This is a genomic window from Nostoc sp. NZL, from assembly GCF_015714705.1.
Lineage (GTDB): Bacteria > Cyanobacteriota > Cyanobacteriia > Cyanobacteriales > Nostocaceae > Nostoc > Nostoc foliaceum_A.
In genome coordinates this window covers 1-57,671 of record NZ_WBKL01000208.1, presented here as the reverse complement: position 1 = coordinate 57,671, position 57,671 = coordinate 1, and the positions used below count along the sequence as shown (strand labels likewise).

54 protein-coding genes and 1 pseudogene (1 of these 55 running past the window's edge) are annotated in these 57,671 nt (G+C 41.9%); 35 read left to right on the top strand and 20 right to left on the bottom strand.

From position 1 onward, the window contains the following. Positions 1-1,720, top strand: partial view of a 2-succinyl-5-enolpyruvyl-6-hydroxy-3-cyclohexene-1-carboxylic-acid synthase gene (menD, locus tag F8R90_RS31190; RefSeq protein WP_196513945.1) — the 3' portion only. It extends 41 nt beyond the left edge of the window; 1,720 of the gene's 1,761 nt are visible here — the last part of the coding sequence; the start codon falls outside the window, past its left edge; it ends in the stop codon at positions 1,718-1,720. A gap of 64 nt (positions 1,721-1,784) precedes the next feature. Here the strand turns inward: menD and F8R90_RS31185 are convergent, their stop codons facing one another. Beyond that, on the bottom strand, positions 1,785-2,279 hold the full coding sequence (locus F8R90_RS31185) for a hypothetical protein (RefSeq protein ID WP_196513944.1): 495 nt from the start codon (positions 2,277-2,279) through the stop codon (positions 1,785-1,787). A 724-nt stretch (positions 2,280-3,003) separates the two neighbouring features. Further along, on the bottom strand, positions 3,004-3,828 hold the full coding sequence (locus F8R90_RS31180) for a DUF2887 domain-containing protein (protein WP_196513943.1): 825 nt from the start codon (positions 3,826-3,828) through the stop codon (positions 3,004-3,006). Positions 3,829-4,014: 186 nt separating this feature from the next. On the opposite strand from F8R90_RS31180, the gene menB reads away from it, so the two are divergent. After that, on the top strand, positions 4,015-4,848 hold the full coding sequence (gene menB, locus F8R90_RS31175) for a 1,4-dihydroxy-2-naphthoyl-CoA synthase (protein WP_163936219.1): 834 nt from the start codon (positions 4,015-4,017) through the stop codon (positions 4,846-4,848). Between the two features lie 127 nt (positions 4,849-4,975). On the opposite strand, the gene F8R90_RS31170 is transcribed toward menB, so the two are convergent. After that, positions 4,976-5,290, bottom strand: coding sequence for a hypothetical protein (locus F8R90_RS31170; protein ID WP_196513942.1), 315 nt, complete (start codon positions 5,288-5,290; stop codon positions 4,976-4,978). 468 nt (positions 5,291-5,758) lie between these two features. Next, the gene (locus F8R90_RS31165; protein ID WP_196513962.1) at positions 5,759-6,298 is read right to left on the bottom strand and encodes a DUF721 domain-containing protein; all 540 of its coding nucleotides are present in this window, start codon (positions 6,296-6,298) and stop codon (positions 5,759-5,761) included. 174 nt (positions 6,299-6,472) lie between these two features. Here F8R90_RS31165 and F8R90_RS31160 point away from each other — a divergent pair, with 174 nt between their 5' ends. The 7 genes from F8R90_RS31160 to F8R90_RS31130 all read left to right on the top strand — a co-directional run bounded on the left by F8R90_RS31160 (position 6,473) and on the right by F8R90_RS31130 (position 14,397). Beyond that, a complete protein-coding gene (locus tag F8R90_RS31160) occupies positions 6,473-7,840 on the top strand; it encodes a hypothetical protein (RefSeq protein ID WP_196513941.1) in 1,368 nt (455 codons plus the stop codon). A 269-nt stretch (positions 7,841-8,109) separates the two neighbouring features. Next, positions 8,110-8,865, top strand: a complete 756-nt coding sequence (locus F8R90_RS31155; RefSeq protein ID WP_196513940.1) for a PspA/IM30 family protein — start codon at positions 8,110-8,112, stop codon at positions 8,863-8,865. A 162-nt stretch (positions 8,866-9,027) separates the two neighbouring features. Then, positions 9,028-9,804, top strand: a complete 777-nt coding sequence (locus F8R90_RS31150; RefSeq protein ID WP_196513939.1) for a PspA/IM30 family protein — start codon at positions 9,028-9,030, stop codon at positions 9,802-9,804. Between the two features lie 174 nt (positions 9,805-9,978). Further along, entirely contained in the window at positions 9,979-10,314 is a 336-nt protein-coding gene (locus F8R90_RS31145) for a thioredoxin family protein (RefSeq protein WP_196513961.1), read from the top strand. A 64-nt stretch (positions 10,315-10,378) separates the two neighbouring features. Then, entirely contained in the window at positions 10,379-11,581 is a 1,203-nt protein-coding gene (locus tag F8R90_RS31140) for an LL-diaminopimelate aminotransferase (RefSeq protein WP_196513960.1), read from the top strand. A gap of 412 nt (positions 11,582-11,993) precedes the next feature. Then, positions 11,994-12,935, top strand: coding sequence for an NF038130 family PEP-CTERM protein (locus F8R90_RS31135; RefSeq protein WP_230967172.1), 942 nt, complete (start codon positions 11,994-11,996; stop codon positions 12,933-12,935). 1,039 nt (positions 12,936-13,974) lie between these two features. Next, positions 13,975-14,397, top strand: coding sequence for a response regulator (locus tag F8R90_RS31130; RefSeq protein ID WP_196513937.1), 423 nt, complete (start codon positions 13,975-13,977; stop codon positions 14,395-14,397). 21 nt (positions 14,398-14,418) lie between these two features. Here F8R90_RS31130 and F8R90_RS31125 read toward each other — a convergent pair whose 3' ends face one another. Then, the gene (locus tag F8R90_RS31125; RefSeq protein ID WP_196513936.1) at positions 14,419-14,598 is read right to left on the bottom strand and encodes a hypothetical protein; all 180 of its coding nucleotides are present in this window, start codon (positions 14,596-14,598) and stop codon (positions 14,419-14,421) included. A gap of 654 nt (positions 14,599-15,252) precedes the next feature. Between F8R90_RS31125 and uvrC the strand changes: the two genes are divergently transcribed. Then, on the top strand, positions 15,253-17,130 hold the full coding sequence (gene uvrC / locus F8R90_RS31120) for an excinuclease ABC subunit UvrC (protein ID WP_196513935.1): 1,878 nt from the start codon (positions 15,253-15,255) through the stop codon (positions 17,128-17,130). Between the two features lie 656 nt (positions 17,131-17,786). Then, positions 17,787-17,969, top strand: coding sequence for a replication restart DNA helicase PriA (locus F8R90_RS31115; protein ID WP_190898562.1), 183 nt, complete (start codon positions 17,787-17,789; stop codon positions 17,967-17,969). Positions 17,970-18,046: 77 nt separating this feature from the next. Here F8R90_RS31115 and F8R90_RS31110 read toward each other — a convergent pair whose 3' ends face one another. From F8R90_RS31110 to lgt, 5 genes are all read right to left on the bottom strand, one after another. After that, entirely contained in the window at positions 18,047-18,517 is a 471-nt protein-coding gene (locus F8R90_RS31110; RefSeq protein ID WP_196513934.1) for a hypothetical protein, read from the bottom strand. 392 nt (positions 18,518-18,909) lie between these two features. Beyond that, on the bottom strand, positions 18,910-20,004 hold the full coding sequence (gene rlmN / locus F8R90_RS31105; RefSeq protein WP_196513933.1) for a 23S rRNA (adenine(2503)-C(2))-methyltransferase RlmN: 1,095 nt from the start codon (positions 20,002-20,004) through the stop codon (positions 18,910-18,912). Positions 20,005-20,082: 78 nt separating this feature from the next. Further along, complete coding sequence (locus F8R90_RS31100) at positions 20,083-20,436, bottom strand: phenylpyruvate tautomerase MIF-related protein (protein ID WP_196513932.1); 354 nt, start codon at positions 20,434-20,436, stop codon at positions 20,083-20,085. 162 nt (positions 20,437-20,598) lie between these two features. Then, complete coding sequence (gene cobM, locus F8R90_RS31095; RefSeq protein ID WP_196513931.1) at positions 20,599-21,423, bottom strand: precorrin-4 C(11)-methyltransferase; 825 nt, start codon at positions 21,421-21,423, stop codon at positions 20,599-20,601. 190 nt (positions 21,424-21,613) lie between these two features. After that, positions 21,614-22,489 carry a prolipoprotein diacylglyceryl transferase gene (lgt, locus tag F8R90_RS31090; protein ID WP_196513930.1) on the bottom strand — a complete coding sequence of 292 codons (876 nt, stop codon included), beginning with the start codon at positions 22,487-22,489 and terminating at the stop codon, positions 21,614-21,616. A gap of 295 nt (positions 22,490-22,784) precedes the next feature. Between lgt and coaD the strand changes: the two genes are divergently transcribed. Then, positions 22,785-23,336, top strand: a complete 552-nt coding sequence (coaD, locus tag F8R90_RS31085; RefSeq protein ID WP_190898571.1) for a pantetheine-phosphate adenylyltransferase — start codon at positions 22,785-22,787, stop codon at positions 23,334-23,336. Continuing rightward, positions 23,246-23,914 carry a DivIVA domain-containing protein gene (locus F8R90_RS31080; RefSeq protein ID WP_196513929.1) on the top strand — a complete coding sequence of 223 codons (669 nt, stop codon included), beginning with the start codon at positions 23,246-23,248 and terminating at the stop codon, positions 23,912-23,914. The genes coaD and F8R90_RS31080 overlap by 91 nt, the downstream gene beginning before the upstream one ends. Positions 23,915-24,090: 176 nt before the next feature. On the opposite strand, the gene F8R90_RS31075 is transcribed toward F8R90_RS31080, so the two are convergent. The 3 genes from F8R90_RS31075 to cysS form a co-directional block, all read right to left on the bottom strand. Further along, a complete protein-coding gene (locus F8R90_RS31075; protein WP_196513928.1) occupies positions 24,091-25,437 on the bottom strand; it encodes a TldD/PmbA family protein in 1,347 nt (448 codons plus the stop codon). A gap of 95 nt (positions 25,438-25,532) precedes the next feature. Then, the gene (locus tag F8R90_RS31070) at positions 25,533-26,972 is read right to left on the bottom strand and encodes a TldD/PmbA family protein (RefSeq protein ID WP_196513927.1); all 1,440 of its coding nucleotides are present in this window, start codon (positions 26,970-26,972) and stop codon (positions 25,533-25,535) included. A gap of 13 nt (positions 26,973-26,985) precedes the next feature. Next, positions 26,986-28,431 (bottom strand): cysteine--tRNA ligase, encoded by a 1,446-nt coding sequence (gene cysS / locus F8R90_RS31065; RefSeq protein ID WP_196513926.1) that lies wholly within the window; start codon positions 28,429-28,431, stop codon positions 26,986-26,988. A gap of 137 nt (positions 28,432-28,568) precedes the next feature. On the opposite strand from cysS, the gene F8R90_RS31060 reads away from it, so the two are divergent. Further along, positions 28,569-29,675: a CobW family GTP-binding protein gene (locus F8R90_RS31060; RefSeq protein WP_196513925.1), complete on the top strand. Its 1,107-nt coding sequence runs from the start codon at positions 28,569-28,571 to the stop codon at positions 29,673-29,675. A gap of 46 nt (positions 29,676-29,721) precedes the next feature. Here the strand turns inward: F8R90_RS31060 and F8R90_RS33625 are convergent, their stop codons facing one another. Next, on the bottom strand, positions 29,722-29,844 hold the full coding sequence (locus F8R90_RS33625) for a hypothetical protein (protein WP_269141819.1): 123 nt from the start codon (positions 29,842-29,844) through the stop codon (positions 29,722-29,724). 69 nt (positions 29,845-29,913) lie between these two features. On the opposite strand from F8R90_RS33625, the gene dtd reads away from it, so the two are divergent. From dtd to F8R90_RS31040, 4 genes are all read left to right on the top strand, one after another. Beyond that, a complete protein-coding gene (gene dtd, locus F8R90_RS31055; protein ID WP_196513924.1) occupies positions 29,914-30,366 on the top strand; it encodes a D-aminoacyl-tRNA deacylase in 453 nt (150 codons plus the stop codon). 103 nt (positions 30,367-30,469) lie between these two features. Further along, the gene (psb28, locus tag F8R90_RS31050; RefSeq protein WP_190898585.1) at positions 30,470-30,811 is read left to right on the top strand and encodes a photosystem II reaction center protein Psb28; all 342 of its coding nucleotides are present in this window, start codon (positions 30,470-30,472) and stop codon (positions 30,809-30,811) included. Positions 30,812-30,915: 104 nt separating this feature from the next. Continuing rightward, positions 30,916-31,425 carry a MogA/MoaB family molybdenum cofactor biosynthesis protein gene (locus tag F8R90_RS31045; protein WP_196513923.1) on the top strand — a complete coding sequence of 170 codons (510 nt, stop codon included), beginning with the start codon at positions 30,916-30,918 and terminating at the stop codon, positions 31,423-31,425. Between the two features lie 191 nt (positions 31,426-31,616). Beyond that, positions 31,617-33,371, top strand: coding sequence for a diguanylate cyclase (locus tag F8R90_RS31040; protein WP_196513922.1), 1,755 nt, complete (start codon positions 31,617-31,619; stop codon positions 33,369-33,371). A 322-nt stretch (positions 33,372-33,693) separates the two neighbouring features. Here F8R90_RS31040 and mraY read toward each other — a convergent pair whose 3' ends face one another. Next, entirely contained in the window at positions 33,694-34,785 is a 1,092-nt protein-coding gene (gene mraY, locus F8R90_RS31035) for a phospho-N-acetylmuramoyl-pentapeptide-transferase (RefSeq protein WP_196513921.1), read from the bottom strand. A gap of 79 nt (positions 34,786-34,864) precedes the next feature. After that, positions 34,865-35,101: a DUF3134 domain-containing protein gene (locus tag F8R90_RS31030; RefSeq protein WP_196513920.1), complete on the bottom strand. Its 237-nt coding sequence runs from the start codon at positions 35,099-35,101 to the stop codon at positions 34,865-34,867. Positions 35,102-35,342: 241 nt separating this feature from the next. On the opposite strand from F8R90_RS31030, the gene F8R90_RS31025 reads away from it, so the two are divergent. From F8R90_RS31025 to mdh, 5 genes are all read left to right on the top strand, one after another. Then, positions 35,343-35,927: a PAP/fibrillin family protein gene (locus F8R90_RS31025; RefSeq protein ID WP_196513919.1), complete on the top strand. Its 585-nt coding sequence runs from the start codon at positions 35,343-35,345 to the stop codon at positions 35,925-35,927. A 269-nt stretch (positions 35,928-36,196) separates the two neighbouring features. Further along, positions 36,197-36,412, top strand: a complete 216-nt coding sequence (locus F8R90_RS31020) for a photosystem I reaction center subunit IV (protein WP_069073932.1) — start codon at positions 36,197-36,199, stop codon at positions 36,410-36,412. 250 nt (positions 36,413-36,662) lie between these two features. Continuing rightward, on the top strand, positions 36,663-37,523 hold the full coding sequence (locus F8R90_RS31015; protein ID WP_196513918.1) for a DNA-formamidopyrimidine glycosylase: 861 nt from the start codon (positions 36,663-36,665) through the stop codon (positions 37,521-37,523). A 100-nt stretch (positions 37,524-37,623) separates the two neighbouring features. After that, positions 37,624-37,839 carry an NAD(P)H-quinone oxidoreductase subunit O gene (locus F8R90_RS31010; protein WP_196513917.1) on the top strand — a complete coding sequence of 72 codons (216 nt, stop codon included), beginning with the start codon at positions 37,624-37,626 and terminating at the stop codon, positions 37,837-37,839. Between the two features lie 101 nt (positions 37,840-37,940). Continuing rightward, the gene (gene mdh / locus F8R90_RS31005; RefSeq protein ID WP_196513916.1) at positions 37,941-38,918 is read left to right on the top strand and encodes a malate dehydrogenase; all 978 of its coding nucleotides are present in this window, start codon (positions 37,941-37,943) and stop codon (positions 38,916-38,918) included. Positions 38,919-39,369: 451 nt separating this feature from the next. Here mdh and F8R90_RS31000 read toward each other — a convergent pair whose 3' ends face one another. Together F8R90_RS31000 and F8R90_RS30995 are read right to left on the bottom strand one after the other, a co-directional pair. After that, positions 39,370-39,699, bottom strand: a complete 330-nt coding sequence (locus F8R90_RS31000) for a translation initiation factor (RefSeq protein WP_190898608.1) — start codon at positions 39,697-39,699, stop codon at positions 39,370-39,372. A 93-nt stretch (positions 39,700-39,792) separates the two neighbouring features. Continuing rightward, complete coding sequence (locus F8R90_RS30995) at positions 39,793-40,281, bottom strand: hypothetical protein (protein ID WP_196513915.1); 489 nt, start codon at positions 40,279-40,281, stop codon at positions 39,793-39,795. Positions 40,282-40,620: 339 nt separating this feature from the next. Here F8R90_RS30995 and F8R90_RS30990 point away from each other — a divergent pair, with 339 nt between their 5' ends. From F8R90_RS30990 to F8R90_RS30965, 6 genes are all read left to right on the top strand, one after another. Beyond that, on the top strand, positions 40,621-41,280 hold the full coding sequence (locus F8R90_RS30990; RefSeq protein WP_196513914.1) for a hypothetical protein: 660 nt from the start codon (positions 40,621-40,623) through the stop codon (positions 41,278-41,280). Positions 41,281-41,415: 135 nt separating this feature from the next. Continuing rightward, positions 41,416-43,212, top strand: coding sequence for a P-loop NTPase fold protein (locus F8R90_RS30985; RefSeq protein WP_196513913.1), 1,797 nt, complete (start codon positions 41,416-41,418; stop codon positions 43,210-43,212). Positions 43,213-43,331: 119 nt separating this feature from the next. Continuing rightward, a complete protein-coding gene (locus tag F8R90_RS30980) occupies positions 43,332-44,777 on the top strand; it encodes a DUF1802 family protein (protein WP_196513912.1) in 1,446 nt (481 codons plus the stop codon). 419 nt (positions 44,778-45,196) lie between these two features. After that, positions 45,197-45,856, top strand: coding sequence for a Nif11-like leader peptide family natural product precursor (locus F8R90_RS30975; RefSeq protein ID WP_196513911.1), 660 nt, complete (start codon positions 45,197-45,199; stop codon positions 45,854-45,856). A gap of 339 nt (positions 45,857-46,195) precedes the next feature. Then, positions 46,196-46,759 carry a peptide deformylase gene (def, locus tag F8R90_RS30970; RefSeq protein ID WP_190894917.1) on the top strand — a complete coding sequence of 188 codons (564 nt, stop codon included), beginning with the start codon at positions 46,196-46,198 and terminating at the stop codon, positions 46,757-46,759. Between the two features lie 10 nt (positions 46,760-46,769). Next, the gene (locus F8R90_RS30965; RefSeq protein WP_196513910.1) at positions 46,770-46,973 is read left to right on the top strand and encodes a hypothetical protein; all 204 of its coding nucleotides are present in this window, start codon (positions 46,770-46,772) and stop codon (positions 46,971-46,973) included. A 63-nt stretch (positions 46,974-47,036) separates the two neighbouring features. Here F8R90_RS30965 and F8R90_RS30960 read toward each other — a convergent pair whose 3' ends face one another. After that, the gene (locus tag F8R90_RS30960; protein WP_230967177.1) at positions 47,037-50,861 is read right to left on the bottom strand and encodes an NB-ARC domain-containing protein; all 3,825 of its coding nucleotides are present in this window, start codon (positions 50,859-50,861) and stop codon (positions 47,037-47,039) included. Between the two features lie 582 nt (positions 50,862-51,443). Between F8R90_RS30960 and F8R90_RS30955 the strand changes: the two genes are divergently transcribed. The 6 genes from F8R90_RS30955 (at position 51,444) to F8R90_RS30930 (ending at position 56,753) form a co-directional block, all read left to right on the top strand. Further along, entirely contained in the window at positions 51,444-51,680 is a 237-nt protein-coding gene (locus F8R90_RS30955) for a hypothetical protein (protein WP_196513908.1), read from the top strand. A gap of 116 nt (positions 51,681-51,796) precedes the next feature. After that, complete coding sequence (locus F8R90_RS30950) at positions 51,797-52,021, top strand: hypothetical protein (RefSeq protein ID WP_196513907.1); 225 nt, start codon at positions 51,797-51,799, stop codon at positions 52,019-52,021. Between the two features lie 90 nt (positions 52,022-52,111). Beyond that, entirely contained in the window at positions 52,112-52,924 is an 813-nt protein-coding gene (locus tag F8R90_RS30945) for a PD-(D/E)XK nuclease family protein (RefSeq protein WP_196513906.1), read from the top strand. A gap of 53 nt (positions 52,925-52,977) precedes the next feature. Further along, positions 52,978-53,619, top strand: coding sequence for a GNAT family N-acetyltransferase (locus F8R90_RS30940; RefSeq protein WP_190894922.1), 642 nt, complete (start codon positions 52,978-52,980; stop codon positions 53,617-53,619). Between the two features lie 126 nt (positions 53,620-53,745). Beyond that, the gene (gene recJ, locus F8R90_RS30935) at positions 53,746-56,136 is read left to right on the top strand and encodes a single-stranded-DNA-specific exonuclease RecJ (protein ID WP_196513905.1); all 2,391 of its coding nucleotides are present in this window, start codon (positions 53,746-53,748) and stop codon (positions 56,134-56,136) included. A gap of 176 nt (positions 56,137-56,312) precedes the next feature. After that, entirely contained in the window at positions 56,313-56,753 is a 441-nt protein-coding gene (locus tag F8R90_RS30930; RefSeq protein WP_196513904.1) for a Crp/Fnr family transcriptional regulator, read from the top strand. A 246-nt stretch (positions 56,754-56,999) separates the two neighbouring features. On the opposite strand, the pseudogene F8R90_RS30925 reads toward F8R90_RS30930, so the two are convergent. After that, positions 57,000-57,671 (bottom strand): annotated as a pseudogene (locus F8R90_RS30925) (cobyrinate a,c-diamide synthase); the annotation flags it as partial.

Here is a 57,671-nt window from a genome sequence, read left to right as displayed (position 1 = left end):
ACTTTGGGGTTATATCTTAACAGAGACGCTAAAGCGGTTGGGATTGACTTGTGCCATTATTTGTCCTGGATCGCGCTCTACACCGTTAGCGATCGCCTTTGCTCAACAAGTACCTGAGATTGAAGCGATTTCCATTCTTGATGAACGTTCCGCCGCCTTTTTTGCATTGGGACAAGCTAAAGCAACCGGACGGCCTGTGGTAATTGTTTGCACCTCTGGTACAGCAGGAGCAAATTTTTATCCAGCAGTAATTGAAGCCTCATATAGTGGCGTACCACTGTTGATATTGACCACCGATAGACCACCAGAATTGCGAGATTGTCACTCTGGGCAAACTGTGGATCAATTGAGATTATATGGAAACTACCCAAATTGGCAAACGGAGTTAGCCTTACCCTCCGCCGATATGGGAATGCTAGCTTACCTGCGACAAACGGTAATTCATAGCTGGGAAAGGGCGCAAACTCCTACAAAGGGGCCAGTACACTTGAATATTCCCTTTCGCGATCCCTTAGCACCTGTTCCTGATGGAACTGACTTGAGCTATTTGCAATCACAGTTTCACCCAGAAGACTTTTTCGCTGAAATAGCAAGTACCACGCTATTCCCCATTCCCCATTCCCTATTCTCCATTCCCCAAAAATGGAAAGAATGCGATCGCGGTATCATCATCGCAGGTGTTGCCCAACCGTCGCAACCACAGGAATATTGTAGAGCGATCGCGCGCCTTTCTCAGACTCTCAAATGGCCTGTGCTAGCTGAGGGACTTTCCCCAGTGAGAAATTATGCCGAACTCAACCCTTATTTGATTTCCACTTATGACCTGATTTTGCGAAATCAGCAACTAGCAAAGCAGTTAGCGCCCGAAATGGTGATTCAGGTTGGTGAAATGCCTACAAGTAAAGAACTGCGTAGCTGGATAGATGCAACCCAACCGCGACGCTGGGTAATTGACCCCAGCCATCAAAACCTCGACCCTTTGCATGGAAGGACAACGCATTTACGGATATCTGTAGAAGATATAAAAGCAGAGGAGATAAATTTATCTTTATCCTCAGACTATTTACAGCAATGGTGTGATGCGGAAACTAAGGTTAGGTTAGCTGTTGACCATACGATGGGGAAAATAGATGAAATCATTGAGAGTAAAGCAGCTTGGTTAATTTCTCAGATTTTACCGCCAGGAACGCCTCTGTTTATTGCCAATAGTATGCCTGTGCGGGATGTGGAATATTTCTGGAAACCGAATAATTTAGGAGTGCGATCGCACTTTAACCGGGGTGCAAATGGCATTGATGGCACATTATCCACAGCTTTAGGAATTGCCCATCGCCAGCAAAGTAGTGTGATGTTAACGGGAGATTTAGCTTTGTTGCATGACACCAATGGTTTTTTAATCCGCAATAAGTTTGTGGGACATCTCACGATTGTGTTAATCAACAACAATGGTGGTGGAATTTTTGAAATGCTACCTATTGCCAAGTTTGACCCACCATTTGAAGAATTTTTTGGCACTCCCCAGGATATTGATTTTGCTCAGTTATGCGCTACTTATAATGTGCAGCATGAATTGATTACTTCTTGGCAGCAGTTGCAGCAAAGATTAAACCCACTTCCAAATCATGGGATTAGGGTTTTGGAGGTGCGGACAAATCGCAAACATGATGCTCAGTGGCGAAAAGATAATTTAGGACAGTTTGCGGTGGATATTAAAATTTAACTATTACTTGATAAATGTTGGCTTTTCTTTAATTTTTTTGAAAATTGATTAATTATTACTTACTTTATAATATTAATCTTTTATCTTGAGGTGCAAATTCTATAATTCGTTTAAGTATTATATCTGCTGCACTAAAAAGCGCTTTATTTTTTTCGTCTTCTATATATTGAAATCTTTCTGAAGGTTTTAATCCCTTTATAATAGCTTTTTCTATAAGCTGTTTATACTGTCCTGTAGTAAATAAAAAGGCTTCTTCCTCAATTTGTTTAATTTGATTTCTATTTCTGGTGCGTATGAGTAAAAGAGCCAAGTATTTTTTAGCTTCCACTAATGACTGCTCTATATTATCCAAGTTAGTTTCGGTTGCGGTCGAAAGAGTTGTTAATGTTGCAATACTCTTAATACAACCAGCGTATATATCTTGGAGTTCGGTTCTTTTTTGCCTAGTATTTTGAAAGTAGTTAGAGATAATAGTAATAACTAAATTAGTGATTACGCTAACCATAGCGGTAATACTAGCAAAATATATAGCAGTTAGTGCTGGATTATCTAGTTGCATATAAACTCAACAGATTTTTTGAATAAATAAAAAATTGGAATTGTTTTATTCTAGCAGTGTCAGACACCGCCTGAACTAATACATTAAATTCATATAAATAATACAAAAAATAAATTTTATTTTGCTGGTTTGCGCCTAATACACATTGTTAATTGTATTCTGTGAGTTTTTATCATAAAATATTTATGGGTTATTGCTACTATTAGTGCTGAATAAGAATAAGGTCCCTAAAACACATAGTACTATCAAAATTACAACAGGGAATGGTACAAAATCCCTAAGTATTGAATAGCCCAGAAAAAAAAGAAAGAAAGCTATTGTAGTTTTCAGAAAATCCATAAAATATTATCTTTGATGAGGTGAAATCATGCAATTAACAACAAATATTATATTCTTTATATTTTTAGACTGCAAATTAGCATAAAATAAAAACGGTTTGTGACCTCTGATTGAGTTTATAATCACCCTTCCAAGTTAGCGATCACAATCTCAATCGCTTCCAACTGTTTCAGCGAGAATACTTATACTTCGGCTAAAAGTACCTCAGCAATTTTACCAAATAGTCGTTTTAACAGTCGCAGGAGGAGCGATCGCACTTTTTCTTCCACAGCTTCTGATATACCCGCGTGTCTGCAAATGCTTCTTCGCTACAGAAACTTTATTTGTAGGCATAATTACTTTACGAAGTGTGATCGCTCTCCTCCTCTGCGTCTGTGGGTGAAACTTACCCGCTTACTTCACCTTGTAACCATCCTTCCAAATCAGCAAGAGTAGAGAAATCCAACAAAGCATCACCTAAAGCTTCCAACTGTTCCACCGATAACCCTTGAATCTGAGACAGAAGCGCATCAGGAATATTACCCACGCGCCGATTTAACAGTCTTAAAACGACCTTTCTTTCTCCTTCTTCCTTCGCTTCCCGAATAGCCCGTGGTTCTTCCAAATTCAGTCCTAACATTGCTTGAATCTCCTCTCGACTAAGCTTAGAAAACTTGTAGACGATAATCGTCGTCACTAAATCAATTATCGCTTGCTCCGATTGTTGCCGTGCTTGTTGTAGCAAAAACCGCGCCCCTTCCACTGCTTCGGTTTCAGAAGTAACATTTGTCAGCAACATCAAACCCAATCCCAAAGGTTGTTGTCGCAAATCCCCCAACTCATCCAGATAAACCCGCCTGACTTGAATACTTTCCAGCAAAGCGCGGTGAATCGAAGAGAAAGAAGGTTCCAGGCTGCGAGAAGCAAAAATTATTACTCCAAACCAGTCATCGTAACGAATAGAGTTGCGGTAGAGAAACAAAAACAATTCGCTAAAGAAGCGGTGATATAAGTCTTCGTCCTTCTGAAACTGGACTTCAGCAAAAAAGACGGTTTTGGAAACTGCATTATCGGGAGGTAAAAACACTCCATCAATCCGAAATGCGGTTTCTTTCACCTCAACTGATTCAAACTGGTAGTTTTCCGCTTCTGGGGGTGGTTCATCTACTAATTCAAATAGCAAACCGGGAAATTGCTTAAATAATTTATAGAAGATGGTGTCACGTCGCATTTTTATTCCTCAACACCCAGACAATTACAAGATTGTAAAGGCTTAAGACACGAATTTTAGCGTAGGCGTAGCCCACACTTCTCTACGAGACGCTCCGCGAACGACCTAGCTCAGTGACCACCGCAGGTATCGCATGTCCCTGCGTCCGCGATAAAATTCTCAAGCACAACACCGCACTCCATACCAATGCAAATTAACTGGCAAACGGCCAAAACCTACGAAGACATCCTGTATCAAAAAACCGATGGCATTGCAAAAATCACCATCAACCGTCCCCATAAACGCAATGCTTTCCGTCCTGAAACAGTCTTTGAACTGTACGACGCTTTCTGTAATGCTCGTGAAGATACTACTATTGGTGTTGTCTTATTTACGGGCTATGGCCCACACACTGATGGCAAATATGCTTTCTGTTCTGGTGGCGATCAAAGTGTGCGGGGACATGCGGGTTATGTGGATGATACTGGCATCCCTCGCTTGAATGTGCTGGACTTACAACGCCTGATTCGTTCCATGCCAAAAGTGGTGATTGCTTTAGTAGCTGGATATGCGATCGGTGGTGGACATGTCCTACACTTAATTTGCGACCTTACCATTGCTGCTGATAACGCCATTTTCGGACAGACTGGCCCCAAAGTAGGCAGTTTCGACGGTGGTTTTGGAGCCAGCTATCTCGCCCGCATCGTCGGGCAAAAAAAAGCTAGAGAAATTTGGTTTCTCTGCCGCCAATATGATGCACAACAAGCGCTAGAAATGGGCTTAATTAATTGTGTCGTCCCAGTCGAACAACTAGAAGCGGAAGGTATTCAATGGGCGCAGGAGATTTTAGAAAAAAGTCCGATCGCAATTCGATGTCTCAAAGCCGCATTCAACGCTGATTGTGACGGACAAGCTGGTTTACAAGAACTCGCTGGCAATGCCACCCTACTCTATTACATGACAGAAGAGGGGTCTGAGGGCAAACAAGCGTTTCTCGAAAAGCGGCCACCAGATTTCCGCTCTTTTCCTTGGTTACCTTAAAACTGCAAAAATCGCACCTCACTAAAGGGTGCGATTTTTGTAGATGTCAACGTTTACAGCACTAAAAATCTTAAAAACAAATCTTATCTTAAGCAAACTACAAAATCAGTTCAGTAATAATGGATGACTAAATAACCACTGCTTTATTCTTTACCTGTTCAGATACAGAGGCAGCTATTTCCTCTACAGGGGCAAGAGCAGCATTTTCTAAATCTGAGGCTAAGGAGTGAGAAGATGTTAAAACTGGGGCAGCATCTGGCAAACTCCAAGCATCTTCCAAGGTTTCCCAAGAAGGTGCAAAAGGTGGAAGCGCCAAAGAGCAAGCTTTCCAAGTTGCTTGAACTGGTGCTCCCAATTGCTGGCATGTTCCGCCACGGCGACCCTCTGGCTGGTAATGACGGCAATATCTACAGGCAGATGCTAAAAATTTAATGGGTTTCATTTGGATTCATCTTTAGTGCCGTTTCCGGCTGAATTTCATCCTTATATTTTGCTTCTATATATAAAGACGGATAAAAGCCAAAAAGCCATTGTTTTCTATAGGTTCCAGCGATCCCGACGAAAAAATAAACTTTAGGATATTTTTATATTCTTGTTATATTTTTAAATAATGCTTAGAGTGGTTGCCTATAGATATTGGCTAAAACTTATTAGGGATCAAGACTAAAACCAAAGCTTTTGATTTCTCTAGCCTTTTAACTTCCTCCTTAAGGATAGCTTAAGGCAGATAATTTCAGATAAATTGTCTGCTTTTGATACCACATTAGGCATATTTTAGCAGTGAAATACATTTTTTCTTAAGAATCAGAACTATTTTGTGTAGCAGTAACAAGTTACTTTAGGATAAATTCTGCTCAACGAATAATCGCTAAACTATTTAGCTTTTAATTTAGGTTAGGACTGATTCCCTTCAAAACTGTTTAGCCGCACAGACAGAACAGACTTCCCAACGCTGGAGTTCGCCGGGCGGGGTGGGAGATTGACACTGGGGACAAAGGGGTAAGCCATGCGATCGCGATCGCATGATCCTCGTCCAATGCCCAAAAGCAGCATTTACATCCTTAGTGGGTGTAACATCAGGGCGGCTAATCTCATCACCAAGGTAACTGGGATGCTCATGAGGCGAAACCGTTTGTTGCTGTTTTCTCTCCACCGATGGATTCTGCCAGTTAGCAGTAGAGAAGCGAATATCAACCAAAGGTGTTGGCAGGTTTTTATTCAACTTTAAAAGCAGAGACGAGCGGCCAAAAGTCAGGTTTTGCGCCCAAGCAGCACTAGAAGTTGCTACCGACAAAACATCGCGCTGAATCGATAATGGTCGAGTATTGGCGGCAACCACTGGGCCAACAACTTCTGGCCAAAACTTGAGCAGGCGTTGAAATGGTTGCTCCTGCCATTTAGCCTGCTTTTCTAGAACCCATAAAATATCATTAATTGATTTCAACGACATCATTCAAAGTGCTGAGTGCTGAGTGAGGAGCAAGGGAGAAGAGTTTTCCCCTCTGGAAGAGCAGCATCCTACCTGCCCCTATGCCCAGTCTATCTATTTAGATAATTTTCGCTACTATTGTCACAAATATATCTAAAGTTAATTTCAGCAGTCTACGTTTGAGGCACAGAGACAATGACTCAAAACCCCCTGAACGATTCCGGTACTCAATCATCTAAAACACCTGGGTTGAAACCAGCACTAGCAGCAGCACTAGCGAGTTTAGAGGTGCCGCTAGATCAAGAGTTAGCTCGGTACCGACGCACGCGAACTGGTTTGATGTCATCAAAACAGTCCCGTGTCGCAAGTTACATGAGCAGTCAACCCCAGCCGTTGAATGCCATCTCTACAGCATCGGGCACAACTCAGTCATCAGTAACGGAAATCAAAACCAACGTGCCGCCTGCATCTGTACCCGTGAATCATCAGGTAACCCCAGCGCCAGCTACGGCAAAAATTGACGTACCACCCGCATCTTCTGTAGCTGCGAATCCTCAAAAAAACCCAGCGTTAGCTACGGCAAAAACTGAGGAACTAAATAATTTCAATGTGCCCTCCACCTCAGATTCTGCTAAAACACAAACTCAACTTCCACCGCCGCCGCCCAACTTTAGTAGCAGCATTGTGCCAGCAGTTGTTAAAGATACTAAGAGCGAAAATCTCTTACAGCCAGATGACGCCCCTAAGCACCCAGATGACTATTTGGAATCCAGTGAAGCACTGCTGCGAAGTCTGACAGAAGAACAACCAGAAACTAAGAAACCAAGCAGCAATTCTAGCGATAGTCTGCTATCACCTTTGGGTATCGGCTCAATGTTGCTGCTTTTGGTGGCGAGTCTTACCTTGGGTTATGTAGTGTTCAATCCCAAAAGCTTGTCACAATGGAATTTAGCCAATTTGTTTAACGGTAACTCGTCTTCTGCACCAGAAAATACTGAAGAAGTCGGGAGTAATATCCAACCTCAGAGCCAGCCACCAAGCACATCTATACCCAAGTATCCCAATCTAGCTGCTAAAGAGTTTCCTGAGGTGAGAGACCCCAATGATGTAGTTGGCTTAAAACCAAAAGTCCAACCAACCCTCGCAGTAGTACCTAATCCAGTCGTTCCCCAAAACCCCGCAAATCCACAAGCGGCATTGCCTGAACCCAACACAGCCCTAAAACCGACAAATCCGATTGCTTTAGCACCAGTACCGACGCTACAGCCTTTGCCTCCCCTAAATTTGCCTCCCACTTCACCGCCAAAAACCTCGCCCAGCCAAATCGCAACCTCACCAAAGCCGGATGCAGAAATCAAACCAGCAACAGATGGGTTCTATCATGTAGTGATAGATAATAAAGACGCGGCTTTAGCCTCAGCACGGCAAGTAATTCCCGATGCTTATTTATCACCCAACAAAGAATTGGTTTATTTGGGTGCTTTTAAGACTAAAGAGCAAGTACAACAACATTTGAAATTGTTACAGGCAAGGGGAATCAAGGCACGGATTCAGCAGCCATAAGTTGCAAAAATCTACGATACGATGAGATAACAGTCCTCAGTCATGAGTGCTGAGTCCTGCGTAAACAGGACATGGGTACAGGAGGACACGAGGACATTTTAATTATCCGCGTTGCCGCATTTACTACTTTCCGCGTCCTTTTGGTAAAGTCAGGAGTTTTAATACTCAGCACTAAGTTTAGTTGGGATGTGGCATCTACATAATCTGCGGTGATGAGTAATTATCAAAACTCATTACTCAGCACTGAATTTCGTGAATGGAGAGCCGACATGGAATTAATCAAGCGTATCCTGCGGGTGATTCGCGCTAATCTCAATAGTTTGATCGGCAGTGCAGAAGATCCAGAAAAGATTCTGGAGCAAACTGTCTTGGAAATGCAGGAAAATCTGGTGCGGTTGCGGCAGGGTGTAGCACAAGCGATCGCTACCCAGAAACGCACCGAACGACAGGCAGCGGCTGCCCAGTCTCAAACAGAAGAATGGTATCGCCGCGCTCAATTGGCCTTGCAACAAGGCAGCGAACCTCTAGCACGGGAAGCTTTGACTAAGCGCCAAGCCTATAAAGAAACCACTACAGCCCTCTTTTCCCAGATAGAGCAGCAAAACGATATAGTAGCTAGGCTAAAAAAGGATATGCGATCGCTAGAGTTAAAAATTTCCGAGGCGAAAACAAAAAAAGATATGTATATTGCTCGCGCCCGTTCTGCCGAAGCGTCTTATCGCCTCCAAGAAATGCTTGGCGGAGCTTCTACCACCAGTAGTCTGAGCGCTTTTGAGCGGATGGAAGAAAAAGTTTCGCAAATAGAAGCTAAATCAGAAGCGATCGCTCAACTTAGCAGCGACGACTTGGAAACACAATTTACTTCTTTGGAATCTACTAATGATGTGGATGCCGAATTGGCAGCAATGAAGGTGCAGGCTTTAAACGGGGCAGAAAACATACAGCACAACAGTCTCCTCAGTCAGGAGAACCCGAAGACAGAGCCGCCTCCCCAACAGCAGTTACCTAAAACTCAGGACTCTTGAAGTTCTGCTAATGACCCCACTTTGGAGATATCTTAACAATTAAGAGCTGTTAGAAGGTACTGATTCAAACTGGAAAGATTACATTGAAATAGGTAGCTATTAAAAAGTAAAAAAGCTAACTGTCCAACAAAAAGCGTAAACCACACAAGGAAAAACAAAGTTATGGGATTATTCGATCGCATTAAGCGAGTAGTTAGTTCTAACCTCAACGACCTGGTTAACAAAGCCGAAGACCCTGAAAAAATGCTAGAACAAGCCATCCTGGAAATGCAGGAAGACTTGGTTCAGTTGCGTCAGGGAGTAGCCCAGGCGATCGCCGCCCAAAAACGCAGTGAGAAACAGTACAATGATGCCCAAAATGAAATCAATAAGTGGCAACGCAATGCCCAACTGGCCCTGCAAAAAGGTGATGAGAACTTAGCGCGACAAGCTCTAGAGCGCAAAAAAACTTATACTGACACCAGCGCCGCCCTCAAATCTAGTTTAGATACCCAAAGCACTCAAGTTGAAACCCTCAAGCGCAACTTAATCCAGCTGGAAAGCAAGATTTCTGAAGCTAAAACCAAGAAAGAAATGCTCAAAGCTAGAATCACCACTGCCAAAGCCCAAGAACAACTTCAAGGCATGGTGCGGGGGATGAATACCAGCAGTGCAATGTCTGCCTTCGAGCGGATGGAAGAAAAAGTCTTGATGCAAGAAGCCAGGGCCCAGGCACAAGGAGAGTTAGCAGGTGCAGATTTAGAAACCCAATTTGCCCAGTTGGAAGGTGGTAGCGATGTTGATGATGAATTGGCAGCTTTGAAAGCGCAAATGCTACCACCTGCTACTCCAGTAACTCAAGCACAACTGCCACCGCAACAAGAAACCACTCCTCCTAAGTCTAATGAGGTGGTTGATGCCGAGTTGGATTCCCTACGCAAGCAATTGGATCAACTGTAAAATTGGTAGAAAACTTAATTGAGCTAGTCCCACACCTATTGGCTGTGGGATTTTGCGTCATTCGTCAATAGTTAACAATCAAAATAACTATGAATTATTGACTATGGACTATTGACTACTTTGGGATAAAGTATTGTGTGTGCCAAATTTGATCGCCACCCGATGGAGACTGCAATGAGTAAGGCTGTAATCACCATAACTGATGCTGAGTTTGAAACAGAAGTGTTAAAAGCTGAACAGCCTGTGTTAGTTTACTTTTGGGCTTCCTGGTGTGGGCCTTGTCAATTGATGTCCCCCCTAATTAACTCAGCTGCTATCAAATATAGCGATCGCCTCAAAATCGTTAAAATGGAAATTGACCCCAACCCACTCACTGTTAAGCAGTACCAAGTGGAAGGTGTACCAGCTCTAAGACTATTTCAAGGACAAGAAGTTTTGATCTCCACTGAGGGAGTCATCGGCAAAGAGAAATTACTTGCTCTTTTAGATACACACTTAAATAGTAATTAGTTAAAAGTTCATAGTCCAAATGACTAAATAACTAATGACTAATGACTAATGACTAATGACTAACATGCAATTTGCAAAACGTTTACAACCCCTGCAATCTAATGTATTTGCTGATATGGACAGAGCCAAGGCAATCGCTTTGGCTGCTGGACAACAAGTAATTGATTTGTCGTTGGGGTCTTCTGATTTACCAGCCGAGGCACATGTCATCGAGGCGATCGCCGAATCTCTTCACGATCGCAGTACCCACGGCTATCTGTTGTTTAACGGTACCCAAGGATTTCGCCAAGCCGCAGCCAACTGGTACGAACAAAAATTTGGACTCAAAGTCGATCCCCAAACTGAGGTACTACCTCTGATTGGTTCTCAAGAAGGCACTGCCCATTTACCCCTAGCAATACTCAATCCAGGAGATTTCGCTCTCTTGCTCGATCCAGGATATCCCTCCCATGCTGGGGGAGTTTATTTAGCTAGTGGTCAAATCTATCCGATGCCACTACGAGCAGAAAACGGTTTTTTACCTGTGTTTGCTGACATTCCCGCCCCAGTCTTGGCCCAGTCGCGCATGATGGTATTAAGTTATCCTCATAATCCCACTGCTGCGATCGCTCCTTTATCTTTCTTCCAAGAAGCTGTCGCATTTTGTCAGCAACACAATCTCGCCCTAGTTCATGATTTCCCCTACGTAGATTTAGTATTTGAGCGGACTGGGGAGCAAAAAAATTCTTCTCCCAATCCAAAATCCTTAGTACCTTCAATTCTGCAAGCTGATCCAGAGAAAAGCGTCTCAATTGAATTTTTTACCCTTTCCAAGTCCTACAATATGGGCGGCTTCCGTATTGGCTACGCCATCGGTAATGCTGAGTTAATTAACGCCTTACGTCAAGTAAAAGCCGCTGTTGATTTTAATCAGTATCGGGGAATTTTGAATGGTGCGATCGCTGCTCTAACTGGGCCTCAAGCTGGGGTAGAATCTGCTGTCGCTACCTTCCAGCAGCGCCGTGATGCTTTTATCAGTGCTTTACACCGCATTGGCTGGAACGTTCCTACTCCCAAAGCCACAATGTACATCTGGGCAAAATTGCCTTCACCTTGGAATCAAAACTCCATAAAATTTTGTACCCAGCTAGTCAAACAAACTGGTGTAGCTGCTTCCCCAGGTGCTGGCTTTGGCAAATCTGGAGAAGGGTATGTCCGTTTTGCCTTGGTGCATGAGCCACCTTTGTTAGAAACTGCTGTGGAAAGAATTGCCCAATTCCTTCATTGATTTTCTTCTCAAACTAAACGCTAAGGATTTTTGGCGGCAAAGTCCACGAATAGAACATGCGGTAGGGGTGCACATTTGTGCGTCCTTACTAATCACTGTATTATACTGTACATCAAAATATTATATTATTTTTTATACAATATATTTTAAAGAAAATATGTAATTCGACGTATAAAAGCATCAAAATATTCTTCATTTTTTTATTGATAATCAGAAGGAACTTTACCCAATCAAGTCTCCCCGTTTCTTAAACTAGGTTTGTACGCTCAGATACCAAAGATGGCTAACAATGCAGGTCGCGTTTTTAAGCAGCCGTATTGCCAAAAAGCCTGTAGTCAAGACAGCCCAAGCCTAAAAACGGCAGTAGTTTAAAACTTAACTTCCAAACTGACAGAGACTTGAAAAAATGAAGATGACTTTTCAGAAACTTGTAATTGGTGCCTCAATGGCTATTGGTGTGAGCGCTCTTGCCACTGTACCAGCACAAGCTGGAACACTCACTGGTGCTATTATCGGTGGAACAGCAGCAAGTGATTATTCTGTCTATGATGTGTCAGGTAACAGTACTGTACTTGTGCCAAGTACCCAAACAAACGTCCAGAAAGTTCTGGATGGTAATGCTACAAATCCCACTGGAAACGTAGAGTTACGAGCCACCACTGAGCAGCCTGGTTTTGATTTCACCAAAAATACCACCTTGACGGGGCAAATTGGTGGCAAAAGTATTACTCTGAGCAGTCTGACAGCAACAGATTGGTTTACTACTGGGTCAGGAATGAGTACAAGCTATGGAGCAAATAACTTTGCAAATACCTGGTTTAACGAATTTTATAATGCAGCTGGTCTAGCAAACAATGAATCTGCAATTAAATTGGCAATAGGACTACCAAGTTTTACTCCTAGCTCGGTTATCCGCCAGCTAGCCTTTAATGCGTTTTATGGTATAAGTGGTTTCCAACGCTCCAGCGACCCTAATATCTCTTACGTTAATCAAAATGACACCACTGGCGAAATTAAAATTGGGTTAGCTGGTCACTTCAATTTAAAAGATTACTATGCTCCTCTATTAGGAGGCTTTGGTAATTTTCTCAAAAATGGATTCCAAGCCAGTGAAGTTGTTAAAGTTACCTACAATGACAAGACTGATTTCCTTTACAGCTTTTCTGCTACCAAAAGTGAGCTAACGAACAGTTTAGGATCAGGTGCTGATAAATTTTCTCATAGTGGCAACTATGAAGTTAGCATAAAAGGTGTGCCTCCCGCAGCAGTGCCAGAACCATCAATAATCCTCGGTCTGCTGGGTGTTGCTGGTGTGTTTGCTACCCAACGCAAATTTAAAAAAGCATCTATTTAACCTGAGTTCGGGATAAGAAATCCTCAAAACCCCTGATTTAACATTGTTTGGTTTGAAGCTCTGTTTTAATCTATTCTCAATAAGGCATATTATTGAGGTTAGTCTCTTTTGTGAACCTTATTGACAAAATGATTCTACTTCAATAGCTTCTTTTATCACTTAGAGTTTTGCTCAATCCTTGGAGAATAAGCTTTTTAGCTTTTGGCTTAACCCGAACTCAGGTTATTTAAGATTACGGGTTCAAAATTACAAATAAAAAAGGGAGCTAACAGCTCCCTTTTTTTATGAATACTTTCTTCTAGCTATAGCAATCCATTTTGATTTCTGAACTTACTTGCGTCAGCAAGCAATAGGCAACGGGAAAGAAGGTTTTTTAAATTGGGCTGAGTTTTTTCAAAAATCAAATATGAGTCCTATATTTACAAAAATATTTACAACAAACCGTTTGTAAGGGTCAACATATCTACACCACTACCAACATATTTGTAACGCAATTTCGCAAAATGGTATGGCTTACCTTAACATCCAGATGTAAACTGTTTTTAGAAAGGCAATTAGTCTACCATTAGTTATATATATGTCAGCTTAAATAACCGTCATTGCAACCGTTTGCAAGTACTTCTGCTAAAGAAGGGAAGCAATCCCAAAAACTTTGTGATTGCTAGCCTACGGGAATGCCAAAGGCGAACGTTTTACTTCGTTACACTCGCAATCATAAATGATAAGTAATTAGCTGGGCTTGATATTACAGTACTACTTAAGTAGTTTCACGCATAAAGCTTGGACAGTTCAATTTTTAAAAGTAGTAGTTTATTTAATACTATAAGTTGTAAAAATCTCGTAAAGAAAAGATTAATATTTAATTAATATTATATTTAAGCATACTATTATTAAGTATTGGAGTGCCTCTAAATTTAATTTATTAATATCTTTGACTAGATTATATAAGCCAAATTTCTATTGGTTTAATAGTTTAAATGCACTACCGTTCTAGTTTATGGCAAAAAGTGTTGGTTTTTACATAAGATAATAGATAGCAATGACAGCACGATTATTCAATATAGACCAGCCATTGCGCTCACACAAAGTTAGACGAGTTTTGCTAGTTGAAGACCATTATCTCAATAGGTTGTTACTGACTGACTATCTAAATTATTGTGGGTACGATGTCCAAAGCTTATCAGAAGGGTCTGCTTTTTTCTCGACTATAGAGAAATTTCAACCAGATTTAATGTTATTAGACTTGAAACTGCCAGATATTGATGGTTATTCACTCTTAAAACAAGTCCAGCAAAAACCTGATTTGTCAAAAATACCTATCATTGTAGTTTCAGCTTTTGCTTTTAAAGCAGATCAAGAACTAGCTCTGAGTTTGGGCGCACGCCGCTATTTTGTTAAACCTCTAAAACTCAAGGAGCTTATACTTACAATCGAAGAAGAGTTGACTTGTCTTCACAGATAAACTTTTCTGTTGGGCGTTCATTTATTCAGATTTTTGCTCTGCAATGAACTCTTCAACTCGCTCACTAATATGTTGTATAGAACTACCAATCTTTGAAATTTTATGTTGTACTTGTGCCAACAACAAAACTGCTGTTTGTAGCTCATTGAGCGTTTCAGCCATAGCTTCCCGGTACTGGGCTTCAAAGTCTTGCAAATTCATAGTTTAGCTGTTGAATGAAATTATTATAATTGCTATATTTCCAATCATATTCATAAATTTAACTTACTAAATCCGTTAAATCGCTTAACATTATAAGTTCATCTAAAAGCCAGAATTATTGTTCAACAACAATTTTTATATGACATTTATATAATCGATATTTAAAAGAATAATTAACTTTAATAATAAAAATAAAAGCTTAACTAAATCAATAAAAAATAATTTGTATATAAAAATGAATTTTCAAATAAGAAAAGTTTATCGATTTTAAAATCTTAATTATAGATTCAAAAAGCCAAGTTTTTATTCTGACAGTACTAGCCGCGGAATGAAGACAAACTTTCGTCTGCTCCAAAGTGTTGATGCTTACAGCAGGGCATCTAGTACGCTGTGGCAGAAGTTACATAGTTTTATTTAAAAAGGGGATTGTATCCCCAGCCTTGTTAATTGAGATGGTAGCTGGATTTACGCCATGCTTGCTGTACTAGGTCGGAAACCAAGCCCCCCTGCGGGAAAGCCGCAGAAACGTCTATAGACTTCTCTGTGTGTGGACTAAAAGCCTGCCTACTTTATATTTACTTGATAATAACTCTGTTAAATCGGCACGAAAAAATAATTTTTCTTAAAATAGAGAAAGATTACCTAATTTTGGTTGTGACAATATCTACTCAAATTTTACCACTGGTTAAAGAGCCAGAACGACTGGAAAATCGTCTAGCCGAAATTCCACCGGAACCGGGGGTTTATTTCATGCGGGACAGGAGCGATCGCATTATATATATAGGTAAATCACGTAAGTTGCGATCGCGTGTCCGTTCCTATTTTCGAGATGGCTACAACAAGACTGAACGCATAGCCACGATGGTTAAGTTGGTGACAGAAATTGAATTCATTGTCACTGATACTGAAGCCGAAGCCCTAGCGCTAGAAGCCAATTTGATCAAGCAGCACCAACCATACTTTAATGTGCTGCTCAAAGATGATAAAAAATATCCCTATCTCTGCATCACTTGGTCAGAAGATTATCCTCGAATTTTTATTACCCGTAAACGCCAATTTGGCAAAGAAAAGGATAAATTTTACGGGCCTTATACTGATGCTGGTTTATTGCGAGAGATTGTCCGCATCTGCAAGCGGATCTTTCCACAGCGACAACGACCTCAACCACTTTTTAAAGACCGTCCTTGCTTAAATTATGATTTAGGGCGTTGTCCGGGCGTGTGTCAACAGATGATTTCACCAGAAGAATATCGCAAAATTGTGCAAAAAATAGCGATGGTCTTCCAAGGGCGAACTCAGGAACTGATTGATATTTTGACTCAACAGATGAACGCAGCAGCTGAGGCGCTAAACTTTGAGTCAGCAGCGCGGATTCGCGATCAAATTTCTGGATTAAAGTCGCTGACGGCTGACCAAAAAGTTTCCTTACCAGATGATACAGTTTCACGAGATGCGATCGCACTGGCAGCCAACGAACAGCACGCCTGTATTCAACTATTCCAGATTCGCGCTGGGCAATTAGTAGGACGTTTAGCCTTTGTGGCGGATGCTCATGCAGAACCGGGAGCTATTTTACAACGAGCTTTAGAAGAACATTACCAAACTGCTGACTCAGTGGAAATACCTTTAGAAATTTTGGTGCAGCATGATTTACCAGATGGCGAGATATTGGCAGATGTCTTAACTCAACGTAAAGGCAAAAAAGTCACAATTTTGACTCCTTTACGGCAAACTAAGGCAGAATTAATTGAGATGGTAGAGCGAAATGCCCAGTATGAATTGCAAAGAATGCAAAAATTTGGCGATCGCAATCACCAAGCAATGCAAGATTTAGCAGCCATTCTCGATTTACCAGATGTACCCCACCGCATCGAAGGTTATGACATTTCCCATATTCAAGGGTCAAATGCTGTAGCTTCCCAAGTTGTGTTTATCGACGGTTTACCCGCCAAACAGCACTATCGCCACTACAAAATAAAAAATCCCACTGTAACGGCGGGACATTCAGATGATTTTGCTAGTCTTGCTGAAGTTATTGGGCGGCGGTTCCGCAAGTATGGGGAAGATACACAGTTGTCACGTTTGGGTAATCCAGATTGGCCTGATTTAATCATGATTGATGGCGGTAAAGGTCAATTATCATCAGTTGTCGCCGTTTTGCAAGAGATGAATTTATTAGAAGACTTGCGAGTTGTAAGTTTAGCGAAGCAGCGAGAAGAGATTTTTTTACCGGGAGAATCTAAACCCTTGACAACTGATGCAGAACAACCAGGGGTGCAATTGTTGCGGCGGTTGCGGGATGAAGCGCATCGATTTGCAGTGAGTTTCCATCGTCAGCAACGCAGTGATAAATTGAAGCGATCGCGTTTAGATGAAATTCCTGGCTTAGGACATCATCGACAAAAGCAGCTACTAGGGCATTTTCGCTCAGTTGATTATATTCGGCAAGCAACAACCCCACAACTCGCTGAGGTTCCAGGAATCGGGCCGCGTTTAGCTCAAGAAATTTACGATTATTTTCATCCTGCTTGAGGAGATTAGTACAACACGGCGTAAATCCAGTTACCATCTCAACAAGACTTGGGGTTTAAACAAGGGGCAAAATCCCCTTGTTTAAGGTAGGTAAACTTCTGCCATAGTTTACTAGTTCCACTCTTACAGATGATTTAATTAAGGTTGTCTGTGAGAATTTAAGCTGTATAGAAACCGTAAATTTACGGTCTTTGATAAGTGCGGTAGTTTTGATTAAATTATCTCACCACAATTTAATCTCATAAATCTTGTTAGCGAATATTAACTAAATCTTAAGATAAATATTTTGTTACTAAATATACAGTAATTTCCTGGTTTTAATTTTTGAATACAAGAACGGCTTTTTTTGTATTCGTCTGAAATGACTATAAATAAGGCTTTCTCAAGGCATTCCTCATAGGGATCAGTAAATAACTAAGCAGTATTTAATTAAAAATTAATTTATGTATCTAAAGTAGGAGGGTAAAATCACTTAAATTAGAGGATAATAGATAGAGATATGAAAAAGTTTTCAAACCTGAAATTTTGTTTAAAATAATCAGCCAATATTAGCGCCGTTTGTTAAGTTAGGTCAAACCAAAATTTTTGCTAGTTTAACTGGCAGTTTTCCCAAATAAAAGACCAAATAAAAGATAGTTACAACCAGGGGTTTTAAAATGCAGACAGTACAAAAAATTTACTGCCCAAATTGCGGCTGCCAAGCAGAACGTTATTATATTTCTGATAGTCAATTAACTCGGACACAATGCCCTAGTTGTGACTACTTGATGATTAGTTGCACTCGCACTGGCAAAGTCATCGAGGCTTATGCACCAGGAATTTATGCACAGCAGCGCTAGTAATTAAAAATTAAAAATTGGAGAAAATATTCTCTAATTTTTAATAATAAAGTTACTTATCATAAACTTTGAACACTTCACAGGTTGTCCTTCTGTTGTCTAAGTTGTTGCTGTCGTCTCTGTTCTTGTAATCTCAATTCTTGCTGTTGTCTAATTTGTTGATCTTGTCTGAGTTGTTGCTGTTGTATTCTTAGTTGTTGCTGTCGTGTAAAATCTTGGCGTTGTCGTGTCAATTCTTCTTGTTGTAGTCTCAGTTGTTGCTGGCGTCTTAGTTCTTGTCGTTGTTGTGTAAATTCTTGCTGTTGTATTCTCAGTTGTTGTTGTAATTGTGGTTGCTGGAGGTATAGCCGTAGCCATGTTTCCTTAAATTGCTCTTGTGTTTGCTGATTTCGCTCTTCTTGTTGTCGCCTCATTCTTTGTTGAAAGGACTCAGTTTGTTGAGGATTTGGCTGAATTATTTGTGCATAGGCAGGAGAATTAATCGATAAAGCTTTGGCAAGCACAATCAATAGTAGCCATGCTTTAACCATTAATAAGCGGTTCAACATGCAGTTATTTCCTCAATTGTTATAGGTTGGGTTTAGCGATCGCTAAACCTTTAAAATGACAACATTATTATTGCCCTATACATAAAGGCAGGGGCTTGAAACAGCTAAATATCAGTGCATTGAAAATAGCTTTCTAAATCAAGCTTATATTCAGTGCATTATCTTGATTTTGCATAAAAATCTCGTTTTTTAGATATGCATCTTAATCAAATTATACATTCAAATTTTTTACATGGTTTGCCGGATTTCCGTAATCCATCTACCTGCGGTAGATAGTTTAAAAAAAGGATTTCAGGCGGTTTTACACCATAGATAAACAGAGATCAGTTCTCAGGAGACATCTGTGTTTATCTGCGGTTCCATGTTTATTCATAAAATTGTCTGCAAGAGGTTTAATTCTTACTTGCTCTCAGTTGTCCACAAGCCGCATCGGCTTCTAAACCACGGGAATAACGGACACTAACAGCAGTATTTTGCTGCTTAAGGACGTTCACAAATGCTTGAATGCGATCGCGGTTGGGGCGTTTGTAATCCACTTCTTGGATAGGATTGTAAGGAATCAAATTCACATGACTTTGAAATCCTCGCATACATTTTGAAAGTTCCAATGCATGTTCTGGTAAATCGTTGACACCAGCAAGGAGAACATATTCAAAGGTAACGCGGCGTCCAGTGATTTCTACATATTCTCGACATTCAGCCAACAAATCTTCTAAAGGATAGGCGCGGGCGCTGGGGATGAGTTTTTCCCGCAGCGCTTGGTTGGGTGCGTGGAGACTAACAGCGAGAGTGATTTGCAAATTGTTTTGCGCGAACTGACGAATGCGATCACGAATACCAACTGTAGAAACTGTAAGCGATCGCTGCCCAATACCGATATCTTGATTCAGGGATTTCAGGGCTGCTAGGACATTCTCAGTATTCAACAACGGTTCACCTAGTCCCATGAATACGACATTACTAACCCGTTGCTGAAAATCTTCTTGCACAGTTAACACCTGATCGACAATTTCATGCCGTGCTAGGTTGCGCTTGTAGCCTCCCTTACCAGTAGCGCAGAAATCACATGCCATTGGGCAACCCACCTGAGTAGAAACGCAAACTGTCAAACGGGCTTTTGGGCCTTCTCCCCTTTCTGCAAAGGTGGGGATACCAACAGTTTCAATAACTTGATCGTCTGCTAATCGCAAAAGATATTTGACTGTGCCATCGGGTGCTTCAGAGCGGTAATGTAAAGTTGAACGCCCAATGGGGATTTCTGCTACTTGTGCACGCCATTGCTTGGAGAAGACAGAAATATCAGCTAGCGATCGCACTCCCTTGTCATAGATCCATTCATGCAGCTGCTTTGCTCTGTAAGTAGGTTGTCCTTGCTGCTCCACCCAAGCACTTAACTCCGTAAGAGAAGCACCGAGAAGAGGGGGAATTAATTCTGATTTTGCTGGGTTGTGTAACTCAACTTGAGATACAAAAGGCGTAGCAGACATAAAAAATCAAGAGTTGATGTAGGATCTCTATCCTACACCTGCGAGATTAACTTAGACTTGACCAAAGAAGACGGGAAATTACCCAAAGGTTGTGCCGTTCCAGCCCCACATTGCACCTTTAGCGTCTGCAAATTCTATATAAATTCGATTTTTCGGCACACCTAGAGTTTGGTTAATCTGCTGGCAAAAGTCCTGACTCATTGCTGCGGTTTGATCTGGCTTCATTGTGCCGATGCTTTTAATTTCAATGTAGCAAACTGGTTCTGTATTCCCTGCAAAAGTCATAGGAATTCCTGGCTCAAAAGCAGTCATTACATAGGATTCTGGTTTTCCCAAATGTTTCGCTAACTTGGCTGATAGGTTTAAAAGCATTGATTCAATTTCAGCTTTTTGAGGAGCCGATGCAGAAGTTTGCACTTTAATTAATGGCATAATACCGAATTGGGATTTGGGATTTTATTCACATTGTTAAGTTTATCGTTAGGTGAGGCAATGGGGAGATGTAGGGAAGCAAGGGAGAAGAGTTTTCCCTCTGCAAGAGCAGCACCCTGCCCCTTTGTATTTTTTCAATGCCCAATGCGCCATGCCCAACATTTAGTTATGAGATGAGCGAAATAGATGACTATGTTCGGGATGGTATAAACGCGATCGCCCTTTTGCTGTTGAGAGGGCTGGACTAATTATATAAAGTGTAGTGCGGATTAGTTTTTCTTTATGAGTGCAGTCTGCCATTTCATTCAGGGGGACAACCTTGATTTTTTCATCGGGCCATCCGATGCGAAAGCAAATTGCAATAGGGGTTTCGGCTGGGTAATGTTCGAGTAGTTTGGCTTGGGCATTTTCAACATGACGCGCACTGAGATATAAGCAGAGGCTAGCCTGATGTGCTGCAAGAGTAGCTAATTCTTCGGTAGCGGGGACTTCTGTACGTCCACTGATGCGGGTCAAAATGATGGTTTGGACTAAACCGGGGACAGTCAGTTCTACTTTGAGTTTGGCAGCAGCGGCTTGAAAAGCGCTGATACCTGGGATGACTTCAAAAGGAATATTTGCCTCTGCGAGGAGGTGCATTTGCTCGTGGATGGCGCTGTAGAGACTAGGATCGCCAGAATGGAGACGGACTAGAGATTTGTGCTGCGATCGCACCCTATCGATCATGATTGACAAAATCTCTTCTAAAGTCTGATTAGCAGTCCTAATTATTTCCGCATCTTTTCGGCAAAGTTCTAAAATCTGTTCAGGTACTAAAGAATCAGCAAATAAAATCACATCAGCAACAGCCAGTAGCTTCTGCGCCTTCACCGTTAATAAATCAGGATCTCCAGGACCTGCTCCGACAATATACACAGACGGTTCTATGGCATATAGTGTTTTATCATAACTCAGGTTTTCTGTATATTCACTTTTAGAAGAACACACGGCAATCCCTCAAAAAACTTTTTTGATATTTTCTCAGTATCTTTCCGGATTCACCCTCTTTCCCTAGTAGAGAGTAATGGTAGATGCACCCTGGTTAAGCCCTAGAGAATACTCTGGGGCATTTTTTATTTTTTGAATATTGAGCATTGGGCATTAGTTATTCTTTACTTCCCCTGCTCCCCCTACTTCCTCATCCCCTCATCTCCCCATCTCCCTTAGGAGTAGGAACTACATCGGGTAAAGGGCGTTTGAGTAAGTAAAGCCAAGCTAATCCAGCTAATCCAAATAAAATTCCTAGACTACTGACTACTTGTGCCATCCGTAACGGTCCCAGCATCAAGCTATCAGTGCGAAAACCTTCGATCCACAAGCGTCCTAAGCTGTAGGCTGGCCAGTAAACTAGAAACAGCGTGCCTACCTTCAAACGTGGCTTACCGGATAAAGACCGGAAAAACAACGTTATGAGCAGTGCAAACACCGCTAAATCCCATAGAGATTCGTACAGGAAGGTGGGATGAAAGTAATCAAAACTCGCATATTCTAGAGGACGATGGTCTGGTGGAATATACAGTTTCCAAGGTAAATTAGTAGGATCGCCAAAAGCTTCAGAATTAAAGAAATTGCCCCAACGCCCGATCGCCTGCCCTAAAATCAGCGAAGGCGCTACTAAATCTGCTAGTTGCCAGAAAGAAACCTGCTTAATTTTGGCAAAGATTAACGCAGCCAAAACGCCACCAAGAATTGCTCCATGAATGGCAATACCTCCTTCCCAGATAGCAAAGATTTTTCCTGGAGTTGGGGCATATTTTGGCCACTCAAAGAAAACGTAATATAGCCGTGCGCCAGGAATTGCTCCAATCAACAACCAAAAGAACAAATCGCCTAGCAACTCAGGATTAACATTACGACGCTTTGCCAAATGCTGGGAAAGGATTACGCCAATTAACACTGCTGTGGCAATCAATAAGCCATACCAGCGGATAGTTAATGGCCCTATTTTCACCAGAATCGGTCCTGGAGAAGTAAATTGAAACGCCAAAGGCAAGGTGGAAAAATCCAGTGCCATGAAAAATTACCTAGAAAAGTTCGTTAACTACCCGCGCACTTTGCTAAGTACGGAGTTTCTTTGGTCTTGAATACTGGAACTGCACTTCAATTCTCCACAAAATTGTGGGGACATAGGTAAAAAACCAGTATCCATATTTAGGAGTCTAGTTCCTAACGCCTAGTTGAGCATAACTTGTACCACCAAAACAATTGAGTTTAGCATCCTTACTCAGAGCGCAAGATGGTAGATTTGAGTAAGTTACACAAAAGAGTTTCGATATAATCACCTAAACAACTTTGATATATCTAAAATTGTGATTGCTATTTATCCTGGTAGCTTCGACCCCATCACCTTGGGACACCTTGACCTCATTCAGCGCGGTAGTCGGCTGTTTGAGCGGGTAATTGTCGCTGTACTGCGGAACCCCAACAAAATGCCACTTTTTAGCGTGCAGCAACGGCTAGATCAGATCAGTCTTTCTACACAACATCTACCTAATGTAGATGTAGACAGCTTTGATGGTCTTACCGTTAACTATGCCCAAATGCGACAAGCACAAGTTTTGCTGCGGGGTTTACGGGCTGTGTCAGATTTTGAAGTGGAACTGCAAATGGCTCACACCAATAAAACTCTTTCTACCCAAATAGAAACAGTTTTTCTTGCAACCTCAAATGAGTATAGTTTTTTAAGTAGTAGTGTGGTAAAAGAGATTGCAAGGTTTGGTGGCTCTATCGATCATCTCGTTCCCCCACACATTGCCCTAGATATATACCAATGCTACAATCACAAATCTCCAATGTTGAACCCAATCTCAACGGAAGCAATCCCCCCCCTCAAGAGTATCTCAGTGGAGAGGGAAGCATAGATATTCAGCAGGAACTCAACCGTCTAGAGGAAATGGTTCTCTCTAGTCTCAGGATTCCGCTGACGGGACGCACTCTCATAGATGAAGAAAAGCTACTGGATCAGCTTGATTACATCCGGCTTGCCTTACCATCACTTTTTCAAGAAGCAGCAGCTATCCTCGACCAAAAGGACGAAATTCTCCTGGAAGCGGAAGAGTATGGACAGCAGGTTGTTGAGGCCGCGCAAGCAAAAAGAGCGCAAATTTTAGCTGAAAGCGATATTATTCACCAAGCAGAACAAGAAGCTGAACAACTGCGGCGACAAGTGCAACAAGAGTGTGAAGCAATAATGCAAGAAACCCTCGCCGAGATGGACCGTAAGCGGTATGCTTGTCAGCAAGAGTTAGACCAAATGCGACAAACTGCGATCGCTCACGCTCAAGAAATTGAAGATGGGGCTGATGCATACGCCGATGGCATCCTGGGAAATATTGAGCAGGATCTTAAGGATATGTTGCGAATTATCACCAACGGACGACAACAATTGCAAATTGATAACCTCACACAACGCAATTCACCTCCTGGCAAAAAAAGATAGGAGTTTTAACGAGAGATGGGGAAAAATTATAGGTTGGGTTTCGCTATTGCTTAACCCAGCAATTTTTATCAAAGAAGACTTTTGCGTTTCTATACTCGAAGCTAAATCTACCTCTGAATAGGTTTAAAATTTTAGCTTACGCCAACACCTACCCATTGACGCAATTTAATATCTAATTACAGGGTATAAGTAAAATCTTCTACCAGCATACCTGGAACTAAACTACCTCCAAGTTGACGACTATCATATGTACCTACTTCGGGAATGAATTCTTGAAAATCTGTCAAAGCTACTAAGTTTTCTCCCCAGAAGCGATAGAGACTTTCATCAAAACGTAAGTTTTCAATGGGAGCAATAATTTCTCCGTTTTCTACCCAAAAACAAGCATAACGGGTCATACCTGTGATTCTACCAGTTTGGCGATCGCTCCAATTCAAGTAATGTAAATTCGATACATATAATCCTGTATCTAAACTCGGAAGAATCTGCTCAAATACTAAATTTCCAGTACTCACTTCTGGCGCTCGTAAAGTCTCTGAACTATTAGCACCGTTGGCAATTTTTTGATATTCCTTAGCAGTCCGAGAATTCACCAAAGTATTTACCAAATGTCCTTTTTCTATTACAGGTAACTCCGGTGCTGCTATTTCTCCTAATTCATTAAATCGCGGCACTAATCCCCGATGAAAGTTTTCTTTCAAACTAAATCTTGGAGACAGTTGTTTTTCTTGACGCGATAAAGCAGCTAAAGCACTATTTCCTTGTTGGATATCAGCTTCGCTGACTGCTCCCCAAGAAAGCATTAATAATAAATCTGCAACAGCAGCAGGTGCAAAATAAGTTTTGTATTGTCCCCGCGGCAATTCTTTCGCTGGGCGAGAAAGCAATTCGAGTTGCTTTTTGCCTTCGCCGATTTTGGCTATATAAGCAGATTCATCCCAATCACTTCCTGCAAATGTGCCCTTAACTGCTTGTCCAGAGGTAGAAAATAAAGAATAATCTAAGGTAAAAGAATCAGTAGCAAACCAGTGTTTTTGTCCGTTGGAATCACCATAAGCTTTAACTACTACTCCCCCTGCATAGATCCCTGTAAAATCCAATTCAGCAACTAATTCTAGCAGAGTTGGTACTACTGCTTCCGCCGCTAATAAATTCCCAGAATGTACTTCTCGACTGGAATTATTTCCTGATGGCAAAACTAGATATGGATCGATGGGTAATAGAATAAGTTCGTCACGTAGTTCTTGCAAAGCGGCATATGCTAACTGCCAATCTACGTCCCAATTTCCAGTAAAGGGAAACTGCCGAACACTGCTACGCTGATCTGCCATCAAAGTCAGTTCGATCCAACCATCAGCAACACAACCAGTTTGGCGCACTTTTGCATGATTAAAACGAATAAATTGACTTCTTTCACTGCTGAGTTTTACAGTGAATTGTTCACTTTCGCCTTTTTTAATCAGCAGAGTTTCAATCAGTTGATTAAAGCTGACTTCTAACGCAGATAATTCCTCAATTTTCATGGATATTAAATATTAATAGGGAAATAAAGAGAGGGGATGAGAGTTAGGAGCGAAGCCGGACATTCTCCGCTCCTAACTTTGCAATTAGCACTTTTTCAAGTTCCTCCACCAAAAACTTCGACATTAGCAAATACACAAACAGGTGAACCATGTCCTACCCAAATAGCCTGATTTGGTTCTCCTTTACCACAATAAGGAGTACCATACATTTGCCAGTTGTCAGCATTTCCTACTTGGATTAAGCTGTGCCAAAACTCTGGTGTTGTGGCGCGATAGTTAGGATTGCGGAGGGTTTTGGTGAGTTTACCATTTTCAATTAATTTAGCGTACTCGCAACCAAATTGAAATTTGTAGCGGCGATCGTCAATTGACCAAGAACGGTTAGATTCCATGTAAACGCCGTGTTCTATCCCGCCAATAATGTCTTCAAAGCTGGCGTTTAGAGGTTCTAAATTCAAGTTACCCATGCGATCGATCGCAGGTCGATTCCATGAAGAAGCACGGGCACAGGCAACTCCTGGTACACCTGCTCTTGCTTGACTCTCCAGACTGCCTACACCTCGCTGGAGTACACCTTCTTTAACCAAATACTCCCGCGTTGCTACAGCACCGGTATCATCAAAGCCATAGCTAGCAAATTCACCAGGCACGGTGGGATCAAAAGTAATGTTCATCAGCGGCGAACCATATACTAGGTTGCCAAAATCACTTTTATTAACGAAGCTACCCCCAGCATAATTACGCTCATCTCCCAAAATTCGGTCAATTTCTAGAGGATGCCCGACACTTTCATGGATTTGCAGCATCATTTGATCTGGGGCTAAAACTAAATTGGTACGGGTGCTAGGACATTCCTCTGCTGTCAAGAGTTCTACTGCTTGTTCGCCAATTTGCCGCACCCGATGCCATAAGTTTTCTTGTTTTAAAAGTTCTAATCCACCTTGATAACAGTTTGCCTGAGAACCATTGTTACTGCGTTGCTGTACAACCACCCCATCTTGGGCGGTGGCTCCATAATGAGTGCCTATAGATAGAGTTTTTTGATAGACTTCTGAGCCGTTGCTGCTAATAAACCAAGACTCCCTCTCAATGGTGCTAGCACTGGCTATAGTTTGCACAATCTTGTCGTCAACTTTCAGCGTTTGGCAAATCCGAACCAGTAAATCGTTGATTTCTCCAGGACTCAAAGCATCTAATGGCTCAAGGAATGGAGATTTATATTCACCAACCACTTTCGGGCGCTCACTTTCACGGAAGGGATGTATCCACCATTCAGTGGCCGCTAGTGCCTGTTTATAAGCTGTTTGGGCAGCAGCTTGTAGGGAAGACAGTTCCAGCGAGTTAGTTGCTGCATAACCCAGACAACCATTTACCAAAACTTCCAGCATGGCTCCTATAGTGAAGGATTTGCCATTTACCTGGGGTAAGCCGTCACGGACTGAACGAGTTGTAGAAGTCTCCTTTACGGCTCTGATACCGATCCAATCAGCAGGAATATCGAAACTAGCGATCGCTTTTTTTAGAGTAATCCACATAAGAATTTAAAATTTAATTTCGGTGCCAGCGTGTACCATCACGGCTATCAATTAGCGTAATACCTTCTGCTTGGAGTTCGTCACGAATGCGATCGCTTTCGGCAAAATTTTTGCCTTTACGTGCTTCTTGCCTTTGCTGAATTTTCGCTTCAATTTCCGCATCGCTTAAACCACTACTCTTGTCAGTTTCAGCTTCTATCTCGGCTTCTAAACCCAAAACTCCAGCCAATGTGACAAGAGTTTGCCATTGATGCTGTAACTCATCAGGGGAAGTTTCGGTTTTCCCTTCATGCACAATAATATTTCCCTCACGGCGCAGCTCTTTGGCTAATTCAAACAGAACTGTTAACCCACCAGGAAAATTAAAGTCGTTATTCACAGTTTCTTGAAAGCGTTCAACAGTTTCAGCGAGTAGTGGAGCAGTTCCCACTCCCCAGCCTAGTTGTTTGCCGTATTGGTAGCCGAAGAGTAAACCTTCTTTAATGGTGTGCCAACCGTTGGTTGCTGCGGCGATCGCTTCGTCTGTAAAATCTATGGGTGTGCGATATTGAGCGGTCAGCACGAACAACCGCACTGCCATCGGGTCAACTCCTCGATCCAGTAATTCTCGAATAGTGATAAAGTTGCCCAAAGATTTGGACATTTTTTCACCATCTACTTTCACCATGCCGTTATGCAACCAGTAACGCGCCAGGGGTTTTCCTGTGACAGCCTCAGATTGGGCAATTTCGTTTTCGTGATGAGGAAAAATTAAGTCAGCACCACCAGCATGAATATCTATGGTATCGCCCAAGCGATCGCGCACCATTGCCGAGCATTCAATGTGCCACCCTGGACGACCTGCGCCCCACGGTGACTCCCAAGCAGGTTCTCCTGGTTTTGCTGCTTTCCACAAGGCAAAATCAAAGGGATCTTTCTTTTTCTGATATTCTGGATCTTCTACGTTGACGCGATCGCTTTTCCCGGCTTGCATATCTTCTAACTTGCGTCCAGAAAGCTTGCCATACTCAGCAAACTGCCGTACTGCATAATACACATCGCCGTCAGCAGGGTAAGCAAAACCCTTATTTTCCAATTCATGAATTAACCGCTGAATGCCATTCATCGTATGGGTAGCGCGGGGATATTCATCAGCTTCTTTGATTCCCAGCCGCGCCATATCCTCAAAATATGCTTTGATAAAGCGATCGGCTACAGCTTCCATTGATGAATGTTCAACACAGGCTCGATTGAGAATCTTGTCATCAATATCGGTAAAATTTTGGATATATCGCACTTCATAGCCGATAAACTGGAGGTATCGGCGGATTACGTCCCAAACAATGCAAGCTCTCGCATGACCCAAATGGCAGTAGTCGTACACCGTCACGCCGCAGTAATACATCTTAACCTTGCCTGGTTCGACTGTTTCAAACGGTTCTTGACGACGGGTGAGGGTATTGTAAAGGGTTAGGGTCATAACAGAGTAATGCTGAAATAAGGAGATACGTAATAATAGGGTAAAGCAGCTGGGATGACAGTCCAGCATCCCTATGCTAGTGTTTTCTGGACTATCTGCGCTACATTACTATTTTTTGACTATTTGATAACAGCGCTATGCAATCAGCAGTTACACCCGAATCTTCGGCAATGGATACGCCCAAACAAGGAATGCCAGTAACAATTATTACGGGTTTCCTAGGTAGTGGCAAGACGACTTTACTCAATCATATCCTCAACAACCAACAGGGTTTAAAAACCGCTGTTCTAGTGAATGAATTTGGCGAAATTGGCATCGATAACGAGCTAATTGTTTCCACTGGTGAGAACATGGTGGAGCTAAATAATGGTTGTATCTGCTGCACTATTAATAATGATTTGGTAGATGCAGTTTACAAAGTTTTAGAACGCCAAGAAAATCTAGATTATCTAGTAGTAGAAACAACTGGATTGGCAGATCCGCTACCAGTAGCTTTAACATTTCTGGGTACAGAATTGCGAGATTTAACTCGTTTAGATTCGATTATTACCGTAGTAGATGCGGCAAATTACAGCCTAGATTTATTTAACTCTCAGGCAGCATACAGCCAGATTGCCTATGGTGATGTAATTGTGCTGAACAAGACTGATTTGGTTGATGAAGCCACTTTGAATGAGTTAGAAACAAAAATTAACGAAGTTAAGGAAGGAGCGAGAATTCTCCGCACCACGCGATCGCAAGTGCCACTTCCGTTAATTCTCAGTGTTGGTCTGTTTGAGTCTGATAAATATTTTGACACAGTGGTGGATGAACACGACCATCACGATCATGAACATCACGATCATGATGATCACGATCACTCCACATGCGGTCACGATCATCATGACCATGACCACCATCACCACCATCATTCTGACCATTTAGAAAATGATGGTTTTACTTCCATCTCTTTCCAAAGTGATAAGCCTTTTTCTATTAGGAAGTTTCAGTATTTCTTAGATAACCAGCTACCCTCAAATATCTTCCGAGCGAAGGGGATTATGTGGTTTGATGAAAGTCCGAAGCGTCATATTTTCCACCTTTGCGGTAAACGCTTCACCTTGGATGATGATGAATGGCAAGGTCAATTGAAAAATCAGCTAGTGCTGATTGGTCAAAATTTGGATCGCGAAGCTTTAATTACTCAACTCGAAAACTGCATTTGTCTACCTTCAACCTCTCGCGGTAAAGGATTTGGCAAATAAAAGTTAGGAGAGACGCGATTAATCACGTCTGTACAAAAGTTAGGAGTTAGGAGTTTAATATTCGTACTCGTTCCCAGGTTCCACCTGGGAATGCATTCCCAATGGCTCCGCCATCGATTTTGAGCAATGAAAATGAGAGAATACCGTAAGCGTAGCCCGTTGTAGACATCGCTTCCTCACTCCCCTGCGTTTACGCGCGAGTGTTTCGCCAATAATTACGAATTACGAATTAGTTAAAATGCGCGTTGTTATCCAGCGAGTCAAATCATCTCAAGTTACAGTTAATGGTGAAATTATCAGCAAAATTGGGCGGGGGCTAAATTTGCTCGTAGGTATAGCCAATACCGATACTGATGCTGAAATCGACTGGATGGTGCGTAAGTGCTTAGAATTACGGCTGTTTCCTGACCAACAAGGAGACGATCGCTGGCAAAAATCTGTACACGAAATTGGCGGTGATTTGTTGGTAGTCAGTCAGTTTACCCTTTATGGTGATTGTCGCAAAGGTCGCCGTCCTTCTTTTGACCGTTCAGCCGCTCCCCAATCAGCAGAAGATTTGTATAATCGTTTTGTTGCCAAGCTAAAAGCTAGCAGTTTGCAGGTGGAAACAGGTCAATTTGGTGCAATGATGCAAGTTACAATTGAAAATGATGGCCCCGTAACTTTGTTACTTGAAAAAGAAGCAATTTAAGTATATACACTAGAAAATGAATAACAGTAGCCTCTAGACCGTGGTGTTCTAATTGATGAGAGAATATTAAATTAACCATCACAAAAGTTTAAATTCATTCATCATGGCGAAAATCCAGTTTTCTAAAGGTCTTGACGAAGAAGTAACTCCAGAGGTGCGCTTGACGCGATCGCGCACTGGCGACAGTGGTACAGCGACATTTATTTTTACGAATCCTAAGATTTTAGATCAAGGTAGCACCGAAGATATTACGGGGATGTACCTGATTGACGAAGAAGGGGAGATAATTACCCGTGAAGTTAAAGCTAAATTTATCAACGGTAAACCGGAAGCATTAGAAGCACTTTACGTGATGAAATCTGCCCAAGAATGGGAGCGCTTTATGCGCTTCATGGAGCGGTATGCTGAAGAAAACGATCTGGGACTGAGCAAAAATGAGGCATAGGGCATAAGGCATAGAGCATTGGGCCATCGGTAATTATTGTCATGCCCAATGCGCCATTCGCCATCTCCAATTATCCACGATCAAAAGTTCATGACTGACCTACAATGCCACAACCCCACCCAGACTCGTCTAGAATTAAGGTAACTTGTGCTGTGGTTACTGTCAGCGATACACGCACTTTGGAAACAGACAAAAGTGGCCAGCTAATTCAGCAGTTACTCCTTGGTGCAAATCATGCTATAGGAGCCTACACGATTATCAAAGATGAACCAACACAAATTCAAGGGCAGATAGAAAATCTGGGTAAAAGCTCAAATTTGGATGCTGTAATTTTCAGTGGTGGTACAGGTATTGCACCAAGAGATACCACCTACGATGCTATTGAGAAGTTATTAGAGAAAACCTTACCGGGATTTGGTGAGTTATTTCGTTTTTTAAGTTATCAAGAAATTGGTTCGCGGGCGATCGCTTCTCGCGCTGTTGCTGGTGTTTATCAAAATAAATTAATCTTCTCGCTTCCTGGTTCCAGTAATGCTGTGCGCCTGGCAATGGAAAAACTGATTTTGCCCGAACTCACTCACTTGGTAAGTCAGGTTTGTAAGGAAGTGAAATAAGCAGCCTTTCAAAAAGTTACCATGATAACTTTTGTGAACTAGCTACACTGACCTGACAGTTCAGTGTAAGCCTTCTTGCTGAATCAGGTAAAACTAAGGCATGAGGCAGTGAAATCATCCTTTCTATGCTTACATTTTCAGGCTACCCAGAATTATAGTGAATCGGACGAAATATTAATATCAGGTCAACAATGGAGCCTATTTACTGGAATTGCATAATTGCTCACAGCATTACTGCATTTTCATACTTTGGCATCCCTACAGTAATAGGGGTTTTCTTTGCTAAAACTAAGGCAACTATCCCTTCTAAGTTTTGGCTAGCCTTTTTCTTATCAGGTGGATTCGTACTATTTTGCGGATTTCATCACCTTCTGGCGATCTTTGAACCACATTCGGTAGTGTCGCTGTTGCACTTAGGTGTACTTGATGTAATGGCGTTTGTTTCCTTGTCTGCTTTACTCTACATGATGCCAACCGCTTATCAAATTGTAGAGGCGATCGCGAAATCTCAAGAAGATACCCGCGAACTTCAACGCAGCCAGCAGATGCAACGGCTATTCCTAGATCAGGGGCCATTTCTAGCCTATATCAAAGATGAGCAATCCAGAATGCTCTACTACAACCAGGAAATACAGTCTAGATTTTCGGTAAATCCCCAAGAATGGGTGGGAAAAACAGATAGTGAAGTTTTGACAGATCCAGAAGAGGCGCGACGGGTAATGGAAAACGATCAAGTCGTTTTGAGGACTGTACGCCCCTTAAGGCTGATTGAAGAGGTAAAGATGCCTGGTCATGATCAGCCGTGCTACTGGCTATCGTTTAAGTTTCCGTTTAACGATTACGCAACGGGCGCTTACCGTATTGGTGGGATCAGTATCGACATTACAGAATCTATAGAAGCACAGCGATCGCTAACTGATTTAAATCGGCAGTTAGAAGAAAAAGCACTGGAATTAGAGGCAAAAAAACGAGAACTTATCTATCTCTCAGATATGGCGGATATGCTTTATTCCTGCGAGTCTGAAGATGAGATGTATCAAGTGGTCGCTTTAACGTGTTCTAAGCTATTTCCTAAGATGAGTGGTTCTATCTATATAATTGCTAATTCCAAGAATTATGTTCAGATGAATAGTTTTTGGGGAGGTCAAAGAAGCAGTAAAGAAATATTTTCATTATCCGATTGTTGGGCATTGCGGAGAGGAAAATTAAACCTTTTATCGCCCCATAATAATTCAGGACTAATGTGCAGTCACTTAATACAGCCTCTTAGCGGCACACATTTGTGTGTTCCATTGTTTGGACAAGGCGAAGTAGTTGGAATCTTACACATCGATACGCTTGAAGAAATCAGTCCAGAAGCTCAACAAATTACTGAGATTATTGCTAGAACATTAGGTATTGCACTGAATAATCTATCGATCAAACAACGTCTAACCCATGATAGCTTGCGGGATGGGATGACCCAACTATTCAATCAAAGCTATATGCAAAGCATAACGGAACAGAGGCTAGCCGAAGCTGAAAGGTTGGGACAACCTCTTAGTGTTATTTTCCTTGATATTGATAACTTCAAATCCTACAACTCGCGCTATGGGCACGTAACTGCCAACATTGTTCTCCAAGGATTAGCAAAGCTGCTGTTAAAATCTATTCGCTCTTTTGATATTCCTTGCAGATGGGGTGGTGAAGAATTTGTGATTGTGATGCCTAATATGACGCTGGAAACCCTCAGAAAGCGAGTAGAACAACTCAGGATAGATATTGAACAAATGCAATTGAAGGACGGCGATCGTATTCTCGAAAGCATTACTGCTTCTTTTGGAATAGCTGTATCAGAACCAGGGATTACGGTTAAGGATTTTCTAGATCGGGCAAATCAAGCGATGCTTGAGGCAAAGCGAACAGGGAAGAATCGGGTTATGGAGTATGTAAACAACTATTATTAATTGATAATTCAAAAAACCTCAAGTGGTAAATAAGCAGCCCTTCATATCGTGTCCGGTTAAAGACTTATCATTTAGACCGCAGGGGGCAGGGGGCAGGGGGAAAGAGGCTTTTGCGCTTTTTGCACAGATGCGGGAATTATAACTAATTAGGCGGACATGATATCAGTCGGTATCAAGTGTCAAACTTTCCAGCATGAAATCAGAAACTCATAAATTTTCTGTATAAAACAAACAACTCCCTGAAGATGTGGGAGTTGTCATTTTGTATTCGAGCAGTTTTTTAAACGATTCAGAATGGAGCGATGCCTGCGGCTGGCTGCGCCTACGCCAAGCAGATGGCAGCCAATATAGCAGCGATGACATAGAATACTCCAACCACTTGCAATTCTGACCAGCCAGTCAGTTCTAAATGATGGTGTAAGGGTGCCATTTTGAAGAGGCGCTTGCCTTTGCCATCAGGGCCTTTGGTGGCTTTGTAATAACTTACCTGCGCCATCACTGAAAGAGTTTCTACGAAGAAGATACCACTGAGAATGAACAGAGCTACTAAGGTGTTTGTCAATAGTGCTACAGCCGCTAAAGCGCCGCCTAGTGCTAAAGAACCGGTATCTCCCATGAAAACGCGGGCTGGATTACGATTATGGGCTAAGAAACCTAAGCACCCACCGCTTAAAGCAGCACAGAAAACCATTAACCCTGGTGCTGTAGGCGCGACTAAAGCACCTAAAGCCAAAAGTGCGATCGCTACTGTTCCTGCTGCCAAACCATCAATACCATCTGTTAAATTAGTCGCATTACTTTCTGCAACTAACACAAAACCTGCTAAAGGCCAAAATAGGAATCCTAAGGGTAGTGTGAAGCTCACCCAAGGCAAAGCAATATTTGTAATATTAGAAGGTTGATTAAACATCAGCCATAGACAAAACACAGCCGCAAAGCTTACCTGCAAAGCCAGTTTCGTTCGGGGAGATATACCTTTATTTGATTTACGGCGCAGAATTTGCCAATCGTCGAGCCAGCCAATCAATCCATAGCTGATTGTCAAAGCCGAAACTGCAAGCACCTCTTTAGAAAAGTTAGACAATATACAGGCAAGCAGCACAGATACAGGTATAAAAAATATACCGCCCATTGTTGGGGTGCCTGCCTTTTTTAAATGAGCTTGGGGCCCATCTTCGCGGATTATTTGTCCAGTTTTGAGTGCTTGAAGTAGGGGTATTACCCAATAGCCCACGGCACCTGAACCCAGCGCACACAAAATTAGTGGCAGGGTTAACGACACACTTTGCCAGGGTAGCCTATTGGCCATCGAATCTAAGAAAAATGCTGTTGTACATAGCCCTACAGCTAATAAAGAGGCTAGAACGATTCCAGAAATGTTTAATCCTTGCTCAGGAGATAATTTAGCGTCCACAGAAGTTTCCCTTCACTCCACACTTATAAAACTGAATACCAGGAACTAGGGATACTACCAAGTCCCTAGCCTGAAAAGGCTAATCCTCGGCGATTCCTATATCGTCATCATCATCCAGGTCGTAGCCAATTCCATCTTCTACACCCATTAGGGAGTCTATTTCTTCTTCGTCATCTTGAAAATCCGGTTCGTGAACGTCACGCGTGATGATCCTACCGTTGGTTTGCAACCAGTCCAATAAAGAGGACTCTTGCTTTAAGGGGATGACATCGGCTCGCTGATTACGGGGTACTTCACGTAATGGAGAGTTCAACATATCGAGGAGGACAAGAAAAGGTTTACGTAAGTTGACATTTAGAGTCTATCACTTGACACGGATTAATTTAGTTATCCTTTCAACCCTTTAGTTGATAAATCCGCATTCAGATAGAAATTTTTTATTTAATAGGCATATCGCTTAGGTCAAGCGATTATTAGTAATTTTTATGGCACTACACATAGGTCATGAATATCTTGTTTATGCTGATGGAAAGGACTGATTTTTGAGGTGACAGGCGATGATGGGAAAAGCGGCTCTAATAGATGCGATCGCTGGTACAAATCGCGGTCTACTGGCGACCCAATCACAGAAACAGGCTATCTTAGCAGCGATCGCCAATTTAGAAGATTTTAATCCTACACCCCGCCCGGTAGAAGCTAACAATTTGCTAGATGGCAATTGGCGATTACTATACACCACTAGCAAGGCTCTTTTAAACTTAGATCGTTTACCTTTGTGCAAACTGGGTCAAATCTATCAGTGTATCCGGGTAGATACTGCCAGTGTTTACAACATAGCTGAGATTTATGGCTTACCTTTTTTGGAAGGATTAGTCAGCGTTGCTGCAAAATTTGAGCCAGTTTCAGGTCAGCGTGTCCAAGTGAAATTTGAGCGCTCTATTATCGGCTTACAACGTTTAATAGAATACAATTCTCCGGTAACTTTTATCCAACAAATTGAAGCAGGTAGAAAATTTCCGGGGATTGATTTTGCAATCAAGAGTGATAAACAGCAAGGCTGGTTAGATATCACCTATATAGATAACGATCTGCGGATCGGCAGAGGTAACGAGGGGAGCGTGTTTGTACTGAGTAAAACATAAGTTTATGCAAAAATACTGTTTGCGAACGAAGGTAAGCTATAACGTGTACCTTGTCAAGTAGGGTCTAATACAATTTTAAATTTGGGATGTGGAGTGAGGGAGATGAGGGAAAAAGAATAACTAATATTCAATGCCCAATGCCCCATGCCCAATGCCCCCCCAATTCAGACAAATAACTTAACAAAGACTCTTGCAGCGACCTTCAGGTTGTAGAGTGAAATCAATTAGCCCTCTAGATTGGCGATTGATAACTAAAAGGGAAAATAATCATGGTTCAACGTGGTTCTAAAGTACGTATTCTCCGCCCTGAATCCTACTGGTTTCAGGATCTAGGAACTGTGGCTTCCATTGACCAAAGCGGCATCAAATACCCTGTAATTGTCCGCTTTGAAAAGGTCAATTACTCTGGTATCAATACCAACAACTTTGCTCAGGATGAATTAGTAGAGGTAGAAGCACCAAAGGCTAAACCACCTAAAAAATAGCAGCAAAGCTACAAGGGGGTTGTTTGATGCGATGATGAAGGGTAGTCTTAAGTCTGAAGTATGAAGTCTGAAAATTTCAGTTCATTCATCTTTGATCCAAGCCTACCCTAATCTATGAGAAGCTGCCCTGCGGGTATTTACGGTTTCTCTAGGGTAGTAATACGATCCACTTACGGATGTGTAAGTACTACTTCATCTCTTCTTTCTTGAACCCTCAAATACATCAAAATTGCCTGCTTAATCTGCTTGAATGCCTGAACTGCCTGAAGTTGAAACAGTCCGTAGGGGTCTAAATCAATTGACCCTTAACCAAGAAATCACGGGTGGAGATGTGTTGCTCGATCGCACCATCGCCTACCCGTTTTCTGTCGGTGAGTTTGTTGATGGAATTAAAAAGAATGCGATCGCTACTTGGCATCGTCGTGGTAAATATCTCCTCGCAGAACTCTCCTCTTCCTCTTCCACTGGTTGGCTAGGAGTTCATCTGCGAATGACCGGTCAATTACTGTGGCTGCATCGAGATGAACCATTGCATAAGCACACGCGGGTTAGATTATTCTTTGGGGAACACCAGGAATTGCGTTTTGTTGATCAGCGTACCTTCGGTAAAATATGGTGGGTTCCGCCTAGTGTTGCTGTAGAAAGTATTATTACTGGTTTGGCAAAACTTGCAGCAGACCCATTTTCGCCCGAATTCACTGTCGAGTATCTAGCAAGCAAACTTCAAAATCGCCGCCGTCCGATTAAGACTGCGCTACTGGATCAATCGGTGGTGGCGGGATTAGGTAACATTTATGCCGATGAAGCCCTGTTTAAGAGTGGAATTTTACCTCAATCCTTGTGTATAGATTTACAGCTAAAGCAAATTGAGCGTTTGCGAACAGCCATAATTCAAGTGTTAGAAACCAGCATTGAGGCTGGTGGTACGACTTTTAGTAATTTTTTAAGTGTTAAGGGTGTCAACGGCAACTATGGTGGTGTTGCTTGGGTTTATAACCGCGCTGGAGAACCCTGTCGAGTTTGTGGTACAACAATTCAACGGATTAGGTTAGCTGGGCGATCTAGTCACTTTTGCCCCCAGTGTCAAACGCTACGGGGGGTTAAGAGTTAGAGGCGCGATGAATCGCGTCTGTACAAGAGTTAGGAGTTTTTAACTCGGAAGTCTCTTAAAATGCGGATAAGTCTAATCTAGAAATTTGAGAGGGGAATTCATGGCAGTCAAAAAAGGAGATATGGTTCGCGCTGTCCGCGAGAAACTGGAAAACAGTCTGGAAGCAAAAGCCAGTGATGCTCGCTTTCCTTCCTATTTGTTTGACAGTAAGGGCGAAATTGTAGATGTCAAAGGTGATTACGCCCTTGTTAAGTTCGGGAAAGTGCCAACGCCAAACGTTTGGTTACGTGTGGATCAACTCGAAGAATTTAAATAATAAGCTCATCCCACCCCTAAAAGGGGATGGGATTTCACTTTAACTGTTAACCGTCAACAGTCAACTGAATTCTTGTTGATAAAAATCGCACTTTAATAATTATGTCTTCTTCCCCTAACTCCCCAATTGTGTGTAATTTACCCCGTGTAACCATCGTGGGTGCGGGTAGGGTTGGTAGTACTTTAGCTCAACGCATTGCAGAGAAAAATCTAGCAGATGTAGTTTTACTAGATATTATCGCGGGAATGCCCCAAGGTTTGGCGCTGGATTTGATGGAAGCCAGGGGAATTGAAATACATAATCGCCAAATTATCGGTACAAATAATTATGCCGATACATCTGGTTCCCAAATTGTGGTGATTACCGCAGGACTTCCCCGCAAACCAGGGATGAGTCGGGATGATTTGCTGAAAACCAATGCCAAGATTGTGGTGGAAGCGGCAAAAAATGCGATCGCTCATTCTCCCAATGCTATTTTTATTGTCGTCACTAATCCGTTGGATGTGATGACTTATTTAGCTTGGCAAGCAACTGGTTTACCACGCGATCGCATTATGGGTATGGCTGGCGTGTTAGATTCCGCCCGTTTTGAAACCTTCATTGCCCTAGAATTGGGAGTTTTGCCCGCCGATGTCAAAGCGATGGTATTGGGTAGCCACGGCGATTTAATGGTGCCCTTGTCTCGTTATGCTACCGTTAACGGCATTCCTATCACTGAATTGCTGGATGCAGCCACAATTGAACGTTTGGTTGAAAGAACTCGCAACGGTGGCGCAGAAATTGTTGAATTGATGCAGACGGGTGGTGCTTTTTTTGCTCCGGCATCGGCTACTAGTGTAATGGTAGAATCGATTTTGCTAAATCAGTCGCGGTTGTTGCCTGTGGCGGCTTATTTGCAAGGTGAATACGGTTTAGAAGATGTTGTGATTGGTGTTCCCTGTCGGTTGGGATGCGGTGGAATTGAAAGTGTTTTGGAATTAAATCTCACTGATGGCGAAAGAGAGGGTTTGCATACTTCGGCTCAATCTGTGCGTAAAAGTATTGAGCGATCGCAGGAAATTTTGGGTAACAATGGGTGATTAAATAATTCGTAATTCGTAATTCGTAATTCGTAAAGTTTAATAAAAAAACCTCTCACTGGTTTTAACTTTAGATAATGTTTTAAATTTAATCATCCCACCCCTAAAAGGGGATGGCATAACACGTGCATACTGATGACGGTTGACGGTTAACAGTCATCAGTCAACAGTTAATGGCGGCGGGGCGGCTATCCCGGACACCCCAAAAAGAAAGTGGGCTTGCCGCCGCAAAAGGTGAGATTGTTTGGCTTTTTCGCTACCTTAAAATAGCAGCAAAAACAAAAGGCAATAGGTTTAAATCCCACTGCCTTTTTTGTTAGCTATTGCAAAATATATCATTTTTCACTGGAGCTGAAAAACCTCACTTCAATTCCTCTCATCTTTTAGGTGAGAGGCTTTGAATTTTCCCCCTTCTCTACTAGGGAAGGGGGCTGGGGGGTTAGGTTTAGCGTTAACGGCGGTAATCCTGATCTGCGGGGTCGCCGTAGGGGTCTTCACTAGCTGGGCGGACGTTACCAAACTCCCCTTGGTCTGCGGGGTCGCCGTAAGGGTCTTCACTAGCTGGGCGAACGTTGCCGTAAGAGGCGATATCTGCGGGGTCGCCGTAGGGGTCTTCACTAGCTGGGCTGATGTTGCCATAAGATGCCGGATCTGCGGGATCACCGTAGGGGTCTTCGCTGGCTGGACGTACATTGCGATCGCGGTATTCGTTATCTTCAGCTTGATCGCCGTTTCCTCCAAAGAAGAGATCCTTCGCCTTTCGCAAAAAGAAATTTACCATGATCTATCTCCTGTTTTAAGTTCGTGTCTCCCACGTGCGCGATCGGCGTTATCCTTCGGGAAACCCGCTTTAGATTTACACACGCTTCGCTATCTAGAGTGCTGGAGCTGCGGATGAAGTTATCCCAGTTAGATCGCGACCTGAAGAACTCCTGTTATAGCCTTGGAATTCCCGATACTTTTGCGCTTCAGATTCCGGTACTCGAATTCCTTCTGGTGGTGGAGTTACCCAGTGAGCACGATGTTCAGCATCGCGGTAATATACACGCCCGTTCTTGGAAAGATAGTACTTACCTTGCGCTCCTTCTTGTGGAGCATTCTTATGCTGGTTGTAGAGGTAATAAAGTGCCGCAGCTCCCGCCAAAATAGCCACTTTTTGTCCTGTACCCATTCCCTTCTTAACTTCGGGTTGGTTTGTGGTGCGATCGCTCACTGTTCTACCAATGGTGTCATCAACAGGTGGTGGCGTAGCAGTTTTAGAACCACCTCCGCAGCTACTCAGCAAAGGTACCATAAGCAATGCAGAAAGCAGCACTGCAAATAGACGCGAAACTATTTTACGTTCTTTATATATTGTGTTCATTGGATTTCGTCATCACCTGTATTTGCTAAAAGCCTTGCTGTTGCAAAAACAAAGTTGGAATTCCTGTTATTTCGCCTGGAATTGAAAGAACATATACCACTTAATTTACAACTGCATAGCTACAGCGTTTCACTGTCATGATGATCGATTTTCTCAAGTATTCCATCCCGCCTTTGAGAGAAACTGCATTCATCCTAAGGAAATAACTTGTTGATTTTTGATTAATCAATTTAGCTGAAACGCGGAAATATTCAGCAATTTCTCGGTTATTTTTTTGGTGTAAATAAATTAAAACGATACAGCTACTATGATGATCTTTGCCAAAGAATACACACAAATATGACATCAAAAAATACACCCCAAACTAGAACTCGTCTCCTTTTGGCTTTGTGGGATTTGGGAGGAACGCAGCAGGAAGTTAAGAAGGGTCAACTGACTAAGCGAATTGTATCCAAAAGCCAGAAGGTAGCAGATTATCAGGGTTCATTTGAAGAATTACAGAGTCAGGGTGCGATCGCAATTTCCAAAAAGGGATATTCTCTGACATCTCCCAAGGGTTTAGAGGTACTGGGTGAGGGTTTGAGAAGTGGCGAGTTTAAGTTTGAAGGGACGATTGTCGGTACTTGGGCGGCGAATGCGTTGGTGAAGTGGATTAGTCAGATTGATGTTGCGGTAACTAGTGCAAACGTACCAGTTAATGGGGTTAAAGGTGCGATCGCTTCTTACGACGAGTTCAAGTCAGTGGCCTTGGAAGTTTACGACAAGCTGAACCAAAACTACAACTTAGATGATCTTGTGCCAATTTATCGTATCAGGAGAGAAATAGGCGATCGAGTCAGTCGTCAAGATTTCAATGAGTGGCTACTGAAAATGCAAGAAAAGGACATTTTGCAACTCCAAGGCGGTAGCTTGTCAGACAGCGATCCAGACAAACTGGAAGACTCTATAACCACTCCTGTAAGTGGGTTACGCTGCTACGCCAAGCGTTTAAACTCATAAGCCTATTCTTAAGTTGCTCTTCACACCCACTGAAACGTCAGTACTGAAACGCCAGTTTAGATGTCGTGCAGCTACAAATAGTGAGCAATCCAAAATCGAGTATCCAAAATCCAAAATTCACCTCATTTTAGATCCATGTCTAACGACAACGGCCTAATTAATGCCATCAAAAGTCACAACCCATTTGACAGACCTTTAGTGGTTAGAAGTCAAGATATTTGGGTAACAGGTTTTCCTGATGTTCCGTCCTTAAATGCCCATGCCTCAGATGCTATTTTTGATGCCGTTGAGAAAGTTCGCACCAAACAACAGCCAGTCATAGGCATTACTATCAAGGCTGAAAGAGGACTAGGCAAAAGCCATCTGATCAGTCGCATTCGTCGCCGGCTTCAGACTGATGGTAGTGCTTTATTTGTTTATACAAGCGAGATTAACGATTTAAATCGAATTAAAGGTGAATTTTTACGAAATTTAGCCAATAGCCTCAAACAAATCGGTAGCCAAGGAATGAGCCAGTGGCGGGAATTAGCAACTGCTATTTTTAATGAAGCTTACAACAAAGCTTTCACATCTGATGAGATGGTTCGTCACTTTTCCGAAGTTTTAAGAGTAAATTCCAAGGTAGTTGAGCATTGGACAGATAGAGTCCTGGGAATTAAGCATGACATTGAAAACCCTGACATTATCGCTGCAATTTTATGGACACTTTCCTCTAATCCATCTGAGGAGCGCTACGCTATAAACTGGCTTGCTGGTCAAGAACTACCACAGTCAAGAGCTGATGCACTAGGTTTAGCAAACTCCAGCGCCCACGATAGAGAAGCCCAAGCCTTCAGCACAGTTCGTCAAATTCTGGACTTAATTAGTGATTACAAACCGATCGTCATTTGTTTTGACGAATTGGAAAGTATCTCAATGTGTAATGACTCAGGATTCACGGCATCACAAGTTACTGCTATTTTAGCCAAGGACTTATACGACAAGATTAAACGGGGTGTTTTTATAACGGCTATGTTTCCTCAAACCTGGACTGATCAAATACGAGCCTTAAAAGAAGCAGAATCAGTCACAGATCGGATTGCTCAAAAGACTATTGAGTTAACTTATCTCAAATCGGAAGATGTTATTGCCTTAGTTTCCCAGTGGTTGAGAGACTTTTATGACGAACAAGGAGTAACATCACCTAATTCAGTTTATCCTTTTGACGAAGGGAAGCTGAAAGAACTGGGAAAGGAAAGACCAATGGTAAGAAAAGTATTGCAGTGGTGTAAGGAAAACTGGAATACTGAGTTGACCCCACCACTACACCCAGTAGAATCTGCTTATAAGAAAGAACTGGCAGCTGTTGAAAGTAAGATACAAGATGACATTGAGGATAAAACCAAACTCGCCAATGCTCTGCGATTCAGCTTTTCTACCTTAGTAGGGCAAATTTTAGAAAATGTCCAAATTACAGAAATTGCAGACATTAAAGCTCGTAGTGTAGACCAAGGATATATTAATTTTAAAATTGTTGGTCAGGAAAATGGCAATGTTGTAAAAATTGGAGTAGCAGTTCTTCAAGGAGTCAGTGGTAGGTTCCTACAGGCTGGATTAAAACGTTTAATTGAATACAAAGAGTTTGATTTAACTCGTGGTTGCTTAATTCGTTCCAAAAAGATTAGTAGTGGTACTAAAGCAAAACAGTATTTAGATAAACTTTTGGCACATCATCTAGGTGGAGAATGGGTATTGTTAAAAGCTGAAGATATGAAGCCTTTGTTAGCAATTAATTCTGTTATGAAAGCCCGACATGATTATGAGTTAACTGAAGCACAAATAATTGATTTTGTTCTACAAAATTTAATAGTAATCGACAATAATCTCATACGTGAAATTCTTAGTGATCCATCTGGAAAAATTCCTGAAGATGCTATTGATGAAGATATTTAAAACAGGTATATATTGTTGTAATAAATTTTCCTTAAATTAGAAGCTTTGGGCTAAATAAATGAAGCCCGCTGAGGTAAATTTTGTTTGTTTAGCCCCAATATTTGGATTTTTCAGCAATAATGAGTAATTCTGTTGTAATCAATACTGCTATTTGCTTGCCTGCGCCAGATGTTGAGGCCTTAATTCAAGGACGAGCGATTGTGGCGATGTGCAAAAATTATATCGTTCCAGAGCGTCAATTTGCCCTTTATCCAATAGATTCTTCAATTAATGTGCTACCAGTTGAGCAGTACTATCACTCAAGTTTCTTGGCTAATGCTAAAACTGCTGTTGCCCAAGTAAGTGCTGAAACTATATCAGTTAAAGCCTGGGTAAAGTGTGAAAAGTGTGAACCTCTGCATAATACTGAATCATTGTCTGCTTTATCATTGCTAACAATTTGGACTACAGAAGCCTTACAAGAAGTATTAAGGCAACGACATAATATTTTTTTGTTATACTTGCGCGTTTATAAGTTGCCCAAAATAATTACACTCTCTATCGAGGTAAATAGCCAGTTTATTTATTTAAATGAGCCTTTAACTATTTGTGAAGCAAAGCCAGTATTAAGGGATCGCACTTTCGCTCAACGCAAGTATCAATTAGAAAATCGACAGCCACCGCTACACCCCGAATTGGAAGAATTGCAGAGTGCGATCGCATCCCTAGCCATTAGCCAACCAGCAGCTAAACAATTGGACAATGATATCAAAGTATTTCTGGGTTGGAGTAGTGACAAGCTAATTAAGCAACCCGATGTAAATTTAGCTTGGATAAATGATATTGCAAAATTGGGCGATCGCGAAAAAGATGAGGATAAAAGCAACTACCAGGCTGGTACAGACTTTGAAAATATCACACGCCGTAGCCTTGATTTTTTAGGATTCAAAGTTGAAGAAAGCTACAAAGGTGGTGCAGGTGGCTTAGACTTATTTTGCTCACAACCTTATCCTCTTGTTTGCGAATGTAAAGCAGGTAAAAGCATTCCAGATCGTGCAGTAGAAGAATTAGATAGGATTGGCAAAAGGCATCTAAAAGAAAATTATCTTCAAGCTGTAAGGTTGATTATTGGCCCAGGTAAACCGACTAAAAATTTAAAAGAATCTGCTGAAGTATCGAAAATCAGTATTATAAATGTAATGACTCTACAAAAGCTAGTTGAATTCAAAGCAAAATATCCAGGTGCTATTAATTTAGTCGAATTACAGCAATATCTAGAACCTGGGCAAATTGACTATAAAATTGATGAATATATTGATAAAGCTGAGAGAGAGATTAAATTGCGATCGCACATTATCCAGCTTGTCAAAAACTATTTAGAAAACTCAGGTATAGAATCTGGTGGTGTTGAAGCTCTACATGGTGCGTATTTCGGCTCACATCCGCCACAGCCAATAAAAACAGCAGAAATGCACGAAATTCTGATAGAACTTTCCTCACCGTTAACAGGCTACTTGGGGCGAATTAAAGGCAATGATTGGAATAGCGATCGCTTTTACTTTCTCCGCGATTTACCTATTAACTAAAAATAGCAAAATATATCTCTTTTCTTACCTCTGTGTTCTCTGCGTCTTTGCAGTTCGTTTAAAAACAACTGAAGTGCGTAGGCGGTTCTGGAAAGATTCTACCCCTACGTGCAGGTTGCTTTGCAGTTGATTCAGTCATAGCATTAATCCTACTTATTGATGCTGCCTTAACTTTATTTTATGGGAAGCAATAAGGAGCGATCGCACACCCCGCCGAAGGTATCGCTATCTACCTATTTTCCTCAGTATATTTTATTTATAGTAACAAACTTTACAGAAGCTTTATACTTAGCCACTGTGTAACTTCATTTACAGAAGATAGTAATTTTTGTACTGTCGAAGAAACACATTATACTTACTACACTGGTATTCATTAATAACAAACCTCTACCAAGCTTAAAGCTTAGGCGAGATGACCCATGTATTATCAAATTTGGAATTTCTTTCTTAAAGAAGATAAATACATTTACTGGAAAGACAAAATAAAAGTTAACAAAAGTTTTGACAAAGTTACATGGCAAAAAATTATTGATTTTTTGTCACTAGTAGAGCAAACTTTCCTGTTGAAAAGTCAACTAGCAGAAACCGATAGTCTTGAGCCATTTCTCAAGTTAGCAACAGAAAATGGTTACAGCCTAACCGCAGAAGAACTTGCCTGGTTTCTAATTACGAGAAGACAGATTTGGGATCTTTTTGATTTTGCACAAAAAACACCATACCTCAAAGAAGAATTGCTAATAGCTAAAGAGCCGCAGCAGTTCGTAAACATAGCTGCCAAAAATGGCTATTATTTTTCTGTAGAAGAGTTAGCTTGGCTGTTAATTGAAATCAAATCATCACCAGAACTAATATCTATCAACAATAGTGTTGGGGAGATTCTCACAGGTTCAAACTACGGCAGAATTGAAATAGGATACTGGATTTGGCTGGCAGAAGATTGGGGAATTGTACCACCATTCTGTCATCGAGATAAGCCACACAATTTATTATCTGAAAATACCAACAATCCTTTTTTACTTGATCGCTGTTTCTTACCCAAAAGCTATTTTAATCAACGCATCATGATTCATAAATCATAATTATTACCCCAGGTATAAATGCACTTTTTGGTAATAACGCGGATGTTGTATTGTGATTATTGTATTTAGTTCAGAGCGTAGTTATGGGCTTTATGACAACGGGGAATGCACAACGTCAACGACAAGCCAATTGGGCTTTCATCGAAACCTGGGATTTCAAGTACTGTGTTACAAAAAGTAAGTAATAGGCTGTTGCTTCTCTAGACTACCTAAGTTTTTATATACACGGAAGCAAGCCAGAAAATTCCATGAGGTAAATTTTTGCATTACATCTGGGGTCTAGCTGAGATTGGTAGAATTAAAGTAGTAGGAATTTTCACCATCTAGCCATCAAGACTCATGCCCTCTGAAATTGCTGTAGAGAAAAAAAAGTTAAAAAATCCACCTTTGGAACTTCATTATTTAGGCGATCGCGTGCTGCGTCAAGCTGCAAAGCGGATTTCTAAAGTTGATGACGAACTTCGCCAAGTGGTGCGCGAAATGTTGCAAACTATGTATAGCAAAGATGGCATTGGTTTGGCTGCACCCCAAGTGGGAATTCACAAACAACTAATTGTCATCGACCTAGAACCAGAGAATGCAGCTAATCAGCCCTTGGTGTTGATTAACCCCACCATTAAACAAGTCAGCCGCGACATCTCCGTTGCCCAAGAAGGATGCTTGAGCATTCCCAACGTATATCTAGACGTAAAGCGCCCCGAAGTCGTAGAAATAGCCTATAAAGACGAGTATGGTCGTCCCCGGACATTAAAGGCTAATGACCTCCTGGGACGCTGTATTCAACACGAGATGGATCACCTTAATGGCGTGGTATTTGTAGACCGTGTAGAAAACTCCTTGACTTTAGCCCAGGAGCTATCTAAGAATGGCTTCTCGTATCAAGCGGTGAAACCAATAGTATAGGGGGCTAGTAGTGTATTTAACTCCAAAAAGCGGTTTATTTCTGGGTGGTTCTTGTGTAAGTGCGATCGCAGCTGTCGGTTCGATTTTTGAACTCAGTTACGGACAACCAGATTTTGGTGTCACAGCCACGGCAATTATCCTGGCATTGAGTATTCCACTCACAGGATTATTTTTCTTTGCCGCAGTGAAGGACGCAAGGGCTAACATGAAATAAGCATCAGGTACATAAAAAAGGTAAAAGGATGAAGGAACTCGGCAAAATTCATTCTTTTACCTTTTATTTTTTCGATTGTTCTACGGCTCCCAAAGCTTTGAGAGTATCTATCTGTGCTGATGTTAACCCTGTCACACCAGAGATATTCATTCCTTCATAGGGCCTATCGGCTCTGAGAGTTTTCAGGCGATCGCCTGTTGTCACATTCCAAAGTTGAATTGTCTCATCCTCGCTGCCACTAGCGAGAATTTGGCCATCAGGACTAAAGGCTACTGAGCGGATCTGGCTGCTGTGTCTTTCCAAAGTTTGGAGGCACTTACCTTCATGGACATCCCATAACTTCACGGTTTGGTCTTCGCTACCACTCGCCAAAGTCTGACCATCGGGACTGAAGACCACTGACCAAATCCATTTGGTATGCCCTCGGAAAGTTTTGAGACACTTACCTTTGCGTACATCCCATAACTTCACAGTTTGGTCGTCACTGCCAGTTGCTAGAAATTGACCATCAGGACTGAAAGCTACTGACCAGATCCGACTGCTATCTCCCTGCAAAGTTTTCCAGCACTCACCAGTTTGCACATCCCATAATTTTACGGTTTGGTCGTCACTGCAACTCGCCAAGATTTGATCGTCGGGACTGAAGGCTAATGACCAAATCCATCTGCTGTGAGCTTGCAAGGTTTGGAGGCACTGACCAGTTTGCACATCCCATAACTTCACAATTTGCTCATCACTGCCACTCGCCAGAATCTGACCATTGTGGCTGAAGGCTACTGACCTTACCCAACTTTTATGTTCCGTCAAAGTTTCTAGGCACTGACCAGTTTGCACATCCCATAACTTCACGGTTTGGTCGTCACTACCACTCGCCAGAATTTGACCATCGGGACTGAAAGCCACTGACCAAATCCATCTGGTATGTCCCTGTAAAGTTTTGAAGCATTTGCCAGTTTGCACATCCCATAACTTCACGGTTTTGTCTTCGCTACCACTGGCGAGAATAGGATTTTTAGGACTAAAAGCTACTGACCAGATCCGACTGCTGTGACCTGTTAAAGTTTTGCAGCATTTGCCAGTTTGCACATCCCATAACTTTACGGTTTGGTCATCACTGCCACTAGCTACAATTTGACCATCAGGGTGAAAAGCTACTGACCAGATCCGACTACTATGTCCAGACAAAGTGTTGAGAAATTTACCAGTTTCTACATCCCATAACTTTACAGTTTGGTCTTCATTTCCACTAGCGAGAATTTGACCATCAGGACTAAATGCTACTGAGCGCACCCAACTGCTATGAGCTTGCAAAGTTTTGAGGCACTTACCAGTTTCTACATCCCATAACTTCACAGTTTGATCTTCACTACCACTAGCTACAATTTGGCCATTGGGACTGAAGGCTACTGACCAAATCCAACTGGTATGTCCTTGTAAAGTGTTGAGACATTTACCAGTTTGCACATCCCATAACTTCACAGTTTGATCTTCGCTGGCACTCGCCAATATTTGACCGTCGGGACTGAAGACAATTGAGCGCACCCAACTAGTATGTCCCTGTAAAGTTTTGAGATATTTACCCGTTTGCACATCCCATAGCTTTACGGTTTGGTCTTCGCTACCACTCGCCAATATTTGACCATCGGGACTGAAGGCTACTGACCAAATCCAACTGGTATGTCCCTGTAAAGTGTTGAGACATTTACCAGTTTGCACATCCCATAACTTCACAGTTTGATCTTCGCTGGCACTCGCCAATATTTGACCGTCGGGACTGAAGACAATTGAGCGCACCCAACTAGTATGTCCCTGTAAAGTTTTGAGATATTTACCCGTTTGCACATCCCATAGCTTTACGGTTTGGTCTTCGCTACCACTCGCCAATATTTGACCATCGGGACTGAAGGCTACTGACCAAATCCAACTGGTATGTCCCTGTAAAGTGTTGAGACATTTACCAGTTTGCACATCCCATAGCTTGACAGTTTGGTCTTCGCTGCCACTCGCCAATATTTGACTATTGGGACTAAAGGCTACCGAGCGTACCCAACTTTTATGGCCGCTACAGGTAAAAAGTCGCTTTCCATCTTCCACTTGCCATAAGTGAGCATCACCATCGGCATCGCCTGTAGCTAACAGTTTTCCATTTGGACTAAATGCTACCGACAAAATACTACCCAACTTTTCTGTAAAAACTGACTTGGATAAATCAGAATCAGTCAAATTGACATGATGCAAATTTACGCCCTGCAAGTAAGCTTGCCAAATAGCCAGGCGCGAAAAGTCATAGCCACTTAAATCAACTTGGAGGTGGCAAAGCAAATTAAGAACGTTACCGCCTGCGTATCCTGGCTTAACAAATGATTTTGCTCGGATATTCTCTAAAATTTGAGTGAGCTTTTCTGTGATAATTCTAGGAAATCTAAAAATATTTAGTAAATTTTCTATAACTGGCTGGAGGATGAAGCGAACTTGAGTATTCCTGACATAATCTTTGTCAGTAGCTCCCATCAGAGCATGGCTCATCAATAGCGCCATCTCGCCTGTATAAATTTCTTGAGTAACTTGTTCAATAAGTCGCTCAGTAATATACTCCATAACTACAGGCTGGAGAGTAAACTGAGGAGTTTTATGTTCTAGTTTTTGCTCGATTAGCGATCGCCTGCGTAGTGATTCTAAAGCTTCCAGCAATTCCCGTTTTGCTAAGGGACGCATAATATCATCTAACAATTCATCTAGGGAAACCAACTCACGTTTGATTGCCAACCAGTAGATGATTTCTTTTTCTAACTCGGAGGTGCGCTCAAATTGCTGATCTAATAAGTCACGAGTATCGCCAAAAATTATCTCTCCTTTATTCAGAAAAACAGCAATATCCCCGCCAAATAACTCCCGAATTGACTCAGATACCAGTTTTAATGCCAAAGGATTACCAGAATATTTGTTAATTAGTTGGCTCCAATCCTGTCTTGAGCCAGATAAGCCTTTATCTTTCAGAATTTCTTGCCCTTCTATGTGCCCTAAGCCTCCTAATGTTAGGGTTCTAACTGGTGATGCTTCTCCTTCTAAAGGTGCAAATTCTTTCGGTTTTTCTCTTGAAGTCATTACCAAACAACTGTGATGGGGTTCCTCCCCAATGCGTCTAAGTAGTTGACCATAACCTTCAAATCCTTCTCTGTAGTGTCCAGCACGCACCTCTTTGGCAGGAGGTACACTCACACTTGCTTGCAAAATTGTCTCTGCGTTATCTAACACCACAAGACAATGGTGCTCTCGTAAATAATGAATTAGCAGCGTTATTAGAGCATCTACAGTTTCTGGCAAATCCTTTTCTTGCTCATCAGATATAAATCGGATCAGGTTTATCAACATCTCTTGCACAGGTGGAGCATTGCGAAGACTTCGCCAAATGATGTGGTCAAAATTCTCCTGAACTTCCTTTGCCAGCTTCACAGACAAGGCTGTTTTGCCGATTCCCCCCATACCCAGTAGTGCTATGAGTTGGCAGTGTTCTTTAACTACCCAGCGCTTTAGTTGGGATAATTCGTCTGCACGCCCATAAAAAAGATAAACTCCAGGTGCTTCCCCCCAATCAAGGCGTTTGTTGGTCATTTGCTCTTGTTCTTCAGTGACCGAAGATATTTGATACTCACTATCAATCACTTGCTGTAACTTAGTGAGTTTACCTGGGCCACCACCACTCACATTGAATTTTTTGTAAACTTCACTTAATCTTTTACGTACCGCTTCGGCACTTATACCCAATTCTTCGGCGATCGCATTTGGCGGTTTTCCCTCCATAGCATACAAAAAAACTTCTTTCTCGCTGCCAGACAAGCACCGTTCTTCAGCTACAACTAAAAGAAATTCTTGGGGAATCGCACTCATGTACAAATTAAGACTAACTACACTCACAATGCTAGCTCACTAGGTGAGAAAATCATCTACCGAGAGTAACATCAAGACTATAATGTCTATCCTATTGTTAGGAAACTGTCATTTTTATCCAGTGTCTGAATTTCTCTTGTTGTTAGCTTGACAACCTCACTAAGTTACTTCAAAGTGAGTTCAAGTAAATACATTTAGTAGCTTAGTGAGTTAATTATTAACTCAAAGTGGTAAAAACGCTGAAACTGCCAATGCAGACACAGCAAGCGTTGAAAGTCTTTGGTCTTGAAAAATTACATTTTAGGGGTTGATGCACGTAACTGGACGTTATGCGTCATTACGGGCATTGAGCATCTAAATTCCAATTTCCCAGATATTGGAAAATTTCTTGAGGAGTTTAATTTTCATCATCTGCAAATATCAAGACCATCATTGTTGGCATTTAAATTTCATTCAGATTTTGTAGGACTGCTGCGTACCTTAACTCGTTGGGAGCAAAGCTATAAATATTTGCTTCTGCTTTGGAGTAGTTGAGGATGCGTTTGCGCCCTTGATTCAACTCTGCTTGCGAGGACAAAAACTATGAAAATTCTCAAGGACGACAATAATATACTGCTCAATTGGACTGGTAAAGGATTCAAGTATTTGCTGCTGGCACTGCTGGGCGTTGCAGTAGCCTTTGTATTGTCTCACGTTTTTGGCGCTGCCTCAATAGCTGGGATGCTGTTATCCACAAGCCTATGGATATGCTTTGTGAGGATAGCAGTATCTCTGTTTTGTCTATTTGCGATCGCCATGATTGTTGAGTCTTGGAGTTGATTTTTCATCCAATTATCAGCAACAAGATTGCAATTTTAGGTTCGTAGTGAAGCTTAATCAACTCTCTTGGGTTAAATGCAACTTTAGCCCAGGGCTTACCACTAGGAGATTATATCATGCCAAATAACAGCAACGGCTCTGGGGGAGAAACACTTTCGCCAATATTAGTCATCTTAGTGGCGGGGTCTATCTCTTTGGCGATCGTTGACAAAGCTAATCACCCAGCATATTTTGACATCGTTAAAATAGCTATGGCCTACAGCTTTGGCTCAATCAAGTCCCAAGGAAAAACTAAACATTCTAATAACCAGGATGAGGTAGATAAGGATGAGTTGAAATAGCAGATGTGGAGGCAGTAAAAAATATTTGTTTTTTACAGATAGCCTGCCAAAGGTGAGTTGCAGACTAGAATTTACTTCTAAAATAGAAGAATGCTGTCAACTCCCACTCAACTACTGCGACTGTCTCAAGGACAACTCAACTTACTAGAAGCTTGTCCGCGTAAATTTCAACATACCTACCTAGAACAACTCAATTCGCCCTCAAATCCAGAACAAGAAGAACGGCAAACTTTGGGTAGTCGTTTCCACCTGCTAATGCAGCAGCGAGAAATGGGTTTGCCAATTGATAGTTTTCTGCAAGCAGATGCTAAACTCCAAAGCTGGATGCTAGCTTTTGCCGATGCAGCCCCAGAAATTTTAACGGCTGCATCTGATAATCAAACTTTCCGTGAGAGTGAACACTACCGCACACTGCAAGTTCAGGACTATTTGCTGACGGTTGTCTATGATTTATTGATTGCAGATAACCAACAAGCGCAAATTCTCGACTGGAAAACTTATCCTAAACCACCCAATAAACGCAAGTTAGAATCCAACTGGCAAACACGGCTTTATCTGTATGTATTGGCAGAAACTAGCGACTATTTGCCAGAAAATATTTCCATGACTTACTGGTTTGTCCAATCTGAGGGCAAACCGCAAAATATTAAATTTAATTACAATACTGCTAAACATACACAAACAGGAAAGAAACTTAATCAACTATTAAGCCAGTTAACTCATTGGCTGGAAAATTACCAAAATAACCAGCAGTTTCCCCAAGTGGCGGAGGGTAGCAAAACCTGTGATTATTGTCAGTTTGCCAAACGGTGCGCTCGCATACAAGTTACTGAAGAAGCAGTGAAAGACTCATTGCCCAATTTTGACAGCATTCAAGAAGTCTCATTCAACTTTATACATTAGAGAATGTTTGTCAAGTCCAATAGGGATATAAAGAAATTACAACTTCTAAATTTATGTCAAGCTTTGACGAAACTGAAGCCATTTATGTCCGTGAATTAGGAATTGATGACATTGCTCCTATTTATCACTTGGGAGAAGGGTTATTTACCAGCGATTTATATCCTTATTTATACCGTACCTGGGACGAATGGGAGGTGATTGGACTTTACAACACCGATCCAGAATACTGTCTTGTGGCTGAAACAGACGGAGAATTAGCAGGATTCATTTTAGGAACCATCATCACCAAAGCATCCTGGACTTATGGATATATTTTATGGCTAGGAGTTAGTCCGAAGTTTCAGCGTCGGGGAGTAGCAGACAAGTTGGTTGATAAAGTCGTCGCCCGCATGATTGAAGATGGGGCGCGGTTTATGCTGGTAGACACTGATCCTACCAATACTTCAGCATTAAAGTTTTTTAACCGCAAAGGTTTTGGTAATATCCGCCAGCATATTTTCTTGTCGATGAATTTAAGCAAGCATGAATATTATGGCAGATTGATTGATTACGAACACCAAAAAGCTGAAAGAGCCGGTTACAAGCGATCGCGTCCAGCAATTCGCGCCCGGAAACCTGATAGCGCCGCTAATGAAGTAATCCTCAATCCCCTAGTGAGTGAATCTCAAACAACCGAGGATCAATCTCCGATTTAACTAGTTCCGTAGGTTTATGTCCCCCCTTCTATCAAGCAGCAAGTTTTGTGGTGCAGTCTAATTCCCTGTTGCAAAACTTAATTACGAATTACGAATTACGAATTACGAATTACGAATTATTTAACAATGCCAGAACAACAGCAGTGGACTATAGCAGCAACCGAACAACCCCCGGAGTGGTTCACCCAGGCGGTGAAACAGCATGCACCCGCATCAAGTGGAATATATGCAGCGCAATTGTTGTGGCAACGGGGAATTAAAGATCATCAACAATTAGCAGCTTTTATTAACTATAAAGCTTATCAACCAGCGAGTCCGTTTGAGTTTGGGCAAGAAATGCACTTAGCGATCGCCCGGTTGCAACAAGCGTATAACATCAAAGAAAAAATTGCTATTTGGGGAGACTTTGATGCTGATGGTATTACCGCCACATCTGTACTTTGGGACGGATTAGGGCAATTCTTTACACAAAATACTCAGTTAATTTATTATATTCCCAATCGCCTGAAAGAATCTCATGGACTCAATAATCAAGGGATTGATAACTTAGCAAAACAAGGTTGCAAATTAATTGTTACTTGCGATACTGGCAGCACAAACCTTGAGGAAATTATCTATGCCAAACAACTAGGCATAGATGTAATAGTTACAGACCATCACACCTTACCCACTGAACGCCCACCCGTCGCAGCAATTATTAATCCTCGTTATTTGCCCAGAGAACATCAGCTGTTCAATCTTTCTGGGGTAGCAGTAGCTTATAAGTTGGTGGAAGCACTGTATCAAACCCTGCCTAATGTTGCCAAACATCCGTTAGAGGATTTATTAGATTTAGTAGCAGTAGGATTAATTGCCGACTTAGTGCAGTTAAGTGGAGATTGTCGCTATTTAGCACAGATGGGAATTCAACGACTGCAAGCAGATTTTCAACAGCCAGCAGCAGCGCGTCGCCGTCCGGGGGTGGGGCGATTATTAGAATTGTGCCAAAAAAGTGGCGATCGCCCCACAGATATTTCCTTTGGTTTGGGGCCAAGAATTAACGCCGTCAGCCGCATTCAAGGTGATGCCAGTTTTTGCGTTGAATTATTAACTAGTCGGGATACCAAACGTTGTAACGAACTAGCCGAAGTTACAGAACTCGCAAACACCCGCCGCAAATCTTTGCAAAAAGATGTGCAAGCGCAAGTAGCACAAAAACTTACTCAATTAGACTTATCAACCACCAGCGTCATCGTCCTAGAAGATGCCCAATGGCCTGCGGGTGTCTTGGGCCTAGTTGCTGGACAAGTAGCACAAGAAACAGGTCGCCCAACGATTTTATTGAGTACGGAAAGCGCTATTTCCGCAGATATGGAGAATGAATATATCCCCGCATCTTCTTCTCCTCCCCTCGCCCGTGGTTCCGCCCGTTCGGTGAATTCTGTCGATTTGTACCAACTGGTGAAAGACCAAGCACATTTGTTACATCGCTTTGGGGGACATCCCTTTGCAGCGGGTTTGAGTTTGTTAGTGGAGAATATTCCTTTATTTACAGCAGCAATTAATCAGCAGTTGCGGCAATCTTTAGGTAGTACAACCCTAACGCCAACCGTGCAAGCAGACTTGACGGTAACAGTAGCAGACTTGGGGAAAGAGTTATTTTTAGAACTGAAACTGTTAGAACCTTGTGGAATGGGTAACCCTGTTCCGAAATTGTTAATTCAAAATTGCTGGTTTGAAAATTCTTGGCATCGCAATCAGCAGGATTGGCAAGGGAAAAAGGTACAGTACATTAAAACCGAGTTTGACATTCGAGATGATTCCAGCAGAAGTGCTTTTCCTGGTATATGGTGGGGGCACTACAAAGATGAATTGCCTATAGGAAGGTGTGATTGCATAGCAGAATTAGACTACAATACCTTCAAAAAACGTTATGAAATCAGACTAATTGCCGTGCGTCCCAGTGTTAACTCAGCACTCAACACTCGGAATTTACCACTTATCTTGGATTTACGAAATCAGGAACATTCAGCACTTAGGACTCAACACGGGCTAAACGCCCCGCTACCGCTAACAGAACTTATTATTGAAGATTGTCCCACAAACTGGGATGATTTACGCGCGTGGTTGCGGCGATGTCTAACAGCAAGCAGTTCGCAACAACTAGCGATCGCTTGGTCTAAACCCAACCTCCAACCACCCAATCAAATTTGGCTGACTCTTGTCGGAATTGCCAAATATCTCAGTCGCACAAATCAACTAGTTACCCGCGTCCAACTGTTAGAGAAAATCGGCATCACCGACCAAACCTTACTTGTAGGCATCAAAGCTTTAAAATCTTTAGGGTTCACAGTCAAACGACAAGACCGTTATTTGCAAATCACCTGGTATCCAAGCGAGAGTGCAGAAAACTTGACCAACGCAGCCGTGGAACGATTTTTAGCTGCTGTCCGAGAAGAACAATTTCAGCGACAGTATTTTGCCGAAGTGCCTTTATCTACTATTGTTGCGATCGCAAGCTATGATAACTTGGTTTGAAAAATGTCATTACATAGAAATTGGTGGGATGGATACCTTACAGCAACTCGTGGTTCTTTGTCGGCAAAATTTGAGATATTCTTGGCGGCTAGCGTTTAACATCAGTTAATATGACTAATCGCGCTCTGGCTTAAGTTTTAAAATATACAGTAATGTTTGATGTTTAACTTGTAATTATGCTAACCAGTGTTGACCGTTTATTATTTGTCCGGCGAGTCCCGATTTTTAAGGAATTGCGGGATGATTTTATTGTGCGGCTCACTTCAGTAATGAACGAATTGTCATTTCCGGCTAATTACACTATCTTTCGCCAGGGAGAAGAAGGGCGATCGCTCTATATTGTTGTGTCAGGCCGAGTTAAAGTTCACATCGGCAATAAACAACTTGCAGAGGTAGACCAGGGAAAATACTTTGGTGAGATGGCAGTATTTGATACTCAACCTCGTTCCGCTACTGCAACGACTTTGGAACCTTGCGAATTTTTGGAACTGACGCAAGAGCAGCTATATGATGCGATCGAAGAAACTCCCGAAATTGCGGTGAATATCATTCGTGAGTTATCCCGTCTGATTCGCAAGTTGAATGATGATATGAATGTCACGTCTTTGCGGAGTTAATAATCAAGTCAATCTTGAATAACGGAGAATTAATTTAACGCAAGTAATAGAAGAGAATCAGAAAAACATGGCAACAGACGCGGTAATCTTGCGCCTAGAGAAAGTTACGGAACAGCACGCCGAGATCCTCTACTCCTGTATAAGCAACCCACATCTGTACGAACATCTTAATGAAGAAAATATTTTTTGATAGTTTTTAATTCACCCTACTAGGTTTTACGCTTGCTTAAATTCACATTTATACATTTATATAGACGTTACTTTCCGACATTCTTTAATAAACTGCTGGGGAATTTCTCCACTTTCTCCCCAATGCAGATGAACATAAGAAGCATGAACATTTGCAGGTAAACTCCATCCCTCGTATCCCATATTTTCGTCACAATCATAGCGAGAAGTTTCAAATAGGGGCTGAGTAGAAGTTAAGGTTAAATGGGAACGATGAAACTCATGTCCATAAACAGTTGTACCTGCCTTTACTAACAGATTATCTTGCAAAGCTAATGCACGACGGTAACCCAAAGTTAAACGCCCGCCCATCACAGCAGATGTCGGTAAAACTCCCGCCATTGGCCAATATTTACCCTCAAAATCGATAATTTGATCACATAAATACATCAATCCTCCGCATTCGGCAATTGTAGGCATTCCTTGAAGAATTGCTGTTTTCACTGCATCACGAACGCTGGTATTTTCTGCTAATTGCTGGGCAAAAACTTCCGGGAAACCACCGCCAAAATACATTCCCTGCACATCTTTTGGTATTGCAGCATCCTCTAATGGACTCCAGAAAATTAGTTCTGCACCAAGTTGTTGCAGCAAATCAAGATTGTCTTGGTAGTAGAAATTAAAAGCGCGATCGCGGGCTACTGCAATTCTAACTGGAGAGGAGGGGGGATGAGGGGGATAAGGGGGATG

Excerpts from the sequence above, each read along its gene's own strand:
- dtd (WP_196513924.1), top strand. The coding sequence starts at position 29,914 with ATGCGCGTTGTTATCCAGCGAGTCAAATCATCTCAAGTTACAGTTAAT.
- F8R90_RS30945 (WP_196513906.1), top strand. The coding sequence starts at position 52,112 with ATGCTGTCAACTCCCACTCAACTACTGCGACTGTCTCAAGGACAACTC.
- F8R90_RS30950 (WP_196513907.1), top strand. The coding sequence starts at position 51,797 with ATGCCAAATAACAGCAACGGCTCTGGGGGAGAAACACTTTCGCCAATA.
- recJ (WP_196513905.1), top strand. The coding sequence starts at position 53,746 with ATGCCAGAACAACAGCAGTGGACTATAGCAGCAACCGAACAACCCCCG.
- F8R90_RS31150 (WP_196513939.1), top strand. The coding sequence starts at position 9,028 with ATGGGATTATTCGATCGCATTAAGCGAGTAGTTAGTTCTAACCTCAAC.
- F8R90_RS30985 (WP_196513913.1), top strand. The coding sequence starts at position 41,416 with ATGTCTAACGACAACGGCCTAATTAATGCCATCAAAAGTCACAACCCA.
- psb28 (WP_190898585.1), top strand. The coding sequence starts at position 30,470 with ATGGCGAAAATCCAGTTTTCTAAAGGTCTTGACGAAGAAGTAACTCCA.
- F8R90_RS30940 (WP_190894922.1), top strand. The coding sequence starts at position 52,978 with ATGTCAAGCTTTGACGAAACTGAAGCCATTTATGTCCGTGAATTAGGA.
- F8R90_RS31110 (WP_196513934.1), bottom strand. The coding sequence starts at position 18,517 with ATGTTGAACCGCTTATTAATGGTTAAAGCATGGCTACTATTGATTGTG.
- F8R90_RS31025 (WP_196513919.1), top strand. The coding sequence starts at position 35,343 with ATGATGGGAAAAGCGGCTCTAATAGATGCGATCGCTGGTACAAATCGC.
- F8R90_RS30930 (WP_196513904.1), top strand. The coding sequence starts at position 56,313 with ATGCTAACCAGTGTTGACCGTTTATTATTTGTCCGGCGAGTCCCGATT.
- def (WP_190894917.1), top strand. The coding sequence starts at position 46,196 with ATGCCCTCTGAAATTGCTGTAGAGAAAAAAAAGTTAAAAAATCCACCT.
- F8R90_RS30975 (WP_196513911.1), top strand. The coding sequence starts at position 45,197 with ATGTATTATCAAATTTGGAATTTCTTTCTTAAAGAAGATAAATACATT.
- F8R90_RS31130 (WP_196513937.1), top strand. The coding sequence starts at position 13,975 with ATGACAGCACGATTATTCAATATAGACCAGCCATTGCGCTCACACAAA.
- F8R90_RS31115 (WP_190898562.1), top strand. The coding sequence starts at position 17,787 with ATGCAGACAGTACAAAAAATTTACTGCCCAAATTGCGGCTGCCAAGCA.
- menB (WP_163936219.1), top strand. The coding sequence starts at position 4,015 with ATGCAAATTAACTGGCAAACGGCCAAAACCTACGAAGACATCCTGTAT.
- cysS (WP_196513926.1), bottom strand. The coding sequence starts at position 28,431 with ATGACCCTAACCCTTTACAATACCCTCACCCGTCGTCAAGAACCGTTT.
- F8R90_RS31145 (WP_196513961.1), top strand. The coding sequence starts at position 9,979 with ATGAGTAAGGCTGTAATCACCATAACTGATGCTGAGTTTGAAACAGAA.
- F8R90_RS31080 (WP_196513929.1), top strand. The coding sequence starts at position 23,246 with ATGCTACAATCACAAATCTCCAATGTTGAACCCAATCTCAACGGAAGC.
- F8R90_RS30980 (WP_196513912.1), top strand. The coding sequence starts at position 43,332 with ATGAGTAATTCTGTTGTAATCAATACTGCTATTTGCTTGCCTGCGCCA.
- F8R90_RS30990 (WP_196513914.1), top strand. The coding sequence starts at position 40,621 with ATGACATCAAAAAATACACCCCAAACTAGAACTCGTCTCCTTTTGGCT.
- F8R90_RS30995 (WP_196513915.1), bottom strand. The coding sequence starts at position 40,281 with ATGAACACAATATATAAAGAACGTAAAATAGTTTCGCGTCTATTTGCA.
- F8R90_RS31135 (WP_230967172.1), top strand. The coding sequence starts at position 11,994 with ATGACTTTTCAGAAACTTGTAATTGGTGCCTCAATGGCTATTGGTGTG.
- F8R90_RS31070 (WP_196513927.1), bottom strand. The coding sequence starts at position 26,972 with ATGTGGATTACTCTAAAAAAAGCGATCGCTAGTTTCGATATTCCTGCT.
- F8R90_RS31155 (WP_196513940.1), top strand. The coding sequence starts at position 8,110 with ATGGAATTAATCAAGCGTATCCTGCGGGTGATTCGCGCTAATCTCAAT.
- F8R90_RS31180 (WP_196513943.1), bottom strand. The coding sequence starts at position 3,828 with ATGCGACGTGACACCATCTTCTATAAATTATTTAAGCAATTTCCCGGT.
- F8R90_RS30960 (WP_230967177.1), bottom strand. The coding sequence starts at position 50,861 with ATGAGTGCGATTCCCCAAGAATTTCTTTTAGTTGTAGCTGAAGAACGG.
- F8R90_RS31030 (WP_196513920.1), bottom strand. The coding sequence starts at position 35,101 with ATGTTGAACTCTCCATTACGTGAAGTACCCCGTAATCAGCGAGCCGAT.
- F8R90_RS31165 (WP_196513962.1), bottom strand. The coding sequence starts at position 6,298 with ATGTCGTTGAAATCAATTAATGATATTTTATGGGTTCTAGAAAAGCAG.
- F8R90_RS31060 (WP_196513925.1), top strand. The coding sequence starts at position 28,569 with ATGCAATCAGCAGTTACACCCGAATCTTCGGCAATGGATACGCCCAAA.
- F8R90_RS31000 (WP_190898608.1), bottom strand. The coding sequence starts at position 39,699 with ATGGTAAATTTCTTTTTGCGAAAGGCGAAGGATCTCTTCTTTGGAGGA.
- F8R90_RS31040 (WP_196513922.1), top strand. The coding sequence starts at position 31,617 with ATGGAGCCTATTTACTGGAATTGCATAATTGCTCACAGCATTACTGCA.
- F8R90_RS31075 (WP_196513928.1), bottom strand. The coding sequence starts at position 25,437 with ATGAAAATTGAGGAATTATCTGCGTTAGAAGTCAGCTTTAATCAACTG.
- F8R90_RS31140 (WP_196513960.1), top strand. The coding sequence starts at position 10,379 with ATGCAATTTGCAAAACGTTTACAACCCCTGCAATCTAATGTATTTGCT.
- F8R90_RS31010 (WP_196513917.1), top strand. The coding sequence starts at position 37,624 with ATGGCAGTCAAAAAAGGAGATATGGTTCGCGCTGTCCGCGAGAAACTG.
- F8R90_RS31125 (WP_196513936.1), bottom strand. The coding sequence starts at position 14,598 with ATGAATTTGCAAGACTTTGAAGCCCAGTACCGGGAAGCTATGGCTGAA.
- F8R90_RS31100 (WP_196513932.1), bottom strand. The coding sequence starts at position 20,436 with ATGCCATTAATTAAAGTGCAAACTTCTGCATCGGCTCCTCAAAAAGCT.
- F8R90_RS30955 (WP_196513908.1), top strand. The coding sequence starts at position 51,444 with ATGAAAATTCTCAAGGACGACAATAATATACTGCTCAATTGGACTGGT.
- mdh (WP_196513916.1), top strand. The coding sequence starts at position 37,941 with ATGTCTTCTTCCCCTAACTCCCCAATTGTGTGTAATTTACCCCGTGTA.
- F8R90_RS31020 (WP_069073932.1), top strand. The coding sequence starts at position 36,197 with ATGGTTCAACGTGGTTCTAAAGTACGTATTCTCCGCCCTGAATCCTAC.
- F8R90_RS31185 (WP_196513944.1), bottom strand. The coding sequence starts at position 2,279 with ATGCAACTAGATAATCCAGCACTAACTGCTATATATTTTGCTAGTATT.
- F8R90_RS31045 (WP_196513923.1), top strand. The coding sequence starts at position 30,916 with ATGCCACAACCCCACCCAGACTCGTCTAGAATTAAGGTAACTTGTGCT.
- F8R90_RS31170 (WP_196513942.1), bottom strand. The coding sequence starts at position 5,290 with ATGAAACCCATTAAATTTTTAGCATCTGCCTGTAGATATTGCCGTCAT.
- F8R90_RS33625 (WP_269141819.1), bottom strand. The coding sequence starts at position 29,844 with ATGTCTACAACGGGCTACGCTTACGGTATTCTCTCATTTTCATTGCTC.
- lgt (WP_196513930.1), bottom strand. The coding sequence starts at position 22,489 with ATGGCACTGGATTTTTCCACCTTGCCTTTGGCGTTTCAATTTACTTCT.
- rlmN (WP_196513933.1), bottom strand. The coding sequence starts at position 20,004 with ATGTCTGCTACGCCTTTTGTATCTCAAGTTGAGTTACACAACCCAGCA.
- F8R90_RS31160 (WP_196513941.1), top strand. The coding sequence starts at position 6,473 with ATGACTCAAAACCCCCTGAACGATTCCGGTACTCAATCATCTAAAACA.
- F8R90_RS31015 (WP_196513918.1), top strand. The coding sequence starts at position 36,663 with ATGCCTGAACTGCCTGAAGTTGAAACAGTCCGTAGGGGTCTAAATCAA.